Origin of the sequence: Lentzea sp. HUAS TT2 (genome assembly GCF_051853195.1) — a bacterium.
Classification (GTDB): domain Bacteria; phylum Actinomycetota; class Actinomycetes; order Mycobacteriales; family Pseudonocardiaceae; genus Lentzea.
The window spans coordinates 6,434,090-6,491,760 of sequence record NZ_CP196667.1 but is presented as its reverse complement, the minus strand read 5'-3'; the positions used below and the strand labels follow the sequence as shown (position 1 = coordinate 6,491,760).

Sequence of the window (57,671 nt, the reverse complement as noted above, 5' to 3'; positions counted from 1 at the left end):
CGGTTCCTCGGCCGGCCGCGCGGCACCGACCAGGGCGACGCCACGCTGATCAGCCGCGGCACCGCGGTGATCGCCCAGCCGGACGCGGCCCCCGGCGTCTACGGCATGCGCTGGGAGTGGGACTGACGGCTCAGTAGACGAACCGGCGCACCTCGTCGGGCTGGATGACGAGCCGGACCTGGTCCGCGCCGAGGATCTCGGCGAGGTCGTCGGCTCGGGTCGGGTCGTCGGCCTCCCAGTAGCGCGCTGCCAGCCGTTCGGCCAGCTCGTGCGCTCCGGTGGTCTCCACCGTGACGGGGCCGGAGACCGCCAGCCAGCGTTCGCGCTCGCCCACCGGGGCGGCGACGACGATCGAGGCGCGGGGATCGCGGCGCAGGCGGCGTACCTTCAGCGAGTCCGGGTCGGTGAACAGCTGGATCGTCCCCTCGGCCGTGGCCTCGAACCACACCGGCCGCGGCTGCGCGGGCACCGGTCCCGCGGCGGTGGACAGGAACCCGTACAGCGGGCGGCTCAGGAACTCCAGATCCTCGGGGGTCAGCGCATCGCTCATGGGTCCGATTGAACACGGCCGGATCATGACCGGCACATCGGTGAGAAGCCGCCAGACATGTCCAATCGTCTGGCTCCGGCCGGGGAGCCCGGATCAGGCTCCCCGGCCGTTCGTCTCACCGCCGGTAGACGCCGAGCTCGTAGAGCGAGTAGCCCCAGCCGGTGCCGCGCTGGGTGGCGTGCAGCCGGACGTAACGGCCGGTCGCGGTCACGTCGATCGAGTCCACGCCGCCGTTGCCGGTCGTCGTGCCGTAGACGGTTCGGAAGTTGGTGCCGTCGTCGGACACCTGGATCTCATAGGCACGGCCGAAAGCGCCCTCCCACACCAGCTGCACGTGCTGGAACGTCGTCACCGCCCCGAGATCCACCCGGATCCACTGAGGATCGGCCCAGTCGGTCGCCCAGCGCGAGGAACCGTTGCCGTCCACGGCGTTGGACGGCGGATAGGGTGCCCCGTCACCGACCTGCTGGTATGACGAGGCCGTCGTGGGCTTGCCTTGCGCCACGTTCACGCCGGACGGCTGTGGCGCCACGACCCGCACGGACTTCGTCTCGATGCCGATGTTGCCGCGCCCGTCCTCGGCCATGACGTAGACCTTCCACACGCCCAGCCTGTCGGGGGCGGTGACGGTGAGGCGGTTTCCGTTGACCTGTACGGGAGCGTTGGCGAGACCGCCGCTGTTGTCGATGTACTTGCTGTTGAACGCGGCCGACCACTGGATCGCGTCACCGTTGGGATCGGATGCGGCCACGTCGATGTTCAGCGGGGCACCGGCCGCGATGGTCTGAGGCAGGTTCATCGCGGAGATCACCGGTGGGGTGTTGGCAGGGGTGGCGCCGCCGAACGCTCGTTGGACCGAGTAGAACGACAGCCGCTTCTTGCCCGCGGGCGTCAGGTTGAACCACACCGCACCGAAGTCGTACTCCGTGCCGTAGTGGAACAACGTGCCACCGAACGAAACCCCGGTGTGGCCGATGATGCAGTTCCAGGCCTGGGTGTAGCCATCACGCTTCTGCACATCGGTCGGCTCGGCCGGCACACCGTTGGCGTCGTTGGGTACTTCCCACTCCCCCGCCGGACCAGCCTCCGTGAGGATGTACGGCTTGGTGTAGCCACCGGAGATCCAGTCCTGCCGCACCTTGCACACGTTGCCGTACGAGTTGACCGAGTACAGGTCCAGATCGGGCGTGTGCGCCTTCAGGTACACCCACGCACCGGTCCACGCGTCGGTGTTGGTCACCGGGTGGTTGGTGTCGATGGCGTGGATCGCCCGCGCCGCCTCGTTGATGTACTTCGCGTACTCAACGCGCTGAGTCTCCAACTCCGCGCCGGAGTAGCAGTTCTGCAAGCCGAGGATCGACTCGTTGCCGACGTTCCACATCAGAACGCCGGGGTGGTCCTTGTACGTGGTGACCCACTGCCGGATCTGGCCGAGCATGTCGGCCTTGTACTGACCATCGGTCACGTAGTTCACGCAACCACCGGAACCGGGACCGCCACCGGGCTGCAACCAGAACCCGTTGATCACCCGCAAACCATTCGCCGCAGCCGCGTCCAGCAGTGGACGGGTCGAGGCGTCCGTGCCCCAGGTGCGCAGGGTGTTGACACCCATCGACTTCAACTCCGGCATGTACCGGGCTGCATCCGCAGCCGGCGGACCCCAGGTCAAGCCTTTCACCACCCACGGCCGGCCGTCGACCGTGAGCTGCCAGTTGCCCTGCGAACCGGTGACGCGCACACCGGTTCCCGGCACGACACCGCCCTGCTCGCCGTACACCCGGAACTCCCACAGCGAGACGCCGTAACCATTGGCGCGCTGGGTCGAGAGGACGCGGACGTAACGGCCGGTGCCGGTCACGTCGAAGCCCTGCCGGCCGCCGGTGCCACCGGTGACGGAGCGGATCGACGTCCAGGAGTCGCCGTTGGCCGACACCTCGATCTGGAAGGACGTCGCGTAGGCGGACTCCCAGTCGAGTTCCACCCGTGTCACGGTCGAGGTCGCGCCCAGGTCGACCCGCAGCCACTGCGGGTCGCTCCACGCACTGGACCAACGGGTTCCCGGATCACCGTCGACCGCGGCCGACGCGGGTGTGCCGCCGCCCTCGGTCGACGAGGCGGTGGCGGGCTTGCCTTGGGAAAGCAGCGAGGGCGCGGCGCTGACCGTGCCCGGCACCACTGCTAGTCCCACCAGCACGGCGAGCACCGTGCCGACGGAGCGGAGGCGGAACATTGCGTCTCCTGCAGGGTCTAGTGAGGATGAAAATGCGGGGAGAGCGCTCTCACAACCCTGGCGGCGAATGTTACGAACAGACTTCGTCCCGTGTCAACGACCCCCTTGACAGCATCCCGACCTGAGCGGGACGCTACTTGGGAGAGCGCTCTCCCAGCCGGTTTCCCCACGTCGGCAGGAGGACATTGGTGTCCCGAAAACTCAGCGCGCTGGCCTTGGCGGCCAGCCTCGTCGCGGCGGTGCTCGCGGTGGCCACGAGCTCGGCGCAGGCCGATGACTACGTGAGCCACCATGAGTTCCAAGCGAACTGCGCGTTCACGACGGACCGTCCGGACGATCCCATCGTCTTCCCCGGTCTGCCGGGTGCGTCGCATCTGCACACCTTCCTCGGCAACCCCTCCACGAACGCCAGCAGCACCAACGACTCGCTCAAGCAGGCCACCACGAACTGCCGGACGCCCGACGACAAGTCGGCGTACTGGTTCCCGTCCGTGCTCAACGGCGACCAGGTCGTGCGCCCCGAGGGCAACCAGGTCGTCTACTACAAGTCCGGCATCCTGAGGTACCAGGACGTCGTGCCGTTCCCGCCGGGCATGCGGTTCGTGGTCGGCAGTCCCACCGCGACAGAGGAGCAGTTCCGCACCGCGCCCGGCGCCATCGAGGGCTGGGAATGCGGCGACAGCGCCCACAACTGGGACATCCCGGCCTACTGCGCACCCGGCAGCCAGCTCAACGTCCGTTACCAGGCCCCGAGCTGCTGGAACGGCCGCGACCTCGACTCGGCGGACCACAAGTCCCACATGGCCTACCCGGACCGTGCGACGCTGGTGTGCCCAACGAGCCACCCGGTCGCGGTGCCGATGATCGAGTTCAAGATGGCGTTCCCGGTGTCCGGTGACATGTCCCGCGTACGGCTTTCCAGCGGTCGCGGCTACACCTGGCACTACGACTTCATGAACGCCTGGGACGCACCCACCCAAGCCGCGCTCGTCCGTCACTGCATCAACGGCGGGCTGCAGTGCGACCCGCGCGGATACGACCAGTACAAGCCCCACCGGGGCGCCGCACTAGGACCGGACTACCGGTTGCCGCGGTGAAGTCGTTCTCCCGCACCCCAGGGCGCACCCGCGCTCTGGGGTGTTTTCGCGCTAAAGCAGGAAAGAACCGGGCGCGGCCAGGGTTGTGCCCTCGACGAACTCGCACGCCAGCAGTACCTCAGGCCGCTTCTGGGGCAGGCGGGCCAGCAGGTGCACCGCGCGGCGGCCCGTCTCCCACCGCGGCACGCGCAACCCGGTGAGACCCAGCAGGTCGTCCTCGGGCATGTCGAGCGCCATCACCGAGAGATCGCCCGGCACGGACAGGTTCCGGCGACGCGCCGCACGGACGAGTGCCGCCGCGTCGTCGGAATGTTCCGCGATCACCGCCGTCACACCGATCCGCAGCAGCTGGTCGAGCCAGACCGCGGGCGCGTGCATCCCCTTGACGTTCCAGGCCTTCGTGGCAGCGCGGAAGGCGTGCAGGCGCTCGACCGAGGTCGTGCCGCTCGGAAGTCCGATGTAGATGATCTGACGATGGCCGAACGCCGCGGTGCGCGCGACGAGGTCGCGCACGCCCCGCGGCGTGGTCTACGTCCACATACGGCACTTGTTCGCCGGCACCGTCCCGTCTGCCGATCGACACGAACGGGATCGCGTGGTTCGCCAGGCACATCAGGTCGGCCTCGCCGGCCGTGCGGTCCAGCAGGACGCAGCCGCTCAGGGCCACGCCCCGCGTGTCGACGAAGTCGAGATCGGCGCACAGGAGCAGGCCGTTGCCCATCCTGTGCGCCGCGTGCCCGATGCCCGCCAGAGCGGGCGTGCTCTCACCGGGAATGACGTCCCGGGAGAGCACGCCGATCAGACTCACGGATAGTTCACCAGGTACCGGATCTGGTTGGCCGCGTTCGCGACGCCACCGGTGCCGTTGATGACGTTGGCGATCGTGCCCACCCCGCCCAGCGACACCGTGACCAGGTGCGTGAACTTGACACCCGAACGGTTCGGCGCCTCGAAGCCGTTGTCCGTCACGATGCTCGGATCAGCCTGGTTGAACGCGTACACGCCAACGCCGAACGCGTCGTGTGTCGTCACCGAATCAGCCACCTTGTACCCGGCCCAGCCTCGCTTCGAGCCGTTCATCCACGCCGCCTGGTTCGGCGGGTCGTACGGCAGCTCGTTCTGATACAGGTAGACCTTACCGCCATTGCCGTTCCAGACCAGGTTGTGCTGCTGGTAGTGCTCCACGAACAGCCCGTACGCGATCACGTTGTCGCCGTTCACGACGACACCGTTCCGGCCGGGGTTCGCCGTCCAGCTCACGCCCGCGCCGTGGTCGGCCCGCCACACCCACGTGTGGTCGATGATCGTGTTGCGGCTGTTCACCCGCAGGCTCTCCGTGGCCTTGCCGGCCTGCGACCCGCCGACACGCAGGTACACGTCGTGCAACGAGGTCGGGTTCGCCGCGTGGTCGCGGGAGGTCGAGTCACCGATCTCCAGCAGCACCGGGGAGTTCTGCACACCGGCGTCCACCAGGAACCCGGCCAGCTTCACCCCGTCCACATCGGACGTCGTCAGCGCGGCCTTGCCGGTCGTCGGCGTCAGCGTCGCGAGACCCAAGCCCAGCACGACCGTGTTCGGGCGGGTCACCCGGATCGTGTCATCGAGCTGATGGACGCCCGGCGTGAGCAACAGGTGCTTGCCCTGCGACAAAGCGGCGTTGATCGTGGCCACCGGCGTACCCGGCTTCACGATGAAAAAGTCCGCCAATGACACCGAGGACCCCGGGTTGCCGTTCTCCCAGCTCGTGCCGCGCGAGTTCTGGCGCAGCGCGGGCAGGAAGACGCGGTACTCACCCGAGCCGTCCAGGTACAGGTAGGGCTTCTCGCGCGTCACCGGCGAGGTGTCCACCGTCGTGTGCGACGGGTTCGGGAAGTTGTTCGGCGGCGCACCCTGCGTGCCCGCGAACACCATGTTCCACACCGAACCCGACCAGCCACCTGCGAGATTGCTGTTGCGGGTCAGGAACTGCTGCTGCGAACCGGAGATCACCGTGCCGTCGATCTTGCTGTCCACGATCAGACCACCACTGGCCCAGCCGTCGTAGCCGTTCCACAGGTGCGCCTGGCCGCGCAGGTGCATCCGCCGGTACGCGGTCGCCTGCGAGACGGCCCACCGCTCGATCTGGTTCGCGGGCAGGGTCACCGACAGGTTCTCCGCACCACGCCAGAAGTTCTGCGTCGCGTTGCCCAGGTTGTTCGGGTCGTCGCCCTGCTGCAACCAGTCGGCCTCGACGCGGATGTGGCCGTTGATGTTCACGTCGTCCGGGTTCAGGCCCAGGCCCGCGACCTGCGTGTAGAACCGCAGGTTCACGTCCGCGTCGTACGTTCCCGGCTTGAACAGCACGGCATAGCGCTGCGGCCCGAACTGGTTGGTCTTCATCTGCGCGGAGATCGAGTCCAGCCGCGACTGCATCTCCGACTGCGACGAACCCGGCCCGTACACGAACACGTTCGGCCCGAAGTCGGGGTTGCGCGGGTCGGTCGACGGCACACCCGGCGTGTCCGTGGTGGTGTAGACGCCCAACTCCCACAACGAATAGCCGTACCCGGTGCCGCGTTGCGTGCCCAGCACACGGAGATAGCGGCCGGTTCCGTTGACGTCGACCGACTGCGTGCCACCGGTACCGGTCGTGGTCGAGTAGACGCTGCGCCACGAACCGGCATCAGCGGCGTTGTCGGTCACCTGGACCTGGAACGCCTTGCCGTACGCGCCCTCCCAGCTCAACGACACCCGGCAGACCTGCTGGCTGGAACCCAGATCGACCTGCAGCCACTGCGGATCCGAGAACTGCGAGGACCAGCGCGTACCCGCGTTCCCGTCCACGGCGGCGGAGGCGGGAGTGCCACCGTTCTCCGTGGAGGACGCGGTCGCGGACTTGTTGAGAGCGACGTTGGTGGCACCGCACTCGGCGGCACCGGCGGGAAGGGTGGAGATGCTCGCGGTGGTCACGAGACACAGGGCCGCAGCCGCTAAGGCGGCGATCCTGGACAGGGGAGAGCTCATGATCCTGCCTGACACCTTTGGGGCGAGGGAGCCCGAACGGTGGCGTCCGTGGCACCGGACGCCGGGAGAGCGCTCTCCCGTAGATTAACGCGTGGTGTCGAACAGGTCAATCATGCCGACGCCCTGACCACGAGTTCCGGTTCGAAGATGACGGACCTCGGCCGTTCCTCGGGGTCGTCCAGGGCTGTGATCAGCACTTCCGCCATCTTCGCCGCCATGTCCTCGACCGGCTGGCGCACGGTCGTGAGCGGCGGCCGGCAGGCGAGGGCGGGCGCGCTGTCGTCGAACCCGACCACGGCGACGTCCTCGGGAACGCGTTTCCCGTGCGCCAGCAGCACGTCCACGGCACCCTGCGCCATCAGGTCGTTCGCCACGAACACACCGTCCACCTCGGGGTACTCGGCGAGCAGGTGTTCCATCGCCGCCGCGCCGCTGGCCACGGTGAACCCGCCCTCGACGGTCGGCACGTACGGGAAACCGTTGCGCGCCATGGCTTCCCGGAACCCGGTGAGCCGGTCCTGGCTGGCGTGCACGTCCAGCGGTCCCGCGATGGTGGCGACGCGGGTGCGGCCGATCCCGGCGAGCCGGGTGGCGGCGAGCCTGCCGCCCGCCTGGTGGTCGAGGTCGACGTAGCTGACCGGCATCGGCCGGCCGGGCCGCGCGTAGAGGACCGTGGGCACACCGGCCTCCAGCAGCCTGGCGGGCAACGACTCCGCGGCGTGCGTGGTCACCAGCAACGCGCCGTCCGCGCTCCCCTGCCGCAGGAACTCCACGACCTCCGCCCTGGTCCGGTCCGTGTCCGCGAGCATCAGCACCGGGTGCACACCCCTGCTGCGCAGGAAGTCGACGACACCGGCGGTGACGCGGCCGAAGAACGGGTCCACGAAGACGTCGGATCCGCCACCGGCACCGGAGATGACCAGCGCGACCGTCCCGGTGCGGCGGGTGACGAGCGACCGGGCGGCGTGGTTGGGCGTGTAGCCGGTCTGCTCGATCGCGTTGCGCACCGTCTCCTGCAGCTGCGGGTCGACGTTGCGCGTGCCGTTCACGACCCGTGACACCGTCGCGCGGGACACCCCCGCGACCCTGGCCACGTCCTCGAGCGTCGGCGTTTCCTTGATCATGATCCGTTTCACCACGGCCGGAGAGCGTTCTCCGACGTGAGGCGCAGGGGTGTGACACCGGCGTTCGGGCCGATCAGGACGGTGAACGCGCCCGGCTCGACCTCCCACGTCCCCGCCCAGTGGCTGATGGCCCGCCGCGGTATCCGGACCAGTGCCTCCACGCTCTGCCCCGGTTCGGCGGTGACGGCCGCGAAGCCCGCCAGCCACCGCTGCGGTCTGGCCACGGCGCTGTCCGGCCGGGACAGGTAGACCTGCACGACCTCGCGGCCGGAGCGGTCGCCGGTGTTGCGCACCCGGACCCGGACCACGTCCCTCTCGACTCGTGCTTCCTCGTAGTGCCAAGTGGTGTAGCCGAGTCCGTGGCCGAACCAGTAGGCGGGAACGACGTCCCGAGCGGCCCACGCGCGGTAGCCGACGTCGAGCCCTTCCTCGTACGGCAGCGATCCCGCGACGGGCAGGTAGTCCTTCACCGGCACGTCGGACTCCAGGCCGGGCCAGGTCGTCGGCAGCCGCCCGCCGGGTTCGCGGTCGCCGAACAGCACGTCCGCGAGCCCGTTCCCGCCCTCCTGCCCCGGAAACCAGGTCAGCAGCACCCCGGCGACGTCCTCGCGCCACGGCAGCAGCACCGGACCGCCGGAGTTGACCACGACGACGGTGTGCGGGTTCGCCGCCAGCACCGCCCTGACCAGCGCGTCCTGCTCCCCCGGCAACGCCAGGGTGTGCCGGTCGCGCCCCTCGCTCTCGATCGCGTCGGTCGTGCTGACCACGACCACGGCGACGTCGGACTCACGTGCCGCGGCGACGGCGGCGGCCAGTTCCTCGGCCGCGTCCGGCGGTGGCGGGTCGGCGGCCAGCATCGAGGCCATCCCGCTGTCCTCGCCCAGTTCACGACGGGCGACCAGCTCGGCCTCGGTTCCCCCGGTGAGCCGCACCTCGACGCTGTGGTGCGGCGGGCGGAGGTGCTTCACGGCGGGGTCGTCGGTGTCGACGGGCTGGACCACGTCGAGCACCCGGACGCCGTCGACGTCCAGGGTCAGCCGGCCGTAGCCCGCCACCGCGATCCGCCACAGGCCGGTCCTGGTGACGGGCAGGCCCGTGCTGATCTCCAGGACGGCGGCGCCGGGCACCTCCTCGGTCTCGAGGATGCGGCCGGTCAGCCGGTGTTCGCGGAACAGCACCTCGTCGTCCTGGCCGAGCACGCGGACGAGGACGGGAGCGTCCACCGGCGTCGGGCGGTCGTCGATGCGCACGCCGGCCGCGTGGACCACCTCGGCGCGCGTGGAGAGGGCGTCGAACAGGGAGTTCTCGGCGGCCGGGTAGAGGCCGGAACTGCCGCCGCCCTGCACGCGGGGAGCGGTGGCGCCGGGGCCGATCACCGCGATGCGCAGGCCCGGCGCGAGGGGAAGAACCCCGTTGTTGCGCAACAGGACCGTGCTCGCGGACACCGCTTCGCGCAGCAGACTCTCGTCGGCGACCGGCGGTTCGATCGCGGACGTCCCCTCCAGCGCGCCGACCCGTGCGGCCAGCTTCAGCAGCCGGAACACCTTGTCGTCCACCAGGCTCTCGGCCACGTCCCCGGCCTCGACCGCGGAGACCAGCTGATCGCCCCACGGTCCCCACGGACCCGGCATCGAGAGGTCCTGTCCGGACACGGCCGACGCGACCGTGGTCCGCACCGCTCCCCAGTCCGACACCACGAGCCCGGCGAAGCCCCACTCGTCCTTCAGCGGCGAGGTGAGCAGCGGGTTCTCCGACATCGGATGGCCGTTCACCCCGTTGTAGGCCGACATCAGCGCCCACGCCCCCGCCTCCACGGCGGCCTCGAACGGAGCCAGGTACACCTCGTGCAGAGCGCGGTCGCCGACCCGGACGTCGTGTGTGAGCCGGTCGGTCTCCGTCTCGTTGGCGACGAAGTGCTTCGGGGTGGCGGCGACACCGCCGGCCTGCACGCCCCGCACGTAGGCGACGCCAAGCCGGGCCGTGAGCAGCGGATCCTCGGAGAAGCACTCGAAGTGCCGTCCGCCGTAGGGCGTGCGGTGCAGGTTCAGCACCGGCGCGAGCAGCACGTCCACACCCTTGCGGCGGGACTCGGCGGCCAGCAGCCCACCCAGCCTGCCGACCAGCTCCTCGTCCCACGTCGCACCCAGTGCTGTCGGCGACGGCAGTGCGAGCGACGTGCGGCGTTCGTCCCAGCCCGGACCGCGCACGCCCGCCGGGCCGTCGGAGAACGTCAGGGCACGCAGGCCGATCAGGGGCTCGGCACAGCTGCGCCAGACCGACCCTCCCGCCAGCAGCCGCACCTTGGCGTGCAGGTCGAGCTTGCCGACGAGGCGGGCCAGCTCGTGGTCGTCGTGCACCCGAAACCTCCTTGGAGAGCGCTCTCCAAAAGAGTCGGGGGCGGAACGCCCGGTGTCAATGCCGGATTGGCTCCCCTCAAACGATCTCGCGGACGGGGCGGACGTCGGCACCCGTCCCGAGCAGCACCGCGACCGGAAGAGTGGCCGCGCCCACGGCCACGGCGTCGGGACCCGTCCGGCCCAGCTCGATGCGGACCCGTTCGAACGGATGGCGCAGCGCGTGTTCGGCCGTCGCGGCGATGATCTCGTCCAGCTTCCGCGCGCCGAGCGCGAGCCCCGCCCAGCCGCCGAGGACGACGCGTTCGGGGTTGAAGAGGTTCACGAGGTTCGCGAGACCGGCCCCCAGGTAGCCCACGGACTCCTCCACCACCCGGCGGGCGACGGCGGACCGCGACGAGAGCAGCTCCTCCAGTGCGGACTGCTGGTCGAGCGACGAGTCCTTGCGCCGCAACGCCTCCCGGTAACGGCCGAGCATGGCGTCCGCCCCGGCGTACGCCTCCAGACAGCCGCGCACGCCACAACGGCAGCGCCGGCCGCCGTAGACGATCGTGGTGTGCCCCCACTCCCCCGCGTTGCTGGTCGCTCCCCTGTGCACGGCACCGTCGGTCACCACGGCGACGCCGACACCCGAGCCGACCAGCGCGATCACCGCGTGCCGGGCGCCGCGGCCGGCCCCGAACCACATCTCGGCCTGCCCCTGGGTCTTCGCGCCGTTCTCCACGAACAGCGGCGGCTCGACCCCCGCCGCGCGGATCATGTCCTCGAGCGGCACCGCGTCCCAGCCGATGGTCTGCGCGTGCACGACCGCGGAGGTCCCCCGCTCGACCGTGCCGGGCACACCCACGCCGACACCGAGCACCGAGGACGCCGCGACTCCCGCCGCCGACAGGACCTCGGCGACCCCCGACGCGATCACCGCGCTGACGGCGACGGGCTCGACGACCGCCAGCGGCCGGTCCACCGCGGACAGCCTGGTCATGGCGAGGTCGAACAGCTCGACCTTGATCCCCGTCTCGCCGACGTCGACCCCGATGACGTGCCCGAACGCGGGGTTCACCCGCAGCAGCACGCGCGGTCTGCCGCCGTCCGACTCGACCGAGCCTGCCTCCGTCAGCAGGCCTTCGTCCAGCAACTCACCGGTGATCGTGCTGGCCGTCGCGGCGCTCAAGCCGGTGCTCTCACTGAGCTGCTGACGGCTGAGCGGACCGTCGAGGAACAACGCCGTCAGCAACACCGACCGGTTCTGGCGGCGGAGGTCCCGCACGGTCGCCCGAGTACGCACCATGGGCGCCGAGGTTAGTTCGAGCCTAAAAATAAGCCTCGGGTCGTGACCTCTTCGTTATTGACTTGCGCTCGATGACAGGCGTCTACTCTACGGCGACCAGAGGTCCTCACCGGACCTCACCCGCGATGGCACGCGCGGTCACCTTCTCTTAGCGCTCACTTGATTCTTCTCGCTTTCGTTGGAGAACAAGGAGTTCCCCCATGAGAATCAGGCGTGTTTGCGCTGCCGTCGCCGCGACCGCCCTGGCGTTCACCGGCGCCTGTTCGGCCACGAACCCAGGGAGCGCTGGCAACTCCGCCGGCGTGCTGAACGTGGGTATGCCGAACGGACCGCAAACGGAGAACAACAACCCGTTCCTCAACTCGTCCGCGTCCTCGTCGCTGGGCTACCGGCGACTGCTGTTCGAACCGCTCGCCATGGTCAACGAGGTCAAGGTGACCGACCAGCCGAAGCCTTGGCTGGCAACGAAGTTCACGTGGTCGGAGAACTTCCACAAGCTGTCGCTCACGATCCGCGACGGTGTCACGTGGTCCGACGGCAAGCCGCTCACGGCCGAGGACGTCGCGTTCACCTTCGAGCTGCTCCAGAAGAACCCCGGGCTGAACATCGAAGGCGTTCCGTACCAGGACATCTCCTTCTCCGGCAACGAGGTCACCGTCGGCTTCCCGAAGTCGCAGTTCGTCAACCAGAAGAAAATCCTCGAGCAGTTCGTGGTGCCCAAGCACCAGTGGTCGACCTTCTCGAACCCGTCGACCGAGACGCTGAAGGAGCCGATCGGCAGCGGCCCGTACACGCTGAAGTCGTTCACCCCGCAGACGGTGACGCTGGCGATCAGGGACAAGTACTGGCAGGAGCTCCCGAAGGTCAAGGAGCTGCGCTACACCTCCTACAGCGACAACAACTCGCAGACCAACGCGCTGGCCACCGGTGCGGCGGAGTGGAGCTTCGTCTTCATCCCCAACTACCAGGCCGCGTACACCGGCAAGGACCCGCAGAACCACAAGCTGTGGTTCCCGCCGGTGCTCGGCGTGCACGGACTGTGGTTCAACACCAAGACGAAGCCGTGGGACGACCCTGCCCTGCGCCGCGCCGCGAACATGGTCGTGAACCGCGACGACATCTTCACCCAGGGCGAGGCGGGCTACTTCTACCCGAAGGTCGACAACATCACCGGCATCCCGACGCCGGCCGGTGAGTCGTTCATCGCGCCGCAGTTCAAGGACAAGAAGGTCACGGTCGACGTGGAGGGCGCCAAGAAGGCGCTGACCGAGGCCGGTTACACCTTCGACGGGACCACGTTGAAGGGCAAGGACGGCGCTCCCGTCACGATCACGCTCACCGTGCCGTCCGGCTGGTCGGACTACGTCACCGACCTGGAGATCATCAAGGACAACTTCTCCAAGATCGGCATCGCCGCGACGGTCAACCTGCAGAACGCCGACGCCTGGACCAAGGCCCTCGACACCGGTGACTTCGGTGCCGCGATGCACTGGACCAACAACGGCCTGACGCTGTACGACATCTACCAGTCCATCATGGACGGTGCGCTGTACAAGCCGATCGGCACGCCCGGCGTGAACGGCAACTACGGCCGTTACGAGAACCCCGCCGCCACCAAGGCGCTGGACGACTTCTCGAACGCCGCTGACGAGTCGGTGCGCAACGCGGCGTTGCAGGAGCTGCAGAAGATCTTCGTCCAGGACATGCCGGTCATCATCACCTCGGCGGCCAACGGCGGCGGGCAGTACAGCACGAAGAACTGGGTGGGCTGGCCGAGCGAGCAGGACCAGTACGCCCCCGTGCAGCCCACGCTCGAGAACGCCCTCGACATCGTCATGAAGCTGAGGCCTGCCTCGTGACGGCCGAGGTAGCGCCAGCGGTCTCCGGGGCGGTCTCGACAGAGATCGTCCTGGAGGCCGCCGGCCTCTCCAAGCACTTCCCGATCAGCAAGCCGTTCGCGCGCACGAAGAAGGCCGTGCGCGCGGTCGAGGGAGTGTCACTGCAACTGCGCAGGGGCAGGGTCACCGCGCTCGTCGGCGAGTCCGGCTCGGGCAAGTCGACGGTCGCGCGGCTGCTCGCCCAGCTCTACCCGCTGACGTCCGGTGAGATCCGGTTGCACGGCAAGAACGTTGCCGTGCAAAGAGGATGGCGGCACGGGCGGAGGTTCCGCGCGTACTGCCGCCAGGTCCAGATGATCTTCCAGGACCCGTTCGCGTCGCTCAACCCCGTGCACACCATCCGCTACCACCTGACCCGGTCGCTCACCATCCACGGCAACCGCGGCGACGACCTGGAGACGTCGCTCGCGGAACTGCTGACCCGGGTGCACCTGACGCCGGCGGAACGGTACCTCGACCGGTACCCGCACGAGCTGTCCGGCGGGCAACGGCAGCGCGTGGCGATCGCACGGGCGCTGGCGGCGAGTCCCGACGTGCTGCTGGCCGACGAACCGGTGTCCATGCTGGACGTCTCGATCCGGCTCGGCGTGCTCAACCTGTTGCGCGACCTGAAGGAACGCCTGCACCTGTCGATCCTGTACATCACGCACGACATCGCGTCCGCGCGCTACTTCGCGGACGAGACGGTCGTGATGTACGCGGGCCAGGTCGTGGAGGGCGGCGACAGCGAGACCGTCACCCAACGGCCGGCGCACCCGTACACGCAGCTGCTGATCGAATCGGCCCCCGACCCCGACCGCCCGGCGGTGCAGGAGAAGGACGGCGGCTCCGGCGAACCACCGTCGCTGATCGAACCCCCGCCGGGCTGTCGGTTCCACCCGCGCTGCCCGTTCGCGATGGACGTCTGCCGCACGGACGTCCCACCGCGCTTCGAGCTCGGCGACGGGCACTTCGCAGCCTGCTGGCTGTACCGGGAGGAGTCGTGAGCTACCTCCTCAAGCGGATCGGCTTCTACCTGCTCACCGTCTGGGCCGCCGTCACGATCAACTTCTTCGTGCCGCGGATGATCCCGGGCGACCCGGTGCAGGCGCTGATCACCAAGCAGCGCGGGCAGATGACGAGCGAGGCCGTCCGGTCGCTGTACGTCCTCTTCGGACTGGACAAGAACGAGAGCCTGGTGAGCCAGTACGTCTCCTACCTCGGCCAGCTCCTGCGCGGCGACCTGGGGATGTCCTTCACGTTCTTCCCGAGCCCGGTGGCGGACGTCATCGGGGACGGGTTGCCGTGGACCGTCGGGCTGGTCGGCATCACGACGGTGATCGGGTTCCTGCTGGGCACCGCGGCGGGTGCCGTCGTGGGCTGGCGGCGCGGCACGTGGGCGGACTCGCTGATCCCGGTCACGACGTTCGTCTCGTCAATCCCCTACTTCTGGCTCGGCCTGGTCGCGATCACCCTGCTCACCGGGCCGGGGAGCTTCTTCCCGGCGTCGGGCGCCTACGAGATCGGGCTGGTGCCGAACTGGGACTGGCAGTTCATCGGCAGCACCGTCCAGCACGGCCTGCTGCCCGGCCTGACGATCCTCGTGTCCTCGGTCAGCGGCTGGATCCTGAGCATGCGCAACATGATGGTGACGGTGTCGTCGGACGACTACGTGACCGTCGCGCACGCCAAGGGACTGTCCGAACGCCGGGTGATGCTCGCCTACGCCGCCCGCAACGCGTTGCTGCCCAACGTGTCCGGCTTCGCGCTGGCGCTCGGGTTCATCGTCGGCGGCACCCTGCTGGTCGAGATCGTCTTCTCCTACCCCGGTCTCGGCCTGCAGCTGTTCCAGGCGGTCGGCGCCAAGGACTACCCGCTGCTGCAGGGCATCTTCCTCATCATCACGTTGTCCGTGCTGCTGGCGAACCTCCTCGCGGACGTCGCCTACCTCGCCCTGGACCCGCGCACCCGCAGGGAGGCCTGATGCGCAACAACCCCAAGGCTCTCACGGGCCTGATCGCGCTCGGCGTGTTCGCCGTGCTGGCCGTCGTCGGCCCGTGGCTGGCGCCGTTCGAACCGTCGGCGCGCAGCAACGCGCTGTTGCAGCCGCCGTCGTCGGCGCACTGGTTCGGCACCACCCACCTGGGCCAGGACATCTTCAGCCAGGTGCTCGCCGGCACCCGCAGCGTCGTGTTCGTCGGCGCGGTCGCGGGTGTCGTCGCCACCGTGCTGTCGGTGCTGGTCGGCGTCACCGCCGGCTACCTCAGCGGGTCGGCTGGTGAGGGGCTTTCCGCGCTGTCGAACGTGTTCCTGGTGATCCCGGCGCTGCCGTTGATCGTCATCATCACCTCGTCGCTGCCGGAGACCAGCAACCTCACGATCGCGCTGGTGATCGGGCTGACGTCGTGGGCGTGGAACGCGCGGGTGCTGCGCGCGCAGACGTTGTCGTTGCGCAGGCGGGAGTACGTGGAGGCGGCGCGGGCGAACGGCGAGTCGACGTGGCGGATCATCCTGTTCGAGATCCTGCCGAACCTGACCGCCGTCATCGCGTCCGGGTTCGTCGGCACCGTGCTGTTCGCGGTGATCTCCGAGATCACGCTGGCGTTCATCGGCGTGTCCGACGCGGGCGGCTGGAACTGGGGCACCGTCCTGTACTGGGCCCAGTCGCAGCAGGCGCTCGCCCAGGGCGCGTGGTGGTGGTTCGTGCCGGCCGGTCTCGCGATCGCGTTGCTCGGCACCGCGTTGTCGCTGGTCAACTTCGGCATCGACGAGTACGTCAACCCGCGCCTGCGCAACCGCTTCTCGCTGCGCGGCGTGCGCATGCGCGTCGGCTTCACCCCGGTGCTCGCCAAGGAGACGTCATGAAGGAACGCATTCTCGAGGTGCGCGGGCTCAACGTCGACTACGGCGTCGGCCCGGAGGCGGTGCGGGCCGTCCGCGAGGTGGACCTGACCCTGCACCGCGGCGAGGTGCTCGGCCTGGCAGGGGAATCCGGCAGCGGCAAGTCCACTTTGGCCTACGGCATGACCAGGCTGCTGCCACCACCCGGTGTGGTGGCCGGCGGCGAGGTGATCTACCACCTCGGCGACGGCACCACCGTAGACCTGCTGCGCATCCGCGACGCGGAGCTGCGGCGGCTGCGGTGGGCGGAGATCGCCATCGTCTTCCAGGGCGCGATCAACTCGCTCAACCCCGTGCAGCGGATCTCGGCGCAGCTGCTGGACGTCATCAAGGCGCACGAGCCCCGGTCGTCCCCGCGTTCCCGGCAGGACCGCGCGGGTGAGCTGCTGGGGTTGGTCGGCATCGCCGCGGACCGCCTGAACAGCTACCCGCACGAGCTGTCCGGCGGGATGCGGCAGCGCGTGATGATCGCGATGGCCCTGGCGCTCGAACCGCGCGTGGTGATCATGGACGAGCCCACCACCGCGCTGGACGTGGTGGTGCAGCGGCAGATCCTGCGCACCCTCGTCGAACTGCGGGAACGGCTCGGGTTCTCGGTCGTGTTCATCACGCACGACCTCTCGCTGCTGGCCGAGTTCTCGGACCGGATCGCGATCATGTACGCGGGCCAGGTCGTCGAACAGGCCGAGTCGGCGGACCTGTACCGGACTCCCCTGCACCCCTACAGCGACGGGTTGCTGCAGTCGTTCCCGGCGTTGAAGGGACCACGGCGGGAGCTGTCGGGCATCGCCGGCTCACCACCGGACCTGCGGATGATGCCGAGCGGATGTCCGTTCCACCCGCGCTGTGCCCGCGCCATGGACGTCTGCGCCGAGCAGACGCCCGTGCTGGGGCAGAGCAGGGACAACCGCTCGGTGGCGTGCTGGTTGCACCCGGTGGCGGTGGGCTGATCAGCCCGCGTTGATCCGCGCCCCGATCCAGGCGACGACGAGCAGGACCGCGACCACACCCGCGAGCGGCACCAGCATCAGGTCGAACCGCCTGCGGACACCCCCGGTGTCCGCAGGCGCCGGGCTCGGCCGGTGCCGCTCGATCTCCTCCCGGATCCGGTGCTGCACGCGGCTTCCGTTCAGCGAGCTGGCCACGGAGAACGCACCGGCGGCGACGTTGATGCGCTCGCCCCCGGTGGTGACGAGGTGCACCTCGCGCTTCGACTCGACCGACGCGAGGTCGGCCCACGGCACCCAGTACGAGCGGAACCAGTTCACCACCAGCACGCCCGAGTCGTAGATCCGCACCGCCGCGTGCGCGCCGAGCATCCACACGAACCAGGTGAGCGGCGCCATGATCGCGATGAACTCGAGCTGCTGGGCGAACCCGTTGCCGGGGAACGGGTTCAGCAGCACGTACACGGTCGTCACCAGCATGCCCGCCGTCACGGCCCAGCTGAGGACGCTGTCGAACCTCCTGCGCAGCACCGCGGCCGCCCTGCCCCTGCTCATGGCCACACGATAGGACTTGTCCATGCGACTGGAGTCCTTCATCGATCCGAAACTGGCCGAGCACGTCGAGGAGGCCCGCAGGACCAACGCCGAGCGAGGTCTCCGGCGTGGCCCTGGCAACGCGGACGAGCTGCGCGAGTTCCGGGTCGCCCCGGCCGAGGACAACACCGTGGTCGAGGCCGGCGGCCGCACGGTGCCCGTCCGGATCCTCAGGCCCGAGGGCACACCACGCGGGGTCTACCTGGACTTCCACGCCGGAGGCTTCTACATGGGGTCGGCGGCCCAGGACGACGCCCGCAACCAGCGGCTCGCGAACGCGATCGGGGCCGTCGTCGTGAGCGTCGACTACCGGCTCGCCCCGGAACACCCCTGGCCGGCCGCCCCGGACGACGCCGAGACCGCCGCGCTCTGGCTCCTCGGCAACGCGCGGGAGCAGTTCGGCACGGACCGGCTCGCCATCGGGGGCTTCTCGGCGGGGTCCACCCTCGTCGTCACCACGCTGCTGCGGCTGCGCGACCGAGGCGAGGCGGCACGGTTCGCGGGCGCGGTCCTGCAGGCGGGCACCTACGACCTGAGCGGGCTGACCCCGGCCGGCCGGTCGATCGCGGACGAGTACTTCATCGAGGCCTACGCAGGACACGTGCGGGACAGGACGGACCCGGACATCTCCCCCGTCTACGGCGACCTGCGCGGGCTGCCGGACTTCCTGATGGTCGTCGGCGACCAGGACGTCATCCTCGAGGACAACCTGGCCATGGCGGCCAGGATCCTCGGCGCGGGCGGCGAGGTCGACCTCAAGATCTACCCCGAGTCGCGGCACGGCTTCACCAACCGGGGCAACGGCATGGCACGCGCCGCCTGGCAGGACATCGAGCGGTGGCTCGTCGGCCGTCTCTCTTAGCGGTGTGGCTCGCAACACTAGACTCCGCCCAACGGAGATCAACACGAGGTGGCGACATGAAGCTGGGCGATGTCACGCGGACCACTCTGGCCTGCGTCCGGATCTTCAACGGCGCGCTGGGCCTGCTCGCCGCCGACAGGATGGCGAAGAGCCTCGGCGACGAACTGGGTGACGACAAGAGGTTCGTCTACCCGGCCCGCATGTTCGGCATCCGCACGCTCGTCCTCGGCGTGGACCTGCTGACGTTGAAGAGCACCGACGCGAACGCCCGCCGGGTGCTGCGCCAGGCCGTGCTCATTCACGCCACGGACACCGCCGCCGCTGTCTACGCTGGCAGGCGCGGCGAGCTGCCGGCCAGGGCAGCGAAGCTGACCACGATCATCTCCGCCGTCAACACCGGGCTGGCCGTCGTGTCCCTCCTCGCCGCCGAGAAGGACAGCTGATCGGAGGGCGGCCGTGACGATCGAGATCGCCCTGCTCGGCGAGGTGGGCGCGAACGTCGACGGCCGTCCGGTGGAGCTGGGGCACGCACGGCAGCGGTGCGTGCTGGCCGCGCTGGCGATCGACGTCGGCAGGGTCGTGACCGTCACGCAGCTGACCGAACGCGTCTGGGGCGCCGCCCCGCCCCGGCAGTCGCGGGCCACGCTGCACAGCTACCTCTCCCGGTTGCGCCAGGCGTTCGCGACCTCGATCACGCTCACCAGCCAGCCCTCCGGGTACGTCCTCGACGCGGACGAGTCCTCTGTGGACCTGATGCTGTTCCGCAGGCTCCGGGACGAGGCCCGCGCGCTGACCGACGACAGGGCGATCGTGGACCGGCTCGCGGAGGCGACGAGGCTGTGGCGGGGCGAACCGCTGACCGGCATCGGTGGCGACTGGGCCGACGTCACCCGCCACCTGCTCACCGCGGAACGCACCGCCGCCGAGCTCGACCTCCTCGACGCCCGGCTGCGGCTGGGCCAGGGCCCCGAACTGCTGGCCGCGATCTCGGCGCGGGCCGCGAAGGACCCGCTGGACGAACGCGTGGCAGCCCTGCACCTGCTGGCCCTCGCGCAGGCGGGCCGGGTCCCCGAGGCGCTGGAGGAGTTCCGGGCCGTCCGCACCCAGCTGATCGGTGAGCTCGGCGCCGAACCCGGCCCGGCGCTCCGCGAGCTGCACGAGGAACTGCTGCTCAGCGTGCCTGAACCGCCGCAGGTCGTGCCGAGGCAGCTGCCGTCCGCGCCGACGCAGTTCATCGGCCGCGAGCAGGATTTGACCGGGCTGGACGAGGCGATGCGCACGGCCGGTGTGGCGACGATCGCGGGCGCGGGCGGCATGGGCAAGACGTGGCTCGCGCTGCAGTGGGCGCACCGCAACCTGCACCGCTTCCCGGACGGCCAGCTGTTCGTGGACCTGCGCGGGTTCAGCCCCGACGAGACTCCGATGGAACCGGACGTGGCCATCTGCGGGTTCCTGCACGCGCTCGGGCTCGACGCCACCGCCGTCCCCTCCGATCCCCCGGCCAGGGCGGCGTTGTTCCGCCGCCTGACCGCGCGCCGGCGGATGCTCGTGGTCGTCGACAACGCCGCCGACGCCTCCCAGGTCGCCCCGGTCCTGCCCGGCGGCGACACCTGCTGGGTGCTCGTGACCAGCCGGAACAGGTTGCACGGCCTCGGTTCGGAGGCCGTCGGCCTGGAGGTGCTCGCCGACGGCGACGCGCACACGTTGCTGGCCTCCCGCATCGGCGCGGCCAGGCTGAGCGCCGAACCTCTGGCCGTGGCGAGGCTGATCGACCTGTGCGGCGGCCTCCCGCTCGCGCTGAGCATCGTCGGCGCGCGGATCCTGACCGAACCCGACCTGTCGCTCGCCGCCATCGCCCGGCAACTGGAGGAGCTCGGACTCGGCGCGCTCGACGCCGACCCGAGCGTCAGCGTGCCGGTCGTGCTGTCGTGGTCGTACCGGGCGCTCACCGAACGGCAGCGGGAACTGTTCGCGCTGCTGGGAATCGCACCCGGCGAGGACATCGGCCTCGCCGCGGCGGCCAGCCTCGCCGATCTGTCCACTGTGGACGTTCGCACGACGTTGCGGGAGCTGGAACAGGCGTCGCTGATCTCGATCGGCACCGGCTTCCGCGCCAGGATGCACGACCTGGTCCGCGCCTGCGCGGCCGAGCAGGCCAAGCACGCCGGTCACGACGAGGCGTTGCGCCGCCTGGTCGACCACCACCTCCACACCGCGCACGCCAACGACCGCCTGATCGACCCGCACCGCCCGTTGATCACCCTCGACGAGGCCACCCCGGGAACGCACGTCACCGCCGCCACCGACAAAGCCTGTGCGCGGGCGTGGTTCGACGCGGAACGGGGCACGCGCCTGGCCGTGCAACAGGCCGCCGCCGCGCACGGGTGGAACGACAGGGTCGTGCTGCTGGCCAGGGTGTCGCACGCCTACCACCAGCAACGCGGCCACCTCGACGACGGCCTCGCCATGTGGCAGACCGCCATCGACGCGGCCGAGGACCCGGTGGACCGCGCCGTCGCGCACCGGATCACGGGCAGCAGCCTCGGCCAGGTCCAGCGCTACGACGAGGCACAACACCACCTCGGCGAGGCCCTCACGCTCGCGGAACAGGTCGGTGAGGCACTGCCGCTCGCCGACGCGCACGGCACGGTCGCGTGGCTGTGGGCGAGCCGGTCGGAGTACGGACGGGCCTTCGAACACGCCAAGGCCGCGCTGCCGCACTACGAGAAGACCGGCAACAGGATGCTGATCGCTTTGGCCCACAACAACATCGGGCACTGCGCGGCGGAGGTCGGCGACACCGAACAGGGCCGCCTGTCCGCTGCCAGGGCGCTGGAAATGCTCCACGAGCTCGGTGACCGGCACGGCGAGGCGACCGCCCTCGACACGCTCGCCCGCGTCGAGTACCAGAGCGGCAACCACACGGCGGCGATCATCCACTACGAACGCGCCGTGGAGCTGTACCGGGCCGCGGACGACGACTACAGCACCGCCAACACGTTGATGACCCTCGGCCACACCCATCTCGCGCTGGGACAGCACGAACGGGCCTCGGCGATCTGGCGGCGGGCGCTGGACATGCTGGAGCAGCAGGGCCGTGACGAGGAGGCCGGGCGCCTGCGCGACCGGCTCGACCGCCTGTGAGGAGAGCGATGCCGACCTTCTCCGAGTCCGACGACCTGCGCGGGGCGCGGTTCGTGGGGGCCGACCTGTCGGAGGCCGTGATGCGCGGCGTCCAGATCACCGGCGCCGACATCGACGCGCCGTGGCTGCTGGAAGGCGACGGCTCCCTGTGGGTCAACGGCGTCGACGTCGTCCCGTTCGTCGAGGCGGAGCTCAACCGCCGCTTCCCCGGCCGGTCCCTGCGCCGCGCGACGGATCCAGACGGGCTGAGGGCGGCGTGGAGCGCACTCGAGGGCACCTGGGAACGCACGCTCGCCAGGGCTCTCGCGATGCCGACCGGCACGGTCGACGTGTCGGTCGCGGGAGAGTGGTCGTTCGCGCAGACGTTGCGCCACCTCGTGCTCGCCACGGACATGTGGCTGGGCCGGGGCGTCCTGGAGATCGCGCAGCCGTTCCACCCCATCGGCCAGGTCGACACGCAGTCCCAGGGCGAGCTGGAGTCGTTCGCGACGGTCACGCCGTCCTTCGACGAGGTGCTCGAGGTCCGCGCCGGCCGGACCGGCATGGTGCGGGACTTCCTCGCGACGGTCACGCCCGAGGAGCTCGCGGCGTCCCGCAGGAACCCGCACAACCCGGAGTTCCCCGAGACCACGCTCTCCTGCCTGCACGTGATCCTCGAAGAGGAGTGGGAACACCACCGCTACGCCGTGCGCGACCTCGACGTGATCGCCTCGCGCCCGTGACCCGTGGACCAGGGACACTCACGGGCGCGAACAACCCCCTGGCCCGGGAAGTCTGACTCCTGCACACAGCATCACGAGGAGCGGACGACATGCCCACCATCACCCTGACCCAGCAGACCACCGCGACGCCCGAGCAGTTCGTCGCCGGGCTCACCGACTTCGGCCCCGGCCGCGCGGAGCTCTTCCCCAACAGCGCCGACGCCGACCTGCGCGTGCACGAACGGGGTGAGGAGTTCGCCGACGTCACCGAGGGGTCCGGTGGCATCTGGGAACGCCTGCACTACGACTGGTCCGACCCCGGCCGCATCGTGCTGACCACCGTGGACTCCAACGTGTGGGGCGGGCGTTCCGGCCACACCTACACGTTCACCAAGCAGGCAGACGGAACCACTCTCGTGCACGCCGAGGTGGTCCGGGAGGGCAAGAACCTCAAGGGAAAGCTGCTCGGGCTCTCACTCGGGCTGCTCGGTAAAAAGGTGCTCGGCGGGGCGCTCGCGAAGACCGTGCGGGCCATCGAGGCCAGGGGTTAGGTAAGGGTGCCCTAGGTGAACACGGCGGGCGGAAGCTAACGTAACCCGTCGTGAGCATGGTCGTGGAGCAACGCGGGCCCGAACCCGCACCAGCCCTGGAGAGCCCGCACCGGCGGCGGCGTCTCGGGCTGGCGGGTCTGCTGATGTTGCTGGCCGCGGCGTCGGTGCTGTCGCTGGTGATCGGCGCGCGGTCGCTCACCCCCGCCGAGGTGTGGCAGGGGCTGTTCGGCGATCCCGGCGGCGACCAGCGGCTCACCGAGATCACGCTGATCGTGCAGACGCTGCGCGTGCCGCGGACGGTGCTCGCGCTCGTGGCGGGCCTCGCGCTCGGCGTCGCGGGCGCGTTGATCCAGGGGCACACCCGCAACCCCATCGCGGACACCGGGCTGCTCGGTGTCAACTCCGGCGCGTCGTTCGCCGTGGTGCTCACGGTCTACCTGTTCGGCCTGCAGAACCCGTTGCAGTACATGTGGTTCGGGTTCCTCGGCGCCGCGGTGGCGGGGGTGGTGGTGTTCGGGCTGTCGAGCCTCGGCCGCGGTTCCGGCAACCCCCTCACCCTCGCGCTGGCGGGCCAGGGCGTCACGGTGTTCCTGGCCGCGATGACGACCGCGGTGGCGCTGGGCGACAAGCTGACGCTCGACGTGCTGCGGTACTGGAACGCGGGCTCCGTGCAGGGCGTCGGGTGGAACGTCATCGGCATCGCGGGGATCTTCGTCGCCGTCGGGCTCGTGCTGGCGCTGGTCAACCTGCCCGTGCTCAACCTGCTCAACCTCGGTGACGACGTCGCGCGCGGCCTCGGCGTGAACATCGCGGCGGCACGGACCATCGGCGTCGTCGCCGTCACGTTGCTCGCGGGCGCGGCCACGGCGGCGTGCGGGCCGATCGCGTTCCTCGGGCTGATGGTGGCGCACATCGCTAGGTGGCTCACCGGGCCGGACTACCGCTGGATGGTGCCGTACGCGGGGTTGCTCGGCGCGGCCGTGCTGCTGCTCGGCGACATCGCGGGACGGCTCGTCGTGCGGCCCGCGGAACTGCAGGCCGGCATTGTCATCGCCCTCATCGGCGCCCCGTTCTTCGCGGTGCTGGTCTGGCTCGGGAAGTTCAGGCGGGCATGATCACCGCACCGGAAGCACCCGAGATGCACCGCGGCGTCCGCGTCGGCGGCTGGTCGTGGGTCTGGCGGCCGTGGGCCGTGCTCGTCACCGTCGTGCTGGCCGCGCTGACGTTCCTCATCTTCTGCGTGTCGATCGCGGTCGGCGACTTCACGATCGAGCTGTCCGCCGTGTTCAGGACGCTGGTCGGGCAGGGCGAGCGGGTCGACGAGTTCGTGATCATGGACCTGCGGATGCCGCGAGCCCTGGTCGGTCTGATCGCCGGGGTGACGCTCGGGATCTCCGGCGCGCTCACGCAGTCGATCGCACGCAACGCGCTGGCCAGCCCCGACGTGCTCGGCATCACCGCCGGCGCGAGCGCCACGGCGGTCTTCGTCGTGACGGCCGGCGGCGGTTCGGCGATCGGCGGCGCGCTCGGGTTGCCCGCGGCGGCGCTGATCGGCGGTCTGCTGACCGGTCTGCTCGTCTACCTGATGGCGTGGAAGAAGGGCATCGACGGGTTCCGGCTGATCCTCATCGGCGTCTCGGTCAGCGCGGTCATGCAGGCGCTCACGACGTGGCTGCTGGTGCTGGGCGACATCCGCGACGTGACCCGCGCGCAACGCTGGCTCGTCGGGTCGCTCGACTCGCGGACGTGGCCCGAGGTGTGGACGGCGCTGTGGGCCGCGGCCGTGCTGGTCCTCGTCGTGATGGTGGTCGCGTTCCAGCTCCGGCCGATGCACTTCGGTGACGACGTGGCCGCCGGTCTCGGCGTCCGCTACTCGGCCGTGCGGGCGATCCTGCTGCTGTGCGCGGTCCTGCTGGCGGGGGTCGCGGTCTCGGCCGCGGGCCCGGTGCCGTTCGTCGCGCTGGTCGGGCCGCAGATCACCATGCGGCTGATGCGCTCGCCGGTGCCGCCGCTGCTGGCGTCCGGCCTGTTCGGCGCGCTGCTGCTGATCGGCTCCGACCTGCTCGCGCGGATCGTGCTGCCCAACGACCTGCCCGTCGGTGTCGTCACGGCGATCATCGGCGGGCCGTTCCTCGTCTACCTGCTGGTGCGGGCGAACGTGAAGCGCGCGGCCTGAGGCAAGCCTGCATTAAGTAAGGTTGCCCTATGACAGCGCTGCGCAACGATGTCGCCCGCCTGGGGGCCGAGGGCGTCACGGTCGGGTACGCCGACCGGATCGTGCTCGACAACCTGGACGTCGCCATCCCGACCGGGGTGATCACCACGGTGATCGGCCCCAACGGGTGTGGCAAGTCGACGCTGCTGCGGACGCTGTCACGGCTGCTCAAACCGCGCCAGGGCACGGTGCTGCTCGACGGCAGCGACATCGCGCGCCTGAGGACCAAGGACGTCGCGAAGAAGATGGGCCTGCTCCCGCAGACCCCGATCGCGCCGGAGGGGCTGACGGTCGCCGACCTCGTGGCCCGCGGCCGGCACCCGCACCAGAGCTGGGTGCGGCAGTGGTCGAGCGACGACGCGGCGGTCGTCGCCGAGGCGTTGCGCCTGACCGGGGTCGCCGACCTGGCCCACCGCCCGGTCGACTCGCTCTCCGGCGGCCAGCGGCAGCGGGTGTGGATCTCCATGACGCTCGCCCAGGGCACCGACCTGCTGCTGCTGGACGAGCCGACGACCTACCTCGACCTCGCGCACGCGATCGACGTGATCGACCTCGTCGACGACCTGCACGAGGGCGGCTGCACGATCGTCATGGTGCTGCACGACCTGAACCTGGCCGTGCGCTACAGCGACAACCTGATCGTGATGAAGGCGGGATCGATTGTCGCGCAAGGACATCCGAGCGACGTGATCACCAGTGAGCTGCTGCTGGACACGTTCGGCCTGCAGGCGAAGGTCATCGACGACCCGGTGAGCGAACGGCCGTTGATCGTCCCCATCGGCCGGACCCACGTGGTGTCGAAGAGTGACCAAGACCTAAGTTAGCCTGCCCTAACTGAGTGATAAGGTTCGGCTGTCCTAATTTCCCCCGCCGCGTGGGCAGCGAAGAACGAGGTGCCGAATGGGCCAGAGAACGACCATGACCTGGAAGCGACTGACCGCTGTGGCAGCAGCCGTGGTGGTCGGTGCCAGCGTCCTCGCCGGGTGCGGTTCTTCCACGCCTGCCGCGACCACTGACACGAACGGCGCCGCCGGCGGCACGTTCCCGACGAAGGTCGAGCACTTCTTCGGCACGACGGAGATCAAGGAGGCGCCCAAGCGCGTCCTCTCCCTCGGCTACACCGACGACCAGACGCTGCTGGCGCTGGGCGTCGTCCCGGTCGGCATGATCGACCAGTACCCGAACCCCGAGGGCACCAAGCCCGACATCAACACCCAGTGGGCCTGGGTGAAGGACAAGTGGGGTTCGACGACGCCCGAGGTCGTCATGAAGAACGGTGACACCGAGCCGAACTTCGAGAAGATCGCCCAGCTCCGCCCCGACCTGATCGTCGCCGTCTACTCCGAGGCCACCCAGGACTGGTACGACAAGCTGACCAAGATCGCACCGGTGGTCGGCCGCACCAAGGAGGAGAAGGAGCCCTTCAGCGCGAAGTGGCAGGACAACGTGCTGCAGATCGCGAAGGCGGTCGGCAAGGGTGACGAGGGCGCGAAGCTGATCAAGGGTCTCGACGACAAGCTCGCCGAGGCCAAGAAGGCCAACCCGGACTTCGCGAACCAGACCGCCACCGTGCTGACCTGGTACAAGGACGCGATCGTGCCGTTCACCACCACCGACGTGCGCGGCCAGTTGCTGACCGGCATCGGCTTCAAGGGCAACACGAAGGTCGACGAGATCGCCGAGGGCGGTTTCTCCGCCAAGCTCTCGCCCGAGAAGATCGACCTGATCAACACCGACCGCATCTTCGTGATCGCCGACAAGGCCGACGCGGACGCGCTGAAGAACTTCCAGCTGTTCGCGAACCTGCCCGCGGTCAAGGCCGGCAAGGTCCACTGGATCCTCGACAGCGAGGGCCCCGCGGTCGGTGCCGCGATCTCGCAGGCGACCCTCCCGTCGCTGCCCTACGCGATCGACGAACTGGTGAAGGCCGCCAAGTCCGGCGCCTGATCCACGCTCACCCCGGCGAAAGGCCTTCCCCCGTGACCACGAGCGTCTCCGGCGCACCGTCGAAGATCCTGCGCACGGCGTCCGGGCGGGAGGCCTCCCGCTGGTTGCTCGACCACTGCCGTTCCGCCCCCGGTCTGCCGATCGCCACCGTGCTGGCGACGGTGATCGGGGCGGTGCTGCAGATCGTCCCCGTCTTCCTGCTGGGCACCGTGGTCGACGGGGTCGTGCAGGGGCGCGACGCGTCGATCCTCTGGACGATCGGCATCGCGACGATCGTCTCGGCCTTGGCCGGCGCGGCCATGACCGCGGTCTCGACCTATCTCGTCGGCCGGGTGGGCGCGGAGATGCTGGCACGCCTGCGGGAAGGCGCGGTGCGCGCGGTGCTCGGGATGCCGAGCGCGCGGATCGAGGAGGTCGGCCGCGGAGACGTGCTCTCGCGCGTCGGGGACGACGTCGCCGTCATCTCCAAGGGTTTCCGCACGGCCATCCCGACGATCTTCTCTGCGATCGTGCTGGTCGTGATCGCGACGGCCGGCATGTTCGGCCTCGACTGGCGGCTCGGTCTCGCCGGTGCGTGCGCGCTTCCCGCGTACTGGCTGGCGTTGCGCTGGTACCTGCCGCTCTCCCAGCCTCTCTACCGCGCCCGTTCCGAGGCGCAGGCCGACCGCGCGCAGGCGTTGATCAGCGGCCTCGACGGCATCGCGACGGTGCGCGCCTACCGCCTGGAGAACTCCTTCCGGGACAAGGTGACCGCCGAGTCGTGGCGGGTGCGCAACATCGGCATCGACGTCTTCCGGTTCTTCGGCCGGTTCATCGGCAGGGAGAACCGCGCCGAGTTCATCGGCCTCGGCCTGATCATCGTCGTCGGCTACTTCCTGGTGACGAACGGGCAGTCGTCGCTCGGCCAGGTTTCCGTTGCGGCACTGCTGTTCCACAAGCTGTTCGTGCCGCTCGGCCTGATCATGGCCTTCTTCGACGAGGCGCAGAAGTCCGGCGCCGGCCTGACCCGGCTGGTCGGTGTGCTCACGGAGTCCGACGGCGACGAGCTCGTGCGCAGCGCGGTGGCCGTCGACCCTAACGCACAACCGCTTCCCGTGTCGGTGCGCGGGCTTTCCTTCCGCTACCCCGAATCCGAGCACGACGTGCTGCGGAACATCGACCTGGAGATCCCCGCCGGCACCTCACTCGCGCTGGTCGGCGCGACCGGTGCGGGCAAGACGACGCTGGCGGCCCTGGTCGCCGGGACGGGCACCCCGCTCAGCGGGTCCGTGCACATCGGCACCGCGGATCTCGCCGACCTCGACGAGGCGGGATCCCGCGCGCTGGTCAGCATCCTGACCCAGGAGGCGCACGTCTTCGCCGGCCCGCTGGCCGAGGATCTCCGTTTGGCCGCCCCGGATGCGACCGACGACGAGCTGATGGACGCGCTGCGGACCGTGGGCGCCGACACGTGGGTCGAGGCGTTGCCCCAGGGCCTGCAGACCGATGTCGGCGAGGGCGGCGAACGCCTCGACGTGACCAAGGTCGCCCAGATCGCGCTCGCCCGGCTGGTGCTCGGCCGCTCCCCCGTCGTCGTGCTGGACGAGTCGACGGCGGAGGCGGGCAGCCAGGGTGCCGCCGCGCTGGAACGAGCCGCGCTCGCGGCCTGCCGGGGCCGCACCACACTCCTGGTCGCGCACCGCCTGACCCAGGCCATCGCCGCGGACCGGATCGCCGTGCTGGACGGCGGCGAGGTGCTGGAACAGGGAACACACGAGGAACTCGTGGCGCGTGACGGGCGTTACGCCACGCTTTGGGCCGCTTGGCGATTCGGAACGGCAACTACTTAGGTTAGGCTTCCTTCACCGATCGTGAAGGGATGGCTGAGTCGTCGATGGAACAGATGGCCGACCGTGACGTACTTCTTTCGACCGCCCGGATCGCCTCCGTTCGGCGCCGTGCCGGTGAGTACCCGCAGCGGACCATCGCCGTCGCGAGTGCCGTCGCACTGACCCGCTGGGCCGATTCCCGTTACGAGGTCGAGGGGTTCGGGCTCACGCCCGCGACGTTGTTCAGCGACCTGCTCGTGTGGGCAGACAAGGGCCAGAACTCCGACGTCACCGAACGTCCCGACGGCTGGGCGATCCCCGTGCCGGACGGCGTCGACCTGGCGCAGGCGCAGCGGGTGCTGGACGACCTGGCCGAGTTCCCGAACCGCGCCATCGGCACGCTGACGTCCCAGCCGCTCGACGAACGGCTCGCGCAGCTGGCCCGCTGGAACGACAACGAGTTCCCGCGCGACCGCCCGAGCATCGTCGAGCTGTTCCGCGAGCAGGCCCGGCAGCGCCCGGACGCCGTCGCGATCAACGACGGCGAGCGCGCCTTCACCTACGGCGAGGCGCTGTCCCGCTCCAACCAGCTGGCCCGCCACCTGAACGAGCGCGGTCTCACGACCGAGCAGGTCGTCGGCATCTCGTTCGACCGCTCGGCCGAGATGGTGATCAGCCTGCTCGCCGTGCTGCAGGCAGGGGCCGCGTTCGTGCCGCTCGACCCGCAGTGGCCGGCGTCGCGGCGCGAGTCCGTGATCACCGACGCGCGGGTCGCCTTGCTCCTGGGAAGTGGTCAGGAAGGCGAGCCGGAGGCCGTCGCGGTCGACCTGTCCGACTGGGGCTTCTCCGGCTACTCCGGTGAACCCACCGACGTCACGATCCGCGGCGCACAGCTCGCGTACGTGATGTTCACGTCCGGCTCGACCGGCCGCCCCAAGGGCGCCATGATCCGGCACGAGGCGATCAGCGAACGCCTGCTGTGGCAGGTGGACCAGATCCTCCACTTCGGACACTCCGACGCGTCCCTGTTCAAGGCGCCGCTGTCGTTCGACATCTCCATCAACGAGATCTTCCTGCCGCTGGTGTGCGGCGGACGGACCGTCGTCGTGCGGTCCGGCGGCGAACGCGACCCGCACCACCTGCTGCACACGATCGACCGCCACCGCGTGACGTTCGTGTACCTGGTGTCGTCGATGCTGGACGTGCTGCTCACCATCGCGGGCGAGGGCGAGCTGACCAGCCTGCGGCACGTGTGGTGCGGCGGCGAGGTGCTCACCCCCGAGCTGTACGAACGGTTCCGCACGCGGCTCGACATCCCGATGTACCACGGCTACGGCCCGGCCGAGGCCACGATCGGCGTCTCGCACGTGATCTACCGCGGCGAGGCCGAGCGGCTGTCGACGTCGATCGGCAAGGCGAACCCGAACACCGACCTCTACGTGCTGGACGACGAGCTGCGGCCGTGCCCGGTCGGTGTCGGCGGCGAGCTGTACATCGGCGGGTTCCTGCTGGGCCGCGGGTATGTGAACGCGCCTGGCCTCACGGCGTCGCGGTTCGTCGCGAACCCGTTCGCCACCGACGGTTCACGCCTCTACCGCACCGGTGACCTGGCGCGGTTCGCGCCGGACGGGTCGCTCGACTTCCTCGGCCGCGTCGACAACCAGGTCAAGATCCGCGGCATGCGGCTGGAGCTGGAGGACGTCGAGGTCGCGCTGGCCGAGCACCCGCGGGTGCGCCACACCTGTGTCGTGGTCAGGAAGAACTCGGCGGGCGGCAACTACCTCGTCGGGTACGTCGTGCCGTCGGACGAGGACCTGACCTCGGAGGCCGTGAAGCAGTGGGCGACCGAGCACCTGGTCGAGTACATGGTGCCCACGCACGTCGTGGTGATGAGCGAGTTCCCGTTGACGCCCAACGGGAAGCTCGACCGCCGCGCGCTGCCGGAACCGTCCGTCGAGACCGGTCCGGTGACCGCCGCGGCCAACGACGACGAGGCCGTGATCTGCGCCGCCGTCGCCTCGGTGCTGCGGGTCGAGCAGGTCGGCGCGGACCAGGACTTCTTCGAGCTGGGCGGCGACAGCATCCTCGCGATCTCGTTGCTCAGCGCGTTGCGGGCGGAAGGCGTGTTCGTCACCGCCACCCAGATCTTCCTCAACCGCACCCCGCGCGCGCTAGCCGCCGTCGCGTCCCGTGACGGTGCCTCGGCGGTCGACCACGACGACGTGCCGACCGGCCCGGTGGCGGGCCTGCCGATCGTGCAGTGGCTCGGCGAGACCACGGACGCGATCGACGGGTTCGTGCAGTCGGTCGTGCTCAACACCCCGGCGGAGCTGACGCCGGACGCGCTCACGCAGATCCTGGACGCGCTGGTCGAGCGGCACGACATGTTGCGCGCCAAGCTGGTCCGGGGCTCCAGCTGGTCGTTCGACATCCCCGCCAGCGGGGATGCGTTGTGGGAGCAGAGCGATGCGCCGCTGGAGGAGTGTGTCGCGGCGGCCACCGAGGGGCTGAACCCGGACGCGGGCGTCATGCTGCGCGCGGTGTGGCGGCCGGAGGCGCGGCAGCTCGTGCTCGTGATCCACCACGTGGTGATCGACGGTGTCTCGTGGCGCATCCTGTTCGACGACCTCGCGCTGGCCTGGCAGCAGGTCTCCTCCGGTGCGGCCGTGGAGCTCCGGCCCGTCGGCACGTCGTTCCGGCGCTGGACCCAGTTGCTGGAGCAGGCCTCGTTCTCAGCCGACCGCACGTACTACGAGCGGGCGCTGCCGGGCGTGGACCAGTTGCTCGGCCGGCGTGAGCTGACCGACGCGGATGTCGTTGCGGGCGAACAGGTTCGCACCGTCACCGTCGGTTCGGCCGCCACCGCCGCGTTGCTGAGCGACGTACCGGCGTTGTTCCACGCCAAGGTGAACGACGTCCTGCTGACCGGTCTCGCGGTCGCGCTGGCCCGCTGGCGGCGTGACAACGGCCAGGACCAGACTTTCGCGCACATCGAGCTGGAAGGCCACGGCCGCGAAGGCCGGTTCGTGCCGCGCGACCCGGACCTGTCGCGCACGGTCGGCTGGTTCACGACGTTGTTCCCGGTGACGGTGGACCCGGTCGACGTCGACGACCTGGGCCCGGCCCTCAAGCGCGTCAAGGAGGACCTCGCACGGGTGCCGAGCAACGGCGTCTCCTACGGCGCCCTGAGGTACCTGGGCGGTGAGCGGTTCGACGCGTCGCGCCCGCAGGTGCTGTTCAACTACCTCGGCCGGTTCTCCGGTGGCACGACCGGGGACTGGCAGCTCGCGGAGAACGCCGGTCAGCTCGGCGAGAAGCGCGACCCGGCGATGCGGCTGCCGCGCGCCCTGGAGTTCAACGCCTCCGCCGAACCCGGTGCCGACGGCGAGCTGGAACTGGTCACCGTCCTCTCCTGGCCGTCCGGGGTCTTCACCGACGCCGACACCGCCAGGATCGGCGAGTACTTCGTCGCCGCGCTGGAAGGTCTGGCGGCGCTCACCACCGGTGGCCACTCCCCCAGCGACTTCCCGTTGCTGCCGCTCACCCAGGCCGACGTCGACGCCCTGGACTCCCCGGCGTTGCGCGAGATCCTCCCGCTGACGCCGTTGCAGGAGGGCTTGTACTTCCACTCCGTCTTCGACGACGACTCCGCGCACCGCTACGTCGAGCAGCAGCTGCTGACCCTGACCGGTGCCGTCGACGCCCGGCGCCTGGAAGAAGCGGCGGCGCAGGTGTTCGAGCTGTTCCCGAACCTGGCCGCGCGGTTCACGAGCCTCGCCGACGGCAGGGTCGTGTCGGTGCTGGAGTCCGGTGTGCGGCCGGTGTTCACCACGGTGAACGGCCAGGGCATGTCCGACGAGGAGGTCGCTGAGCTCGCCGAACGCGACCGCGTCGCCGGGTTCGACCTCGGCACCGGTCCGCTCATGCGCTTCACGCTGGTGCTCACCGCGCCGCGCCGGTACGTGCTGGTGCAGACCGTGCACCACATCATCGCGGACGGCTGGTCGGTGCCGCCGATGCTGCGCGCGTTGCTGGCCGAGTACGACGCGCCGGGGTCGGTGCACGTGCGCGGCAGCTACTCCGACTACGTGCGGTGGCTCGTCGAGAGCGACGCCGCCGAGAGCGACCGCGTCTGGGCCCGCGAGCTGGAAGGCCTGACCGGGCCGTCGATCACCGTGCCGGACCACCTGCCGTCCGAGCGGTTCGCCGACATGACCGTGGACGCATCGTCCGATGTGGACGAACGGGTGCGCGCGGCGGGCGTGTCGCTCAGCGTCGCCGTGCACAGCGCGTGGGCCGTGACGCTCGGCGGGATCCTGGGCAGCCGGGACGTCGTTTTCGGCTCGACGGTGTCGGGTCGCGACGCCGACGTGCCCGGCATCGACGAGCTCGTCGGCCTGTTCATCAACACCATTCCCGTGCGCGCCAGGTGGTCCGCCGACACGACCGCGCGCGAGCTGCTGGACGCGATGCGCGAGCACCAGACCGCCGTGCTGCCGCACCAGCACGTGTCGCTGACCAGGATCGGCAGGCTCGCCGACGCCGGGAACCTGTTCGACACGCTCGTGGTGTTCGACGTCGCGACCGACGTGACCTCGTTGCGCAGCGACTCGTTCGGCATCGCGGACGTCGTCAACGAGGGCGCGCCGCACTACCCGCTGACCCTGGTGGCCGCACGCCGCCACGACGGTTCGCTGTGGTTCAACCTGATCCACGACACCGCGGTCATCCGGCCGGAGGGCGCCCGCCGGATCGTCGAGACGTTCGCCGGCACGTTCGCCGCCCTGCTGGCCGGGGAGGAGATCCCCACGTCCCGGAGCATCGAGCCCGCCGCGGTCTCCCCTGCCACGCTGGCCGAGCTGTTCGACGCGGTCGCGGACCGTGCGCCCGAAGCGCGCGCCGTGACGTTCTGCCGCCTCGACGGCACCTCGGAAAGCCTGTCGTACGGCGAACTGGCCGAGGCGAAGACCCGGCTGGCGCGCACGCTCGCGAACGCCGGGGTCGGGCCGGACCAGCGGGTCGCCGTCGCCGTGCCCCGGTCGCTGGAGCAGGTCGTCTCGCTCGTCGCGGTCGTGTCCGCTGGCGGTGCGTACGTGCCGCTGGACGCGGCGTACCCGGACGACCGGCTCGAGTACCTGATCTCCGACAGCGCGCCGCAGGTCGTGCTCATCGCCCCAGAGCAACGCGACCGCTTCGCCGGGATCGTCTCCCGGACCGGCAGCACCACCAGGGTCGTCGCGATCGGGGACGAGGTGCCCGGCGCGGGCGTGATCACGCCCGCGACCTGGGAGCACCCGGCGTACGTGATCTACACGTCCGGGTCCACCGGCAGGCCCAAGGGCGTCGTGATGCCGCACCGCGGCGCGGTGTCGCTCCTGGCGAACATCCAGCCGGACATGGGTTTCGGCCCGGACGACGTGGTGACGCAGTTCCACTCGTTCTCGTTCGACCCGTCGGTGCTGGAGGTGTGGGGCGCGCTGACCAACGGCGCCGAGCTGCTGGTGCCCGACCGCGGGCTGACCCGCTCGACGGCCGACTTCCACCGGCTGGTGCGCGAGCGCGGTGTCACGTTCCTCATCCAGACACCGTCGGCGTTCTACCAGTTCATCGAGGCCGACAAGCACAGCGAGCCGCTCACGACCGTGCGCAGGGTCATCATCGGCGGTGAGGTGCTGGAACCCGGCCGGATGCGCGACTGGACGGCGCGGTACGGCACCCGGCGGCCGGACCTGGCCAACTGCTACGGCCCGACCGAGTCCACTGTGTACACCACGCGGCACGTGCTCGACGACCACGACTACGGTCCCGGCCGTCCCGACGGCAGCCCGATCGGCACGTCCGTGCCCGGCCAGCGGGCCTACGTGCTCGACGAGCGGCTGCGGCCGGTCGGGCCGGGTGTCGTCGGCTCGCTCTACCTCGCCGGCCCGCAGCTCGCGCACGGGTACGCGAACCGGCCGGGGCTCACGGCGGGCCGGTTCGTCGCCGACCCGTTCGCGGGCGACGGATCGCGGATGTACCACACCGGTGACCTGGCGAAGTGGAACCTCGACGGTGACGTCGAGTTCCTCGGCCGCGCCGACGGCCAGGTGCAGCTGCGCGGCTTCCGCATCGAGCTGGGCGAGATCGAGGCCGTCGTCCGCGAGGTCGCGGGCGTGGTCGACGTCGCGGTGACCGTGGCGGACAGCGCCGACCACCTCGTCGCGCACGTCGTGGGCACGCCGCCCGCCGACATCGCGTCGCTGCTGGCCGGGAAGCTGCCGCAGCACATGGTGCCGCAGCGGATCATCCCGCTCGACAGGCTGCCGATCACGGTCAACGGCAAGCTGGACCGCGCTGTGCTGGAGGAACGCGCCCGCACGACCGGGACACCGGTCGAGGCACCGGTCTCAGCGCCGGTCGCCGTCGCCGGCGCCTCCGTGCTCGACGCGCTGGTCGAGATCTTCCGCGACGCCCTGCCGGTGTCCGATGTGGACGCCGACACCGACTACTTCATGGCCGGGGGCGACAGCATCGTCGCGATCGGCGTGGTGAACCGGGCGCGGGCGCTGGGGTTGCGGATCTCGCCCCGCGACATGTTCCTGCACAAGACCCCGCGGGCGCTCGCGGAGAAGTTCGCCGTGCAGCCCGTGGTGCAGCAGGCCCCGGTCGCCGAGGAGATCACCGACGGCCCGGTCGCGCCGACGCCGATCGTGTTGCGGCTGCGGGAGCTCGGCGGGTCGCTCGACGGTTTCGCGCAGGCCAGGCAGCTGGAGTGCGCGAGCATCGAGGACGCCCGGCGTGCGGCGAACGCCGTCGTGGCAACGCATCCCGCGTTGCGGCTGCGCCTGAACACCGACCAGGGCGTGTGGACCCTGCGGACCGAACCGGCGGCCGACGTCGACGTCGTGGTGTCGGCGGACGACCCGCAGGAGGCCGCCGAGGCCGCCGCGGGCAGGCTCGACGCCGAAGCCGGTGTCATGACGGCGTTCACGTGGCTGGAGCACAGCCGCACGCTCGTCGTCGTGGTGCACCACTTCGCGGTGGACGCCGTGTCCTGGATGATCCTGCTCGAAGACCTCGCCGTCGCGATGCGCGGCGAGGAGCTGGCGCCGGTGACGACGTCGTTCGCCGCGTACGCCAAGGCGTTGACGCTGAACGCCCAGTACGGCGGCGACCTGCGCCGGTGGATCGAGACGCTCGACTCGCCGGTGCTCACACCGCAGCTCGGGGAACGGCGCGAGGTCACCGTCACGCTGGCCGCCGACATCACCAGCCGGGTCGTCCGGACGGCGCCGACGGCACTCGGCGTCGGCCTGACCGAACTGCTGCTCGGCGCGTTGCGGACCGCGCTCACCGAGATCCAGAGCACCCCGACGGACCTGGTGGTCGACCTCGAACGGCACGGCCGCGTCCCCGCCGACGAGCACCACGACTACACCCGCACGGTCGGCTGGTTCACCGCGCTCGCGCCAGTGAAGCTCAGCCCCTCCACGGATCCGGTGGCAGCCGCTCGGGAGGTCGTCGAGCGGCAACCGGACGAGGTCGCGCACGTCGAGTTCGGTCAGCTGCGGCACCTGAACCCGCAGACGGCTTCCGTGCTGGCCGCGCTGCCCCGGCCACAGGTGCTGTTCAACTACCTCGGCCGCGCGAGCGAGGCGCAGGCGCTGCACGTCGATCCCGAGGGCCGGCCGAGCCCGTACGCGGTCGAGGTCAACTGCTGGGTCGACGTCACCGGCTCGCTGCGCGCCACCTTCGGACTGACCGACGACGTGTCGGACGAGATCGCGGCGCGGTGGCTGATGGCGCTGGAACGGATCGCGGACGCCTCGGCGACCGTGCGCCGCACCGCGCCGGTCTCGCCGCTGCAGCGCGGCCTGTACTTCCAGGCGGAGCTCGCGGGCAAGTCCGGTCAGTACGTGGCGCAGAGCTACTTCACGTTCGACCGGCGGCTCGACGCCGACGCGCTGGCCAAGGCGCTCGCCTGCGTGATCGCGAAGCACCCGGTCGTCGGCGCGGGCTTCGAGACCGACGAGGACGGCACGCCGGTGCAGGTCCTGGGGACCAGCGGTCCGATGCCGGTGCGGACCGTCGACGTGCTGAACGAGGCCACCGTCGAGGCGTTGCGCGTCGAGGACCGCGCCACGGGCTTCGACCTGACCTCGCCGCCGCTGGTGCGCCTGACCGTCCTGCGGCTGCCGAGCGGCCACGACACGTTGCTGTTCACCAGCCACCTGCTGCTGTGGGACGGCTGGTCGCGCGCGATCGTGCTGGACGACCTGTTCGACGCCTACCGCGCGATCCTCGCGGGCGAGACCATCGACTCGACGCCCGCCACGCCGAGCTACGAGAGCTACACGCGTGCGCTGGCCGAGAAGGACGCCGAGGCCGCACAGCGGTTCTGGGCCGATCATCTCGCCGGGCTCCCCGGGCCGACCCTGCTCGGCGGGCCGTCCACTTCGGACTCGCTGCCGACCAAGATCGTGCGGACCCTGCCGGTCGAGGCGTCGAACCGGGTGCGGGAGGCCGCGCGCCGGCACGGCGTGACGGTGAACTCGGTGCTCACCGGCGCGCTCGGGCTGCTGCTCGGCCGGGAGACCGGGCGCGGGGACGCGGTGTTCGGTGTGACGGTGTCCGGGCGTGAGGAGCAGGGCACCGAGGGCATCGTCGGCGTGCTGCTGAACACCGTGCCGATGCGGGTGACCGCACAGCCGCACAACACCGTGGGCGAGTTCCTGGCGGCCGTCCAGGCCTCGCGGGTGGCGACGATGGAGCACGAGCACTTCGGGCTCGGCGAGATCCAGCGCGCGAGCGGCCACGACCAGCTGTTCGACAGCCTGTTCGTGCTGCAGAACTTCCTGGACGACGACACGTTCACCGAGTTCAACGCGAAGAACGGGATCACCGCCCACGAGGCGGAGGACTCGACGCACTACCCGTTCACGTGGGTCGTGACGCCGGGCGAGGAGGTCACGGTCAAGGTCGAGTACCGGCCGGAGGTGACCGATCCCGCGTTCGCACAACGGTTGTTCGACGGCTACCTGCGGGTGCTCGACGAGCTGACCCGCGCCGACGGCCTGCTCGGCGCGGTCGGCGGCTCGGTGGTGACGCCGGAGCTCAACCCCGCCAACGACTTCGGCAACCTGACCGTGGTCGACCTGTTCGACCGGGCGGCCGACCGCAACCCCGACCGCATCGCCCTCGTCTCGCACGGCGGCACGATGACGTTCGCGGAGCTCAGGGACCGCAGCCGTCACCTCGCGGGAGTGTTGTCGGGCAAGGGGATCGGCGTCGAGACGTCGGTCGCCATCGCGGTGCCGCGCTCGCTGGAGTGGGTCGTCGCGCTGTTCGGCATCCTGCGCTGCGGTGCGGCGTACGTGCCGCTGGAGCTGGACCACCCGGACGAGCGGATCGCCGCGATCATCGACGACGCGCGGCCGGCGCTGGTCATCACGACCAGCGGGGTGGCGCCGAGGATCCAGTGCCCGACGTTCAAGCTGGACGAGCCGTGGCCGGACGCCGAGCCGGTGACCACGTTCTCCCCCAACGATCCCAACAGGCTCAAGCACGCGGCCTACACGATCTACACGTCGGGTTCGACCGGCAAACCCAAGGGTGTCGTGACCGAGTACGCCGGGCTGACGAACATGCTCGTCAACCACCAGCGGCGGATCTTCGAGCCGGTGCTGGCCGAGCACGGGCACCGGACGTTCCGGATCGCGCACACCGTGTCGTTCGCCTTCGACATGTCGTGGGAGGAGCTGCTCTGGCTCGCCGACGGCCACGAGGTGCACATCTGCGACGAGGAGCTGCGCCGCGACGCGACGGGGCTCGTCGAGTACTGCCTGGAGCACGAGATCGACGTCATCAACGTGACGCCGACCTACGCGCAGCAGCTGGTGGCCGAGGGGCTGCTCTCGGCAGAGCACAAGCCCGCACTGGTGCTGCTGGGCGGTGAGGCCGTGACGCCGACGCTGTGGCAGCGGCTCGCGGACACCCCTGGCACGATCGGCTACAACCTCTACGGGCCGACGGAGTACACGATCAACACGCTGGGCGTCGGCACGTTCGACTGCGTCGACCCGGTGGTCGGCGTGGCGATCGACAACACCGACGTCTACGTGCTCGACCCGTGGCTGCGGCATGTGCCGGACGGCATCGCCGGTGAGCTCTACGTGTCGGGCGTGGGCATCGCGCGGGGCTACCTCGGGCAGCCTGGGCAGTCCGCGGAACGGTTCGTGGCCTGCCCGTGGGTGCCCGGCGAGCGGATGTACCGGACCGGTGACCTGGTGATCCGGCGCCCGGACGGCAACCTGCTCTACCTGGGCCGCACGGACAAGCAGGTCAAGATCCGCGGTCACCGCGTCGAGCTGGGCGAGGTCGAGGCGCGGTTCGCCGCCCACCCCGGCGTCCGGTTCGTCGCGGCCGTCGCGCAGGCCGACCCGCAGGTCGACGGCGCGTACCGGCTCGCGGCCTACCTGGTTCTGGCCGACGGGGCGGACATCCCGTCGATCGCGGCGGAGGTCGGTGCCGGGATGCCGGACTACCTGCGGCCCTCGCACTACGCCGCGGTGGACGCGATCCCGCTCACCGTCAACGGCAAGGCCGACACGTCGGCCTTGCCCGAGGCCCGTCCGCTCGGCACCCTGATGACCAAGGTCGAGGACCGGGAGCTCACCGAGACCGAGGTCGTCGTCCGCGAGATGTTCGCGGAGGCGCTCGACCTCGACGAGGACGAGGTGGGCATGGCGCACGGGTTCACCGAGCTCGGCGGGCACTCGATGCTCGCGGTGCGGCTGATCGGGTTGCTCCGCCGTGAGTTCGGTCCCGTCGTCACGATCCGCGACCTGATGTCCCTCTCCACCCCCGAAGCGATTGCGCGGCACGTTGACCAACACTGAAGTCCGCACCGGCAAGGAGATCCTGAGGATCGCCCTGCGCCGCAACCGCGGCGCCATGACGTCCGGGACCCTGCTCATGGGGTCCTACCAGGCCGCGGAGACCGCCGTGCCGATCCTGCTCGGCGTGATCGTCGAGTACGCGCTGCGCGGCGGGGAGCTCAGCTCGCTCGGGCTGGCGCTGCTCGCGCTCGGGCTCGTGATGGCCACGGTGTCGTACTCGTGGCGGTTCGGCATGCGGATCCTGCAGAAGGCGAACACGACCGAGGCGCACCGGTGGCGCGTCGAGGTCGCGGACCGCGGCCTGCAGCCGGTGGCGCGCCAGGTCGACCTGAAGTCCGGCGAGGTGCTCACCATCGCCACCGAGGACGCGGACCAGACCGCGGACATCATCGAGGTGGTGCCGCTGCTGGTCAGCTCGCTGGTGTCGGTGGTGATCACGGGTGTCGTGCTGGTGGTGATCAGCGTGCCGTTGGGTGTGCTGGTGTTCGTCGGCACAGCGGCGATCCTGAGCGTGCTGAGCGTGATGTCGCGGCGGATCGGCTCGAACACCCAGGTGCAGCAGGCGAAGGTCGCGCGGGCGGGGGCGAAGGTGTCCGACCTGATCGCGGGGCTGCGGCCGCTGCACGGGTTCGGCGGCAGCTACGCGGCCTTCCAGGCCTACCGCCGGGTGAGCACCGAGGCGAAGAAGCAGTCGATCGTCGTGGCGCGGGTCAACGGGATCTACGCCGGCCTGGCGCTGGCGCTGAACTCCACGCTGGCGGCGGCGGTGACGTTGTGGGCTGGCCTGCTCACGTTCCAGGGCGAGATCACCATCGGCCAGCTGGTGATGGCGGTCGGCCTGGCGCAGTTCCTGATCGAGCCGCTGAAGCTGTTCTCGGAGATGCCCAAGTACGTGATGATCGCGCAGGCGTCCGCCGAACGGATGGCGCTGGTCCTGGCCGCACCTCCCCTGATGACGCCAGGCGTCGAGGAGGCCGGTCCGGAGAGCGGCCTCGACGTCTCGGGTGTCACGCTCGGAACGTTGCGGGACCTGACCTTCTCCGTGCAGCCAGGTGAGTTCGTGGCGATCGCGGCCTACCAGCCGCAGGCCGCGGCCGAGCTGGCGGCGGTGCTGTCCGTCGACGTGCCGCCGGCCTCGTACTCCGGCGTGGTGCGGGTGGGCAAGCAGGAGGTCGCGGCGCTGACGATCGAGAGCGTGCGCACCCACCTGCTCGTCAACCCTTCGCACCACGAGGTGTTCGCGGGAACGTTGCGGGAGAACGTGGATCCGGCCGGCACCAGCACGTTGGTGGACGAGGCCGTCTCCGCGGCGATGCTGACCGACGTCGTGGCGTTGCACTCCGACGGCCTCGACTACGCCGTGCGCGACCGCGGCGCGAACCTGTCCGGCGGGCAACGGCAGCGGCTGTCGCTGGCCCGTGCCCTGGCCGCGAACCCGGAGATCCTGGTGTTGCACGACCCGACCACGGCCGTGGACGCGGTCACCGAACAGCTCATCGCCCGCAACATCACCGCGTTGCGCCAAGGCCGCACGACCGTCGTGATCACGAGCAGCCCGGCGTTGCTCGACGTGGCCGACCGCGTGATCGTGCTCGACGGCGGCGCGGTCACGTCCGAGGGCACGCACCGCGAACTGCTCGGCCGCGACTCCTCCTACCAGCTGGCGGTGGCCCGATGACGAGGTTCGAGTGGCGTGGAGGCCCTGTCTCCCTGCGGTTCGAGAGCGTGCTGGACCCGGTCGAGCTGACGCACGAGGAAGGCGACCTCTGGTCCGCCGAGGTCGAGATGCCTTCTGCTTTGCGCGTGACGTACCACTTCGTCGACGCCGACGGGGAGGAGCACGCCGACCCGTCGAACCCCGCCGGTGCGGGTCCGAACCGGTCGATCTTCACCAGCCCCGGCCTGGAGCCGCAGCCGCACTGGCCCGTCGTCGGGCCGGACGAGGTGCTGGACGTGCCTTCGTTGCGCATCCGGTGGAACGGTGCGTTGGGGCGCAAGACAGTTCGGGTGCACCAGGGCGGCCCGGCGGTCGTGCTGCTGCTCGACGGCGACGACTGGATGTACGTGCACCCCGCCGTGGCCGCGTTCGAGTCGGCGACCAAGAACGGCGAGATGCCGACCCTGGTCTTCCTGCCCACGCCACGTGATCGTGATGCCGAGTACAGCTCTTCCGCGCTGTGGCAGGCGATTCGGGACGAGCTGCTGCCGTTGCTCGCCTCGAACGGCGTCTCCGTGGACCTCTCGCGGTTCGTCGTCGCCGGGCAGAGCCTGGGCGGGCTGAGCGCGTTCCGGGCGGCGCTGGACTTCCCGGACCTGGTGACGCGGGTGGCGTGCCAGTCGGGGTCGTTCTGGTACGCCCACGACCTGCCGCGGTCCGGGCTGTCGCTGGACGGGCCGGCCGGTGGTGACACCGCCGCGTTGTTGCGCACGGTTGTGGACCTGTCAGGTCTGCGGGTCGCGTTCGACGTCGGCGAGCACGAGCCGCGGATGCATCGGCACTGCGAGGCCGTGGAAGAGCTTGCTGCGGCGGCGGGGGCGACCGTGCGCGTGAACAGGTCGCCTGCCGGGCACGACCGGGTGGGGTGGCGGCACGCGCTAGTGCGCGACGTCGCTTGGTTGCTGAGTTAGGTTCCAGCTCGCCAGCAACCGCAGGTTCTGCTCCGACGGCGACCCCGGTTCCACCGTGTGCAGCGCGATGGACATGTCCGGGTCGCCGTCCACCGTCAGCGACTCGTAGGCGACGACGATCTCGCCGACCAGCGGATGGCGCAGTGCCTTCGTGCCGTTGCCGTGCCGGTACACGTCGTTGTCTGCCCACCAGCGGCGGAAGTCGGCGTCCCGGACGGACAGCTCGCCGACGAGCGCGGCCAGCTCCGGGTCGTGCGGATGGCGTCCGGCGTAGATGTGCAGGTGCGCGACGGCGAGGCGGGCGTTGGCCTCCCAGTCGACGTAGAGCTCCCGTGCCGCCGGGTCCAGGAACAGGAAGCGAACCGGGTTGCGCTCCTTCGGCGACGCGGCGCCGAAGTCCATGTACAACGCACTGGCCAGGGCGTTCATCGCCAGCACGTCGGAGCGGCGGCCCAGCAGCATCGCGGGCACCTCCGGCATCGAGTCCAGCACCCTGAGCAGGCCCGGCCTGACCCGTTGCGGTGGCAGCGACTGGGTTCTGCGCGTCGGTTTGGCCACTGTGTACAGATGGGCGCGTTCGGTCTCGTTGAGCCGCAACGCTCTCGCCAGCGCGTCCAGGACGGACTCGGAGACGTTCACGTTCCGGCCGCGTTCCAGCCGCACGTAGTAGTCCACGCTCACGCCGGCGAGCTGCGCAACCTCTTCCCTGCGCAGACCGGGAACCCTGCGCAGGCCGGGCAGCGCGGGCAGCCCGGCGTCCTCGGGCGTCACCTTCGCCCGGCGCGAGCGGAGGAACTCGCGGAGTTCGGTGTTCACCTCTCCAGCGTAGGACGGTCCGGCGGGTCGTGCGGGGTACTGACAGGCCCTGTCACGCGGTCAGGACCAGGGGTTGTGTTGAGGGCATGGAACAGAGGGTTCTCGGAACAACAGGCATCACGGTCAGCTCGCACGCTCTCGGCGCGATGACGTTCGGCAGCTTCGCGATCGCCGACCACGACGAGTCGATTCGCATGATCCACACCGCGCTCGACGCGGGCGTCAACCTCATCGACACGGCGGACATCTACTCGCAGGGCGAGTCGGAGGAGATCGTCGGCAAGGCGATCAAGGGCCGCCGCGACGACGTGGTGTTGGCGACGAAGTTCGGTCTTCCCATGGGCGACGACCCCAACACGCGCGGCGGTGCCGCCCGCTGGGTCAAGCGGGCGGTCGAGGACAGCCTGCGGCGCCTGGACGTCGACCACATCGACCTCTACCAGATGCACCGCCCCGACCAGCACACCGACATCGACGACACGCTCGGGGCGCTCACGGACCTGGTGCGCGCCGGAAAGATCAGGACGATCGGCTCGTCCGCCTTCCCCGCGAGCGAGATCGTCGAGGCCCAGTGGGCCGCCGAGAAGGGCGGCCACCAGCGCTTCCGCACCGAGCAGCCGAACTACTCGCTGCTGAACCGCGGCATCGAGGCCGACGTGCTGCCGACGACGCAGCGGCACGGCATGGGCGTGCTGACCTGGAGCCCGCTGTCCGGCGGCTGGCTGTCCGGCAGGGCCGACCCGACCGCGGGCAGCGCCACGCGCGCGTCCTGGGGCGGCACGTACGACATGTCCGATCCCGCCAACCAGGCGAAGCTCGCCGCGGTCGAACAGTTCTCGAAGCTCGCCGCCGAGGCCGGTGTCTCACTGCCGACGCTGGCGACGGCGTTCGTGCTGGCCCACCCCGGGGTGACGTCGGTGATCATCGGTGCGAGCAAGCCGCACCACCTGACGGATCTGCTCTCGGGCGCCGACTTCCGGCTGAGCGAGGAGCTGCTCGACCGGATCGACGAGATCGTCCCGCCCGGCACGAACGTGCGGCAGAACGACGCCTTCATCCTCACGCCGGTGATTCAGGACAAGCGGTTGCGCCGCCACTGAGGCAAGCTGTGGTGCATGGCCACACCTCCGGTGATCTCGGTGATGCTCATCGTTCCGGACGCTGACGCGGCGGTCGCCTGGTACCAGGCCGCGCTGGGCGCCGCGGAGCTGTGGAACCTCGGCGGCGTCGCCGGTCTGGAGATCGGCGGCGCGCCGTTCTTCGTGCATCAGGTCAACCCCGACAACCCCGCGGAGTCCAGTCCCGGTGGCATCACCAGCGTCCGGGTCGAGCTGTTCACCGACGACCCCGACGGCGTCGTCGACCGGGCCGTGGCGGCGGGCGCTTCCGGTTCCGCGGTCGTGAGCCACGAGATGCCTTGGGGCACGCACCGCCAGGGCGGCTTCACCGACCCGTTCGGCCACCGGTGGTCCGTGGGCGACCGGTCACCCCTGGGCTGACTCGAGCGGCCACACCTCGACGACCCCGTGCGCGACGGCGCACGGGGTCCCGGCCACCATCCGCACGGCCTCCTCCACCGACTCCGCCTCGATGATCGCGAACCCCGCGATCGGGAGTTCGGACTTCAGGAACGGCCCTTCCACCAGGCTCGTGCCGGCGCCGCCGGGATTGCGCACCTGCACCGGCGTCCCGGCGATCCCCATCTCCACTCCGGCCGCTCGCAGGCGGTCGTCGTGCTCGTGCGCCGCATCACGAACCTCTGGCGCCGTACGGTCGTAGTCCGCACGCTCTCCGTAGCCGATCGTCACGAACTTCATCGCTGTGCCTCCTCGAATCGGACTCTTCAGCCATACCGACTCGCGAACCCGGCGAAACTCATCGGCCCGTTCATCGACTGTTCACCTCACGGTTGCGACCACCCACCCCGGCACGGCGTCGAAGTGACGAAAGATCTGTTCTCTGACAGGGCTTTTCGTAGAGGTGGACAGTGAAGAGAACGCTCGGCATCGGCCTCGCGGTAGTGCTGCTCGCAGGCGTCGTGACGGCCATCGTCCTGGGCCAGGGCGGCAGCGAACCGGCCCAGCTCCAGACCGTGCGCGGGGTGATCGGCTCGGAGAAGCTCGCCTTCTTCGCCGACCAGCGGGTCAAGGACGTGTTCGCGAAGCACGGGCTCAAGGTCGAGGTGGACCCGGCCGGGTCGCGGCAGATAGCGACGGCCACGGACCTGGCCCCGTACGACTTCGCGTTCCCGTCGAGCGCCCCCGCGGCCGAGAAGATCCAGCGCGACCGCAAGGCCGCACGCACGTACGCGCCGTTCTCGTCGCCGATGGTGGTCGCCACGTTCGACCCGATCGTCGAGCTGCTGACGAAGGCCGGCGTGGTCAAGTCCGGGCCGGGCTACCCGACGTTCGACGTGCAGGCGTACCTGGCGCTCGCGGCCAAGGGCACTCGGTGGGACCAGCTGCCGGGCAACACCGCCTATCCCGCGCGCAAGAACCTGCTGGTCACCACGACCGACCCGCGTGACTCGAACTCGGCGGCGATGTACCTGGCGATCACGTCGTTCGTCGCCAACGACGGGGTCGTGAGCACGCCGGACGGCGAGGCCAAGGTGCTGCCGGCGGTGTCGAAGCTGTTCCTGGACCAGGGATACACGCAGAGCAGCACCGAGGGCCCGTTCGAGGACTACCTGTCCGCGGGCATGGGCAAGACGCCGCTGGTGCTGGCGTACGAGGCGCAGTTCGTGGACAGGGTGGTGCGGGGCGACTCGTCGGTCCGGCCGGACATGAAGCTGCTCTACCCGGCGCCGACGTTGCTGTCCAAGCACACGCTGGTGCCGTTGCGCGAGAACGGTGACCGCGTCGGGCAGTTGCTGCAGAGCGACGCCGAACTGGGCAGGCTCGCCGCGACGTTCGGGTTCCGCACCGCCGATCCCCAGCACTTCAACGACATCGTGAAGGAGAAGAACCTGACCGTGCCGCAGACGATCGTGGACGTCGTCGAACCGCCCGCGCACGAGACGCTGGAGCGGATGCTCGAAGCGATCGCGAAGCAGTACTGACGTGACCGACTTCGTGCTCACACCACCGGATCCCGTCGAGCCCGTGCCGGTCGGCCGCGCGGCCGGGCTGATCCCCGTCGCCGACGACGCCAAGGCCGAGCTCTCGTCCCGCGCCGAGGCCTTCATCTCCGCACTGGGCGCCGTCGACCCGCAGTCGCCGGACTTCAGCCGGATCGCGGACGAGGCGCTCGTGCTCGGCGAGGCCGAGATGCGGATGGCGGCGCAGATCGCGGGCCGGTTGCTCGACCGCACGCTCGCGTCCGTCTCGTCGCCCCACGGCGCGCAGGTCTCGACCAGCCTCACCGAACTGCGGCGGTCGGTGCGCGAGCTCGACCCGCAGGACCTGTCCAAGCTGACCGGCCGCAAGATCCTCGGATTCATCCCCGGCAGCAACGCGGCGAAGGGGCTGCTGGCCCGGCTGCGGGCCGCCGACGAGCCGGTCAACCGGATCGTGCTGCAGCTGAGGTCGGGGCAGGACGCGCTCCAACGCGACAACGCCGCCATCAAGGGCGAGCGGCAGCGGTTGTGGGACCTGATGACCAAGCTGTCGCAGGACGCCGCGCTCGCCGCCGAGATGGACGAGGCCGTGGAACGGCAGGTCGCGATCCTCGACCTGGCCGAGCCGGGGCGCGCCCAGGCGTTGCGCGCCGACGTGCTCTTCGGGCTGCGGCAACGACATCAGGACCTGCTGACCCAGCTCGCGGTCTGCGCGCAGGGGTACATGGCGCTCGACGTGGTGCGCCGCAACAACGACGAGCTGATCAAGGGCATCGAACGGGCGGTCAGCACGACCGTCACGGCGTTGCGGATCGGCGTGGCGGTCGCGGCGGCACTGGCCGGGCAGCGCGAGGTGATCGACCAGGTCGACGCCGTGCGCGGGCTCACCGACTCGATCCTGCGCTCGAACGCGACGCTGATGTCGTTGCAGGGCGCGGACGTCCAGCGCATCGCCGCCACGCCGGCCGTGGGTGTCGAGGCGGTGCGGACCTCGTTCGACCAGATCTACGCGGCGATCGACGCCATCGACACGTTCAAGGCCCGCGCGGCCGACTCGATGTCCAGCACGGTCTCCGCGCTGGACGCCGAGATCCGGCGCGCCCACGACCACCTCAGCCGAGTCAGGGAAGCAGGGGACCCCGCATGATCCGCCGTCTCATCCCCGCGGTCGCCGTCGTGGCGCTGCTGGCGGGATGTTCCGACTCCGCCGACCCGGCCAGACCTGTCGGCGACGCCACGCCCGGCACCCTCCGCGTCCTCGCGGGCAGCGAGCTCGCGGACCTCCAGCCGATCCTGGACGAGGCCGCCCGCGCCACCGGCGTCAGCGTGAAGTTCAGCTTCACCGGCACCGTCGAGGGCGCCGAGAAGGTCGCGAGCGGCACCGCCGAGCAGGGCTTCGACGCCGTCTGGTTCTCCTCCAACCGCTACCTCGAACTCGTGCCGGAAGCCCAGAAACGGCTCGGCACACCGACCAAGGTCATGTCCTCCCCCGTCGTGCTCGGTCTGCCCGCCGCGAAGGTCGAGGAGCTGGGCTGGGACGGCAAGCGCGTCGGCTGGGCGGAGATCGCCGAGGCGGCCGGGGCGCAGCGGTTCACCTACGGCATGACCGATCCGTCCGCCTCGAACTCCGGCTTCTCCGCGCTGGTCGGGGTCGCGGCGGCGCTGTCCGGTTCGGGATCGGCGCTCGATGCCGCGAAGATCAACGCAGTGGCACCGCAGCTCAAGCAGTTCTTCTCGGCCCAGACGCTGTCGGCGGGCTCGTCCGGCTGGCTGTCCGAGGCCTACCAGCGCAGGGCCAGGGGCGAGGACCCGGGCGCCACAGTGGACGGTCTGATCAACTACGAGTCGGTGCTGCTGTCCTCGCCCGACCCGTTGACGCTGGTCTACCCGAGCGACGGCGTGGTGACGGCGGACTACCCGCTCACGTTGCTCACCTCGGCGTCCTCGGAGGCCCGTGAGGCGCACCAGAAGCTCTCGGACCACCTGCGCGGTGCGGACGTCCAGCGCAAGATCATGGACACCACGCACCGCCGTCCCGCCGTGCCGCAGGTGCAGCTGGACGGGAAGTTCACGGTGAAGGACCTCGTGGAACTCCCGTTCCCCGGCAGCCAGTCCGCTGTGGACGGTCTGGTCACCACGTACTTCGACCAGCTGCGCCGCCCGTCCCGCACGCTCTACGTGCTCGACACGTCCGGCTCGATGCAGGGCGACCGGATCGACGGCCTGCGGCAGGCGCTCGTCGGGCTGACGGGAGCCGACGCCTCGCTCGCCGGCAAGTTCAGCCGGTTCCACGGCCGCGAGCAGGTGACGTTGCTGCCGTTCAGCAGCAGCGCCAAGCCCGCCTTGAAGTACGAGGTGCCGCAGGACGACCCGCAGCCCGTCCTCGACCAGATCCGCACCACCGCCACGAACCTGGACGCGTCCGGCGGCACCGCGATCTACAGCAGCCTGCGCGGCGGCTACGACGTGCTGCGCCAGCAGATCGACGCCGATCCCGACCGGTTCACGTCGATCGTGCTGATGACCGACGGCGAGAACACCGGCAGCGAGAGCGTGCTCGACTTCCAGCTGTTCCACCAGGCCCTCCCGCAGAACCTCAAGGGCATCCCGATCTTCCCCGTGCTGTTCGGCGAGAGCGCGACGAACGAGATGGAACAGGTGGCGAAGATGAGCGGTGGCAAGGTGTTCGACGCCCGTAGCCGTTCCCTCTCGTCGGCCTTCAAGGAGATCCGTGGCTATCAGTAGGTATCTCGCCTCCTGGAAGAACCTGGCCGGCTGCACGGGCGGGCTGATCGGCCTGGGCCTGCACTTCGCCGGGCTCGCGGGCTCCTACTGGATCCTGGTCGTGATCGGCCTCTACGGCGTGGGGGCGCTGGCAGCGCCGCCCGAGCGCATCACCCTCGTGACCGCCCCGGAGGAGGAAGCCGGGGCGTTGCGGGCGGAGCTCGACGGGTTGGTGCAGCGGGTGCGCGGGTTCCGCGTGCCCGGCGAGGTCACGCCGAAGCTGGACGAGATCGCCGAGGTCCTGCGCGGCATGCTGGGCCGCCCGCGCGAGCTGCGCGCCGATCCGGAGGCCCTGCACGCCGTCACCCGGCTCGTCGGCACCGACCTGCCGTTGTCCGTGCAGACCTACCTGAACCTTCCGTGGTGGTACGCCGCCGCACGTGGTTCGGGCGCGGAACTGGTGCGGCAGCTGGACCTGCTGCACGCCGACGCGGTCAAGGTGGCGGAACGGTTCCACGCGGCCGACGCGCAACGGCAGGCCGACCACACCCGCTACCTGGAGGACCGCGGGTAGCCTCGGGATCATGCGGTACGCCGCTGCTGGTGTCCGGCCCGTTCCCCGCGGCCTCGATGCTGGTGGTCGAGCAGCCCTCAGGCGGCACCCCCGAGTGGGAGCTGCACGTCGCGCCGCGCAAGCAGTGGCTGATCGTGTTGAGCGGCAGGGCGGCCGTCACGGTGTCGGACGGCGAGCGGCGCGAGTTCGGTCCGGGAGCACTGCTGTCCTTTGAGGACACCGAGGGCGAGGGCCACCTCTCGACGCCGCTCACGGACGACCTGTCGTACGCGATGTTCCCGCATCAGCCCGCGTAACCCAGCGCGGCCGAGAGGTCCCTGGCGGCGCCGGCGACGATCCGGCCCAGCTTGTCGAGCTGCGCGCCGATCCGTTCCTTGGGCGCCGACACGTTCAGCGCCGCCACGACCCGTGACGTGAAGTCGTGCACCGGCGCCGAGGCCGCGACGACTCCCCGTTCCAGCTCCTCGTCCGAGGTCGCGTAACCCCGCTCGCGCACCCGCCGCAGCTCGGCGACCAGCGAATCCAGGTCGGTGATCGAGTTCTGCCGCGGCGAGGGCTGCTCCAGCACCGCGAACGTCGAGTCGGCCCGCTCCCCCGCCTCCAGCACGCCCTCGTCGTGGCCGTGCTCGGCGTACCAGACGTCGAGCGACCCTGCGTCCCAGTCGCTCAGCAGCGCCCGCCCGGACGGGGTCCGCCACGCCGCCGTCGTCACGCCCTCCCAGCCGGTGGTGTGGAAGCGGTTCGGGCTCAGCTCGCTGAGCAGCGTCAGCACGTTCCCGCCGCGCAGCACGCACAGGTGCGCGGTCTCGCGCGTCACCTGCGCCAGGTGCTTCAGGTGCCCGCGCGCGTTCCACGCCAGCGCGCCCTCGGCGGTCCTGGCGGCCAGCGCGTACAGGCGCGACCCGAGCCGGTAAGCCTGGGAGTCCGGGTCCCGTTCGACGAGCCCGCTCTCGGCCAGCGTCGCGAGCGTGCGCGACACGACGGTCTTGTCCCGCCCGACGAGAGTCGCGATGCGGACGACGCCGAGTCCTCCCGCCTGCACGGCCTCTGGCCGGCCGAGGACCTCCAGCACCTCGATGTCGCGTGCCAGGCCTGCGGAGTTGCGTCGTGATCCCTGCATGGCACGGCACCCTACGAGGCACGTTGCCATATTGCCAACACGTGTTGTGCATAAGACCACGCCAAATCTACCGTTCCCGGCCATCGGCACCGACGCCGAAAGGAGGCCCCGTGTCCGGTTCTCTCGACGTGTTCCTGGCCCGCCGCTGGGAAGACCTCGTCACGCTCACGCTGCACCATCTCGCCGTGGTGGCCCTGAGCCTCGCCATCGCCACGATCCTCGGTGTGCTGGTCGGTTTGCTGGTGTGGGACAAGAACGTCCCGCGCACCGCGGCGCTCACCGCCGCCGGCATCGCGATCACCATCCCGTCACTGGCACTGCTCGCGCTGCTCAGTCCGCTGCTCGGGCTCGGGTGGGCGCCCACGGTGGTGTCGCTGGTCTTCTACTCGCTGCTGCCGATCGTGCGGAACACCGTGGTCGGCCTGCGCGAGGTGCCCGCACACCTCATCGAGTCGGCCAGGGGCATGGGCATGACGCCGACGAAGACCTTGCTCGCCATCCAGCTGCCGCTCGCCTGGCCGGTCATCGTCACCGGCATCCGGGTCGCGGCGCAGCTCACCGTCGGCATCGCGGCGATCGCGGCCTACGTCGCCGGCCCCGGTCTCGGCCTCTACATCTTCAAGGGCCTGTCCTCGCTGGGCTCGGTGAACGCGCTGAACTTCACGCTCACCGGCACGGTCTGCGTCGTGCTGCTGGCGCTGCTCATCGACGGCGCCTTCGTCCTGATCGCCCGCTACAGCACTTCTAGGGGTCTCCGTGTCTGAGCCTGGAGTCGGCATCGAGCTGAGCCACGTCACCAAGCTGTACGCGGGCCAGCAGCAGGCGGCCGTCGAGGACTTCTCCCTGTCGGTCCACCCCGGCGAGCTGGTCATGTTCGTCGGCCCGTCCGGCTGCGGCAAGACCACGACGATGAAGATGATCAACCGGATCATCGAGCCCTCGTCGGGCTCCATCACGATCGACGGCCAGGACGTGCTGTCGTTGGACCCCAACGAACTGCGCCGCCACATCGGCTACGTCATCCAGCAGATCGGCCTGTTCCCGCACATGACGATCGCGGAGAACATCGCCACCGTGCCGAAACTGCTGGGCTGGTCCCGCGAGCGCACGAACGACCGCGTCGACGAGCTCCTGCGCACCGTCCAGCTCGACCCCGCGGTGTTCGCCCACCGCTACCCCAAGCAGCTCTCCGGCGGCCAGCAGCAACGCGTCGGCGTCGCACGAGCCCTGGCCGCCGACCCTCCGGTGATGCTGATGGACGAACCCTTCGGCGCCACCGACCCGATCACCCGGCAGAAGCTGCAGGCCGAGTTCCTCAAGCTGCAGGCCGACATCGGCAAGACGATCATCTTCGTCACGCACGACTTCGACGAGGCCGTCCGGCTCGGCGACCGGATCGCGGTGCTGAGCGAACGCAGCCAGATCGAGCAGTTCGACACGCCCGCGAACATCCTCGCCAACCCCGCCAACGACTACGTGTCGAGCTTCATCGGCCACGGCGCGGGCATCATGCGCCTCGCCCTGATCCCGATCGCCGACGTCGAGCTCGACGCACCGGACGCCACCGCGCCGGCCGTCGACGCGGACGCCTCACTGCGGGACGCCTTGGACCTGCTGGTGGTCACGGGGGCGGAGCGGGTGAACGTGTCCGGGGGTGGCGGATCCCTGACCCACGCGAGGATCTCGGCCGCGCTGACCAAGGCCCGGCAACCGGCGGAGGCGTCATGAGCGCGCAGCCTTCGGCCTCCACTTCCCGCGTTTCCCCGCGCCGCTTCACCACCCCGCTCGCGGTAGCCGTGGCGCTGGCCGTCCTGTTCCTCTGGCTGAGCACCCTCACCCTCGACTCGATCGAACAGCGCACCCTCAACACCACCTACCTCCTGGACCGCACGCAGGAACACCTGATCCTCACCGTCGTCTCGTCCGCACTGGTCGCACTCCTCGCCATCCCAGCGGGAATCGCCGCCTACCGGGTCCGCTCCAAAGCCGTCCGCGCGTTCGTGATCGGCCTGGGCAACATCGGCCAGGCCACCCCCGCGGTGGGCGTGGTGATCCTGCTGGCGATCGTGTGGCAGACCGGCTTCTACACCGCCCTGATCTCGCTGGTCGCCTACTGCTTCCTCCCGGTGCTGCGCAACACCCTGACCGGCCTCGAACAGGTCGACCAGGCCACCCGCGAGGCGGCGAGAGGCATGGGCATGACCCCGCGCCAGGTCCTGTGGCGCATCGAGCTCCCGCTGGCGTCGCCGGTGATCCTGGCCGGGCTGCGGACCGCTCTCGTGTTCTCCGTCGGTGTCGCGACCATCGCGACGTTCATCAACGCAGGCGGCCTCGGCGACATGATCGTCAACGGCCTGAAGCTCCAGCGCTACCCCGTGATCGTCGTCGGCGCCGTGCTCGTCGCCGCGATCGCCGTCCTCATCGACTGGGCAGCCGGTCTCGTCGAGGACCTCGTCCGCCCCCGCGGTCTCTGAAACACACCTTCCGCCGTAAGGAACCCTCCATGTACAAGCGCGCCCTCGTCGGCGTGCTGGCCCTCGGGCTGGCCGCCTGTTCGAGCTCCCCGTCCGCCGACACCGCCGCGAAGACCAGTGATCTCGCGGGCCTGTCCGGCCAGATCGGCTCGAAGGACTTCGCCGAGCAGTACATCCTCGCCCACCTGACCACGAAGCTGCTCAACGCCCACGGCGCGACGCTGGAGGCCAACACGAAGCTGGTCGGCTCGGCGAACGTGCGGCAGGCGCTGGAGAACAAGCAGTTCGTGGGCTACTGGGAGTACACCGGCACTTCCTGGATCACCTACAACAAGCAGACGCAGCCGATCAAGACCGAGCAGGAGCAGTTCGACGCGGTGAAGAAGGCCGACGAGGCCAAGAACATCGCCTGGGTCTCGCCCGCGCCGTTCAACAACACCTACACCTTCGCGGTCCGCAACGAGAAGGCGAAGGAGCTCAACGTCTCGAAGATGAGCGACATCGCCAAACTGCCCGCGAACGAGCGGACGTTCTGCATCGAGAGCGAGTTCTCCACGCGGGACGACGGCTGGCCCGGCGTCTCGAAGACCTACGGCTTCGACGCGGCCAAGGACAACGTGAAGCTGCTCGACACCGGCGTCATCTACACCGCCACCAAGGACGGCAAGGACTGCAACTTCGGCGAGGTGTTCGCGACCGACGGCCGCATCGCCGCGCTCGGGCTGACCGTGTTGCAGGACGACAAGGCATTCTTCCCGATCTACCAGGGCGGCTTCACGCTGCAGGCCGACGTGCTCAAGAGCCACCCGAAGATCGCCGACGTGCTCAAGCCGATGGCGGACAAGCTGACCACCGAGGAGATGCAGAAGCTCAACGCCAAGGTCGACGTCGACGGTGACGAGCCGGACGAGGTCGCGCAGGAGTGGCTGACCGCGCAGGGGCTGATCTGATGCAGATCGGGGAGAGCTTCGTCGGCGACGGCGTCAACGCCGCCCACATCAACACCGTGCTCGGCCACCGCGAGGGACCGGCGGGCACCGCGTGGGCAACGGCTCTGGCGACACCGAGCGAAGGGCACGTCCCGTTCGTCGCGGTGCTGCGGCCCTCGTTGCCGGTCAAGCCGATGACGTTGTTCGTCACCAAGGCCGCGCCCGCGAACGACGACCACGGGCTGCTGATCTGGGGTCCCGCGCAGGCCGGCGTCGCCGCCGGGGTGGCCGACGCGGTCGCCGAGGGCAGCATCCCGGAGCCGGACACCTCGACGCACGTGCTGATCGCGGCGGTCTGGGTCAACCCCGGCGCCGACAACGCGGACACCGTGTACCGCAACAACCGCGAGGCCACGCGGACCGCGCTGGCCAACGGCGCGCAAGACCTGCCGCTTCTCAAGGACGTGCTGGCGGCCTCCCCGAGCAACCCCTTCTACACGCCCCCAGAGGAGAGAGCGTGAGTCTCACCGTCGGTTTCATCGGGCTCGGCAGCATGGGTTCCGGCATGACGCGGAACCTGCAGAAGGCCGGGTTCTCCCTGGTGGTCAACGACATCCGGCGCGAGGCGGCGGACGAGCTGATCGCCGGCGGCGCCAAGTGGACGGACACGCCCGCCGAGGTCGCCGCCGACAGCGACCTCGTCATCACCATGCTGCCCACGCCCAAGCACGTGCACGAGGTCATGAACGGCCAGGCCGGTGTGCTGGCCGGCATGGTCCCGTCCGGCACGTGGATCGACATGTCCACGTCGGTGCCCGAGGTGGCCGAGGAGATCCGCAGGAGGAACCCCGGCCTGCACGTGCTGGACGCGCCGGTCAGCGGCATGTCCGTGGGCGCCGCGAACGGCACGTTGCAGATCTTCATCGGCGGCGGACTCGATGACGTGAACCGCCTGCGACCGGTGTTTGACGCCATGGGAGACCGGGAACGCATCCTGCACGTCGGCGGGCACGGTGCGGGCTACACCGTGAAGCTGATGCTGAACCAACTGTGGTTCTCGCACCTGGTCGCGACGGCCGAGGTGCTGGCGATCGGCGTGAAGGCGGGTGTCGAGCTGGGTGTGCTGCGCAACGCGCTCGTCAACAGCCCTGCGCAGAGCAACTTCGTGGAACACGACGTGCTGTCCGTTCTGGACCACGGCGACTACGACGAGGGCTTCGCGATCGCACTGGCCTGCAAGGACCTCGGCCTGTCGACCGACCTCGCGGCGTCGGTCGGGGTGCCCGCCGAGCTGTCGGCGATCGTCGAGCAGATCTTCCGCCGCGCCCGCGCCAGCTACGGCGACCGGGCCGGCGAGATGACCCCGATGAAGCTCTACGAGGACCTCATCGGGGTCGACCTGAGGCTGTGAGGGGACACATCATGCTCACCAAGTTGTACATCGACGGCAAGTGGCTCGACTCCAGTGACGGCCGCACGTTCGAGGTGCTCGATCCGTCCACTGAGGAGGTTCTGGCGCAGGTCGCCGAGGCCACGCCTCAGGATGGTGTGAAAGCGCTCGACGCCGCCGTCGCCGCCCAGGCCGCGTGGGGCAGGACCGCACCACGAGCGCGTGCGGAGATCCTGCGCAAGGCCTTCGAACTGGTGACCGCGCGGACCGAGGAGTTCGCGCGGCTCATCACCTCGGAGATGGGCAAGCCGCTGGCCGAGTCACGGGCGGAGGTCGCCTACGGCGCGGAGTTCCTGCGGTGGTTCTCGGAGGAGGCACCGCGGATCTCCGGCCGGTTCACGACCGCGCCGGACGGCCGCAACCGCCTGGTCACGGTGAAACGGCCGGTCGGGCCGTGTCTGTTCGTGACGCCGTGGAACTTCCCGCTGGCCATGGCCACGCGCAAGATCGCCCCGGCCATCGCGGCCGGCTGCACGATGGTGCTCAAGCCCGCCGAGCTCACGCCGTTGACGGCCTTGCTGTTCGCCGAGGTGCTGACCGAGGCCGGGCTGCCCGCGGGCGTGCTCAACGTGATCACCACGACCGATCCGGGCGCGGTCACCGGCCCGCTGCTCACCGATCCGCGGCTGCGCAAGCTGTCGTTCACCGGCTCGACCGCGGTGGGCAAGAAGCTGATCTCGCAGTCCGCCGACCAGGTGCTGCGGGTCTCGATGGAACTGGGCGGCAACGCGCCGTTCCTCGTCTTCGAGGACGCCGACGTCGACGCGGCGGCGGACGGCGCCGTGCTGGCCAAGCTGCGCAACGGCGGCGAGGCCTGCGTGGCGGCGAACCGGTTCCTCGTGCACTCCTCGGTCGCGGAGGAGTTCACGGCGAAGCTGGCCGACCGCATGAAGGACTACCCGCTCGGCCCGCTGGTCGACGCCAAGACCCGGGCGAAGGTCACCGACCTGGTCGACGACGCCCTGGACCACGGCGCTCAGCTCGTGCTCGGCGGAGTCGCGTTGGAGGGCAAGGGTTTCTTCTACGAGGCGACCGTGCTGACCGACGTGCCCGCCGACGCCCGTCTGCTGCAGGAGGAGATCTTCGGTCCGGTCGCGCCGATCGTCACCTTCGAGACCGAGGAGGACGCGGTCCGGCTGGCCAACGCCACCGAGTACGGCCTGGTGTGCTTCGCCTACACCCGTGACCTCGACCGGGGTCTGCGGCTCGCGGAGTCGCTGGAGACCGGGATGCTCGGCCTCAACACGGGAATCGTGTCGAACCCCGCCGCGCCGTTCGGCGGCGTGAAGCACTCGGGCATCGGCCGTGAAGGCGGCGCCGAGGGCATCGAGGAGTACCTCGAAACGACTTATGTCGCCATATCTGACCCGTTCGGGAGCGCGTGATGGACTTCGGGTTGGACCTGTTCTCCCTCAAGGGGAAGAACGCGATCGTCACCGGCGGCAACACGGGGCTGGGCCAGGCGTTCGCGCTCGGCCTGGCCGCCGCCGGGGCCGACGTGTTCGTGCCGAGCCTCGTGTCCGACGACGGCGAGACGCAGAAACTCGTCGAGGCGCAGGGACAGCGGTTCGCCGAGATGACCGCCGACATCACGGCGCCGGGTGCGTGCGCGTCCGTTGTGGACGCGTGCTTCGAGCAGTTCGGATCGGTGGACATCGTCGTCAACTCGGCCGGCATCAGCCTGCTCGACGAGGTGGAGAACTTCGACCGCTCCAAGTGGGACCCGATGATCGCGGTCAACCTGACCGCGGCCTTCGAACTGGCCCACGAAGCGACCAGGTACATGATCCCGCAGCGGTCCGGGAAGATCATCAACATCGCGTCGCTG

46 protein-coding genes (2 of these 46 running past the window's edge) are annotated in these 57,671 nt (G+C 70.1%); 35 read left to right on the top strand and 11 right to left on the bottom strand.

The window, feature by feature from the left end; all coding sequences use genetic code 11:
• Positions 1-126, top strand: the final stretch of a protein-coding gene (locus ACSHWB_RS31530) for a hypothetical protein (protein ID WP_439656917.1). The gene continues 732 nt to the left of window position 1, outside the view; only the last 126 of its 858 coding nucleotides appear in the window; its start codon lies off the left edge, out of view; its stop codon occupies positions 124-126.
• Positions 127-130: 4 nt separating this feature from the next.
• Here ACSHWB_RS31530 and ACSHWB_RS31525 read toward each other — a convergent pair whose 3' ends face one another.
• Both ACSHWB_RS31525 and ACSHWB_RS31520 read right to left on the bottom strand, forming a co-directional pair.
• Positions 131-550, bottom strand: a complete 420-nt coding sequence (locus ACSHWB_RS31525; protein ID WP_439656916.1) for a pyridoxamine 5'-phosphate oxidase family protein — start codon at positions 548-550, stop codon at positions 131-133.
• Positions 551-665: 115 nt separating this feature from the next.
• Entirely contained in the window at positions 666-2,780 is a 2,115-nt protein-coding gene (locus tag ACSHWB_RS31520) for a discoidin domain-containing protein (RefSeq protein WP_439656915.1), read from the bottom strand.
• 188 nt (positions 2,781-2,968) lie between these two features.
• On the opposite strand from ACSHWB_RS31520, the gene ACSHWB_RS31515 reads away from it, so the two are divergent.
• Positions 2,969-3,877, top strand: coding sequence for a DUF1996 domain-containing protein (locus ACSHWB_RS31515; RefSeq protein WP_439656914.1), 909 nt, complete (start codon positions 2,969-2,971; stop codon positions 3,875-3,877).
• Positions 3,878-3,928: 51 nt separating this feature from the next.
• Here ACSHWB_RS31515 and ACSHWB_RS31510 read toward each other — a convergent pair whose 3' ends face one another.
• The 5 genes from ACSHWB_RS31510 to ACSHWB_RS31490 form a co-directional block, all read right to left on the bottom strand.
• The gene (locus tag ACSHWB_RS31510) at positions 3,929-4,390 is read right to left on the bottom strand and encodes a substrate-binding domain-containing protein (RefSeq protein WP_439656913.1); all 462 of its coding nucleotides are present in this window, start codon (positions 4,388-4,390) and stop codon (positions 3,929-3,931) included.
• Positions 4,391-4,681: 291 nt separating this feature from the next.
• Entirely contained in the window at positions 4,682-6,880 is a 2,199-nt protein-coding gene (locus ACSHWB_RS31505) for a discoidin domain-containing protein (RefSeq protein WP_439656912.1), read from the bottom strand.
• A 110-nt stretch (positions 6,881-6,990) separates the two neighbouring features.
• The gene (locus ACSHWB_RS31500; RefSeq protein ID WP_439656911.1) at positions 6,991-8,004 is read right to left on the bottom strand and encodes a LacI family DNA-binding transcriptional regulator; all 1,014 of its coding nucleotides are present in this window, start codon (positions 8,002-8,004) and stop codon (positions 6,991-6,993) included.
• Positions 8,005-8,012: 8 nt separating this feature from the next.
• On the bottom strand, positions 8,013-10,361 hold the full coding sequence (locus ACSHWB_RS31495) for a glycoside hydrolase family 3 C-terminal domain-containing protein (RefSeq protein WP_439656910.1): 2,349 nt from the start codon (positions 10,359-10,361) through the stop codon (positions 8,013-8,015).
• A gap of 76 nt (positions 10,362-10,437) precedes the next feature.
• The gene (locus ACSHWB_RS31490) at positions 10,438-11,646 is read right to left on the bottom strand and encodes an ROK family protein (protein ID WP_439656909.1); all 1,209 of its coding nucleotides are present in this window, start codon (positions 11,644-11,646) and stop codon (positions 10,438-10,440) included.
• A 200-nt stretch (positions 11,647-11,846) separates the two neighbouring features.
• Here ACSHWB_RS31490 and ACSHWB_RS31485 point away from each other — a divergent pair, with 200 nt between their 5' ends.
• Genes ACSHWB_RS31485 through ACSHWB_RS31465 form a run of 5 tightly spaced genes read left to right on the top strand, consistent with a single transcriptional unit; the run spans position 11,847 to position 17,374 of the window.
• Positions 11,847-13,505 (top strand): ABC transporter substrate-binding protein, encoded by a 1,659-nt coding sequence (locus ACSHWB_RS31485; RefSeq protein ID WP_439656908.1) that lies wholly within the window; start codon positions 11,847-11,849, stop codon positions 13,503-13,505.
• Entirely contained in the window at positions 13,502-14,530 is a 1,029-nt protein-coding gene (locus tag ACSHWB_RS31480; protein ID WP_439656907.1) for an ABC transporter ATP-binding protein, read from the top strand. The genes ACSHWB_RS31485 and ACSHWB_RS31480 overlap by 4 nt, the downstream gene beginning before the upstream one ends.
• Positions 14,527-15,507 carry an ABC transporter permease gene (locus tag ACSHWB_RS31475; protein WP_439656906.1) on the top strand — a complete coding sequence of 327 codons (981 nt, stop codon included), beginning with the start codon at positions 14,527-14,529 and terminating at the stop codon, positions 15,505-15,507. The genes ACSHWB_RS31480 and ACSHWB_RS31475 overlap by 4 nt, the downstream gene beginning before the upstream one ends.
• Positions 15,507-16,388 carry an ABC transporter permease gene (locus ACSHWB_RS31470; protein WP_439656905.1) on the top strand — a complete coding sequence of 294 codons (882 nt, stop codon included), beginning with the start codon at positions 15,507-15,509 and terminating at the stop codon, positions 16,386-16,388. Before ACSHWB_RS31475 ends, ACSHWB_RS31470 begins: the two co-directional genes overlap by 1 nt.
• Positions 16,385-17,374, top strand: a complete 990-nt coding sequence (locus tag ACSHWB_RS31465) for an ABC transporter ATP-binding protein (protein ID WP_439656904.1) — start codon at positions 16,385-16,387, stop codon at positions 17,372-17,374. Before ACSHWB_RS31470 ends, ACSHWB_RS31465 begins: the two co-directional genes overlap by 4 nt.
• Here the strand turns inward: ACSHWB_RS31465 and ACSHWB_RS31460 are convergent, their stop codons facing one another.
• Positions 17,375-17,926: a PH domain-containing protein gene (locus ACSHWB_RS31460; protein ID WP_439656903.1), complete on the bottom strand. Its 552-nt coding sequence runs from the start codon at positions 17,924-17,926 to the stop codon at positions 17,375-17,377.
• 22 nt (positions 17,927-17,948) lie between these two features.
• Here ACSHWB_RS31460 and ACSHWB_RS31455 point away from each other — a divergent pair, with 22 nt between their 5' ends.
• From ACSHWB_RS31455 to ACSHWB_RS31395, 13 genes are all read left to right on the top strand, one after another.
• Positions 17,949-18,827 carry an alpha/beta hydrolase gene (locus ACSHWB_RS31455; protein ID WP_439656902.1) on the top strand — a complete coding sequence of 293 codons (879 nt, stop codon included), beginning with the start codon at positions 17,949-17,951 and terminating at the stop codon, positions 18,825-18,827.
• Positions 18,828-18,883: 56 nt separating this feature from the next.
• Complete coding sequence (locus ACSHWB_RS31450; protein WP_439656901.1) at positions 18,884-19,270, top strand: hypothetical protein; 387 nt, start codon at positions 18,884-18,886, stop codon at positions 19,268-19,270.
• Between the two features lie 13 nt (positions 19,271-19,283).
• Positions 19,284-21,971, top strand: coding sequence for a BTAD domain-containing putative transcriptional regulator (locus tag ACSHWB_RS31445; protein WP_439656900.1), 2,688 nt, complete (start codon positions 19,284-19,286; stop codon positions 21,969-21,971).
• A gap of 8 nt (positions 21,972-21,979) precedes the next feature.
• Entirely contained in the window at positions 21,980-22,693 is a 714-nt protein-coding gene (locus ACSHWB_RS31440) for a DinB family protein (RefSeq protein WP_439656899.1), read from the top strand.
• A gap of 89 nt (positions 22,694-22,782) precedes the next feature.
• Positions 22,783-23,223: a hypothetical protein gene (locus ACSHWB_RS31435; protein WP_439656898.1), complete on the top strand. Its 441-nt coding sequence runs from the start codon at positions 22,783-22,785 to the stop codon at positions 23,221-23,223.
• Positions 23,224-23,279: 56 nt separating this feature from the next.
• Positions 23,280-24,338, top strand: a complete 1,059-nt coding sequence (locus ACSHWB_RS31430; protein ID WP_439664701.1) for a FecCD family ABC transporter permease — start codon at positions 23,280-23,282, stop codon at positions 24,336-24,338.
• Positions 24,335-25,399 carry a FecCD family ABC transporter permease gene (locus tag ACSHWB_RS31425; RefSeq protein ID WP_439656897.1) on the top strand — a complete coding sequence of 355 codons (1,065 nt, stop codon included), beginning with the start codon at positions 24,335-24,337 and terminating at the stop codon, positions 25,397-25,399. The genes ACSHWB_RS31430 and ACSHWB_RS31425 overlap by 4 nt, the downstream gene beginning before the upstream one ends.
• A gap of 29 nt (positions 25,400-25,428) precedes the next feature.
• Complete coding sequence (locus ACSHWB_RS31420) at positions 25,429-26,262, top strand: ABC transporter ATP-binding protein (protein ID WP_439656896.1); 834 nt, start codon at positions 25,429-25,431, stop codon at positions 26,260-26,262.
• 94 nt (positions 26,263-26,356) lie between these two features.
• Positions 26,357-27,385: an iron-siderophore ABC transporter substrate-binding protein gene (locus ACSHWB_RS31415; protein ID WP_439656895.1), complete on the top strand. Its 1,029-nt coding sequence runs from the start codon at positions 26,357-26,359 to the stop codon at positions 27,383-27,385.
• Between the two features lie 32 nt (positions 27,386-27,417).
• Positions 27,418-29,214: an ABC transporter ATP-binding protein gene (locus tag ACSHWB_RS31410; RefSeq protein WP_439656894.1), complete on the top strand. Its 1,797-nt coding sequence runs from the start codon at positions 27,418-27,420 to the stop codon at positions 29,212-29,214.
• A 29-nt stretch (positions 29,215-29,243) separates the two neighbouring features.
• Positions 29,244-40,070 (top strand): amino acid adenylation domain-containing protein, encoded by a 10,827-nt coding sequence (locus ACSHWB_RS31405; protein WP_439656893.1) that lies wholly within the window; start codon positions 29,244-29,246, stop codon positions 40,068-40,070.
• Positions 40,057-41,748, top strand: coding sequence for an ABC transporter ATP-binding protein (locus tag ACSHWB_RS31400; RefSeq protein ID WP_439656892.1), 1,692 nt, complete (start codon positions 40,057-40,059; stop codon positions 41,746-41,748). The genes ACSHWB_RS31405 and ACSHWB_RS31400 overlap by 14 nt, the downstream gene beginning before the upstream one ends.
• The gene (locus ACSHWB_RS31395) at positions 41,745-42,698 is read left to right on the top strand and encodes an alpha/beta hydrolase-fold protein (RefSeq protein ID WP_439656891.1); all 954 of its coding nucleotides are present in this window, start codon (positions 41,745-41,747) and stop codon (positions 42,696-42,698) included. The genes ACSHWB_RS31400 and ACSHWB_RS31395 overlap by 4 nt, the downstream gene beginning before the upstream one ends.
• Here ACSHWB_RS31395 and ACSHWB_RS31390 read toward each other — a convergent pair.
• Positions 42,666-43,514 (bottom strand): helix-turn-helix transcriptional regulator, encoded by an 849-nt coding sequence (locus ACSHWB_RS31390; protein ID WP_439656890.1) that lies wholly within the window; start codon positions 43,512-43,514, stop codon positions 42,666-42,668. The two genes, ACSHWB_RS31395 and ACSHWB_RS31390, sit on opposite strands and share 33 nt — an antisense overlap.
• A gap of 86 nt (positions 43,515-43,600) precedes the next feature.
• On the opposite strand from ACSHWB_RS31390, the gene ACSHWB_RS31385 reads away from it, so the two are divergent.
• Complete coding sequence (locus ACSHWB_RS31385; protein ID WP_439656889.1) at positions 43,601-44,614, top strand: aldo/keto reductase; 1,014 nt, start codon at positions 43,601-43,603, stop codon at positions 44,612-44,614.
• 15 nt (positions 44,615-44,629) lie between these two features.
• A complete protein-coding gene (locus ACSHWB_RS31380; protein ID WP_439656888.1) occupies positions 44,630-45,013 on the top strand; it encodes a VOC family protein in 384 nt (127 codons plus the stop codon).
• On the opposite strand, the gene ACSHWB_RS31375 is transcribed toward ACSHWB_RS31380, so the two are convergent.
• Entirely contained in the window at positions 44,999-45,331 is a 333-nt protein-coding gene (locus ACSHWB_RS31375) for a YciI family protein (RefSeq protein ID WP_439656887.1), read from the bottom strand. The two genes, ACSHWB_RS31380 and ACSHWB_RS31375, sit on opposite strands and share 15 nt — an antisense overlap.
• A 170-nt stretch (positions 45,332-45,501) precedes the next feature.
• On the opposite strand from ACSHWB_RS31375, the gene ACSHWB_RS31370 reads away from it, so the two are divergent.
• The 5 genes from ACSHWB_RS31370 to ACSHWB_RS31350 are packed head-to-tail and all read left to right on the top strand — an operon-like array spanning position 45,502 to position 50,166.
• Entirely contained in the window at positions 45,502-46,575 is a 1,074-nt protein-coding gene (locus tag ACSHWB_RS31370; RefSeq protein ID WP_439656886.1) for a hypothetical protein, read from the top strand.
• A 1-nt stretch (position 46,576) separates the two neighbouring features.
• Positions 46,577-47,719 (top strand): toxic anion resistance protein, encoded by a 1,143-nt coding sequence (locus ACSHWB_RS31365; RefSeq protein ID WP_439656885.1) that lies wholly within the window; start codon positions 46,577-46,579, stop codon positions 47,717-47,719.
• Positions 47,716-49,317: a substrate-binding domain-containing protein gene (locus tag ACSHWB_RS31360; protein WP_439656884.1), complete on the top strand. Its 1,602-nt coding sequence runs from the start codon at positions 47,716-47,718 to the stop codon at positions 49,315-49,317. The genes ACSHWB_RS31365 and ACSHWB_RS31360 overlap by 4 nt, the downstream gene beginning before the upstream one ends.
• Entirely contained in the window at positions 49,304-49,870 is a 567-nt protein-coding gene (locus ACSHWB_RS31355; RefSeq protein ID WP_439656883.1) for a hypothetical protein, read from the top strand. Before ACSHWB_RS31360 ends, ACSHWB_RS31355 begins: the two co-directional genes overlap by 14 nt.
• 29 nt (positions 49,871-49,899) lie before the next feature.
• Positions 49,900-50,166, top strand: a complete 267-nt coding sequence (locus tag ACSHWB_RS31350) for a cupin domain-containing protein (RefSeq protein ID WP_439656882.1) — start codon at positions 49,900-49,902, stop codon at positions 50,164-50,166.
• On the opposite strand, the gene ACSHWB_RS31345 is transcribed toward ACSHWB_RS31350, so the two are convergent.
• Positions 50,154-50,990, bottom strand: coding sequence for an IclR family transcriptional regulator (locus ACSHWB_RS31345; RefSeq protein WP_439656881.1), 837 nt, complete (start codon positions 50,988-50,990; stop codon positions 50,154-50,156). The genes ACSHWB_RS31350 and ACSHWB_RS31345 overlap by 13 nt on opposite strands.
• A 110-nt stretch (positions 50,991-51,100) precedes the next feature.
• Here ACSHWB_RS31345 and ACSHWB_RS31340 point away from each other — a divergent pair, with 110 nt between their 5' ends.
• The 8 genes in view from ACSHWB_RS31340 to ACSHWB_RS31305 are tightly spaced (at most 29 nt apart) and all read left to right on the top strand, a layout consistent with a single transcriptional unit that may run on beyond the window.
• Complete coding sequence (locus ACSHWB_RS31340) at positions 51,101-51,754, top strand: ABC transporter permease (RefSeq protein ID WP_439656880.1); 654 nt, start codon at positions 51,101-51,103, stop codon at positions 51,752-51,754.
• The gene (locus ACSHWB_RS31335) at positions 51,747-52,718 is read left to right on the top strand and encodes an ABC transporter ATP-binding protein (RefSeq protein ID WP_439656879.1); all 972 of its coding nucleotides are present in this window, start codon (positions 51,747-51,749) and stop codon (positions 52,716-52,718) included. Before ACSHWB_RS31340 ends, ACSHWB_RS31335 begins: the two co-directional genes overlap by 8 nt.
• Positions 52,715-53,464 (top strand): ABC transporter permease, encoded by a 750-nt coding sequence (locus tag ACSHWB_RS31330; protein ID WP_439656878.1) that lies wholly within the window; start codon positions 52,715-52,717, stop codon positions 53,462-53,464. Before ACSHWB_RS31335 ends, ACSHWB_RS31330 begins: the two co-directional genes overlap by 4 nt.
• A gap of 29 nt (positions 53,465-53,493) precedes the next feature.
• Positions 53,494-54,414: a glycine betaine ABC transporter substrate-binding protein gene (locus ACSHWB_RS31325; protein WP_439656877.1), complete on the top strand. Its 921-nt coding sequence runs from the start codon at positions 53,494-53,496 to the stop codon at positions 54,412-54,414.
• A complete protein-coding gene (fae, locus tag ACSHWB_RS31320; protein WP_439656876.1) occupies positions 54,414-54,914 on the top strand; it encodes a formaldehyde-activating enzyme in 501 nt (166 codons plus the stop codon). The genes ACSHWB_RS31325 and fae overlap by 1 nt, the downstream gene beginning before the upstream one ends.
• Positions 54,911-55,804 (top strand): NAD(P)-dependent oxidoreductase, encoded by an 894-nt coding sequence (locus ACSHWB_RS31315; RefSeq protein ID WP_439656875.1) that lies wholly within the window; start codon positions 54,911-54,913, stop codon positions 55,802-55,804. The genes fae and ACSHWB_RS31315 overlap by 4 nt, the downstream gene beginning before the upstream one ends.
• Positions 55,805-55,815: 11 nt before the next feature.
• Entirely contained in the window at positions 55,816-57,228 is a 1,413-nt protein-coding gene (locus ACSHWB_RS31310) for an NAD-dependent succinate-semialdehyde dehydrogenase (RefSeq protein WP_439656874.1), read from the top strand.
• A protein-coding gene (locus ACSHWB_RS31305; RefSeq protein WP_439656873.1) for an SDR family oxidoreductase crosses the window boundary here: on the top strand, positions 57,228-57,671 show its 5' portion. It continues 324 nt past the right edge of the window; the window shows 444 of its 768 coding nt (coding positions 1-444); it begins with the start codon at positions 57,228-57,230; the stop codon falls past the right edge of the window. Before ACSHWB_RS31310 ends, ACSHWB_RS31305 begins: the two co-directional genes overlap by 1 nt.

What these genes read in the sequence shown, in the direction of transcription:
- ACSHWB_RS31525 (WP_439656916.1), bottom strand. Translation starts at nt 550, where the DNA reads ATGAGCGATGCGCTGACCCCCGAGGATCTGGAGTTCCTGAGCCGCCCG.
- ACSHWB_RS31520 (WP_439656915.1), bottom strand. Translation starts at nt 2,780, where the DNA reads ATGTTCCGCCTCCGCTCCGTCGGCACGGTGCTCGCCGTGCTGGTGGGA.
- ACSHWB_RS31505 (WP_439656912.1), bottom strand. Translation starts at nt 6,880, where the DNA reads ATGAGCTCTCCCCTGTCCAGGATCGCCGCCTTAGCGGCTGCGGCCCTG.
- ACSHWB_RS31500 (WP_439656911.1), bottom strand. Translation starts at nt 8,004, where the DNA reads ATGATCAAGGAAACGCCGACGCTCGAGGACGTGGCCAGGGTCGCGGGG.
- ACSHWB_RS31490 (WP_439656909.1), bottom strand. Translation starts at nt 11,646, where the DNA reads ATGGTGCGTACTCGGGCGACCGTGCGGGACCTCCGCCGCCAGAACCGG.
- ACSHWB_RS31485 (WP_439656908.1), top strand. Translation starts at nt 11,847, where the DNA reads ATGAGAATCAGGCGTGTTTGCGCTGCCGTCGCCGCGACCGCCCTGGCG.
- ACSHWB_RS31470 (WP_439656905.1), top strand. Translation starts at nt 15,507, where the DNA reads ATGCGCAACAACCCCAAGGCTCTCACGGGCCTGATCGCGCTCGGCGTG.
- ACSHWB_RS31465 (WP_439656904.1), top strand. Translation starts at nt 16,385, where the DNA reads ATGAAGGAACGCATTCTCGAGGTGCGCGGGCTCAACGTCGACTACGGC.
- ACSHWB_RS31460 (WP_439656903.1), bottom strand. Translation starts at nt 17,926, where the DNA reads ATGAGCAGGGGCAGGGCGGCCGCGGTGCTGCGCAGGAGGTTCGACAGC.
- ACSHWB_RS31455 (WP_439656902.1), top strand. Translation starts at nt 17,949, where the DNA reads ATGCGACTGGAGTCCTTCATCGATCCGAAACTGGCCGAGCACGTCGAG.
- ACSHWB_RS31450 (WP_439656901.1), top strand. Translation starts at nt 18,884, where the DNA reads ATGAAGCTGGGCGATGTCACGCGGACCACTCTGGCCTGCGTCCGGATC.
- ACSHWB_RS31440 (WP_439656899.1), top strand. Translation starts at nt 21,980, where the DNA reads ATGCCGACCTTCTCCGAGTCCGACGACCTGCGCGGGGCGCGGTTCGTG.
- ACSHWB_RS31435 (WP_439656898.1), top strand. Translation starts at nt 22,783, where the DNA reads ATGCCCACCATCACCCTGACCCAGCAGACCACCGCGACGCCCGAGCAG.
- ACSHWB_RS31430 (WP_439664701.1), top strand. Translation starts at nt 23,280, where the DNA reads ATGGTCGTGGAGCAACGCGGGCCCGAACCCGCACCAGCCCTGGAGAGC.
- ACSHWB_RS31425 (WP_439656897.1), top strand. Translation starts at nt 24,335, where the DNA reads ATGATCACCGCACCGGAAGCACCCGAGATGCACCGCGGCGTCCGCGTC.
- ACSHWB_RS31420 (WP_439656896.1), top strand. Translation starts at nt 25,429, where the DNA reads ATGACAGCGCTGCGCAACGATGTCGCCCGCCTGGGGGCCGAGGGCGTC.
- ACSHWB_RS31415 (WP_439656895.1), top strand. Translation starts at nt 26,357, where the DNA reads ATGACCTGGAAGCGACTGACCGCTGTGGCAGCAGCCGTGGTGGTCGGT.
- ACSHWB_RS31405 (WP_439656893.1), top strand. Translation starts at nt 29,244, where the DNA reads ATGGCTGAGTCGTCGATGGAACAGATGGCCGACCGTGACGTACTTCTT.
- ACSHWB_RS31395 (WP_439656891.1), top strand. Translation starts at nt 41,745, where the DNA reads ATGACGAGGTTCGAGTGGCGTGGAGGCCCTGTCTCCCTGCGGTTCGAG.
- ACSHWB_RS31385 (WP_439656889.1), top strand. Translation starts at nt 43,601, where the DNA reads ATGGAACAGAGGGTTCTCGGAACAACAGGCATCACGGTCAGCTCGCAC.
- ACSHWB_RS31380 (WP_439656888.1), top strand. Translation starts at nt 44,630, where the DNA reads ATGGCCACACCTCCGGTGATCTCGGTGATGCTCATCGTTCCGGACGCT.
- ACSHWB_RS31375 (WP_439656887.1), bottom strand. Translation starts at nt 45,331, where the DNA reads ATGAAGTTCGTGACGATCGGCTACGGAGAGCGTGCGGACTACGACCGT.
- ACSHWB_RS31360 (WP_439656884.1), top strand. Translation starts at nt 47,716, where the DNA reads ATGATCCGCCGTCTCATCCCCGCGGTCGCCGTCGTGGCGCTGCTGGCG.
- ACSHWB_RS31345 (WP_439656881.1), bottom strand. Translation starts at nt 50,990, where the DNA reads ATGCAGGGATCACGACGCAACTCCGCAGGCCTGGCACGCGACATCGAG.
- ACSHWB_RS31330 (WP_439656878.1), top strand. Translation starts at nt 52,715, where the DNA reads ATGAGCGCGCAGCCTTCGGCCTCCACTTCCCGCGTTTCCCCGCGCCGC.
- ACSHWB_RS31325 (WP_439656877.1), top strand. Translation starts at nt 53,494, where the DNA reads ATGTACAAGCGCGCCCTCGTCGGCGTGCTGGCCCTCGGGCTGGCCGCC.
- fae (WP_439656876.1), top strand. Translation starts at nt 54,414, where the DNA reads ATGCAGATCGGGGAGAGCTTCGTCGGCGACGGCGTCAACGCCGCCCAC.
- ACSHWB_RS31310 (WP_439656874.1), top strand. Translation starts at nt 55,816, where the DNA reads ATGCTCACCAAGTTGTACATCGACGGCAAGTGGCTCGACTCCAGTGAC.